Annotated in this window: 58 protein-coding genes (1 of these 58 cut by a window edge); 34 read left to right on the top strand and 24 right to left on the bottom strand. The window is 63.6% G+C overall.

The features are described 5' to 3' along the window. From aspS to clsB, 3 genes are all read left to right on the top strand, one after another. Positions 1-773 carry the end of an aspartate--tRNA ligase gene (gene aspS, locus AC6LJ2_RS04260; protein WP_263913022.1) on the top strand. The gene continues 1,015 nt to the left of window position 1, outside the view, so 773 of the gene's 1,788 nt are visible here — the last part of the coding sequence; its start codon lies off the left edge, out of view; it ends in the stop codon at positions 771-773. 288 nt (positions 774-1,061) lie between these two features. After that, positions 1,062-1,928, top strand: a complete 867-nt coding sequence (locus AC6LJ2_RS04255; RefSeq protein WP_263913021.1) for an endonuclease/exonuclease/phosphatase family protein — start codon at positions 1,062-1,064, stop codon at positions 1,926-1,928. After that, positions 1,925-3,136, top strand: a complete 1,212-nt coding sequence (gene clsB, locus AC6LJ2_RS04250; protein ID WP_263913020.1) for a cardiolipin synthase ClsB — start codon at positions 1,925-1,927, stop codon at positions 3,134-3,136. Before AC6LJ2_RS04255 ends, clsB begins: the two co-directional genes overlap by 4 nt. A 14-nt stretch (positions 3,137-3,150) precedes the next feature. On the opposite strand, the gene AC6LJ2_RS04245 is transcribed toward clsB, so the two are convergent. The 4 genes from AC6LJ2_RS04245 to pgi form a co-directional block, all read right to left on the bottom strand. Further along, the gene (locus AC6LJ2_RS04245; protein WP_263913019.1) at positions 3,151-4,023 is read right to left on the bottom strand and encodes a DMT family transporter; all 873 of its coding nucleotides are present in this window, start codon (positions 4,021-4,023) and stop codon (positions 3,151-3,153) included. 13 nt (positions 4,024-4,036) lie between these two features. Continuing rightward, positions 4,037-5,389: an MFS transporter gene (locus AC6LJ2_RS04240; protein ID WP_498150878.1), complete on the bottom strand. Its 1,353-nt coding sequence runs from the start codon at positions 5,387-5,389 to the stop codon at positions 4,037-4,039. 102 nt (positions 5,390-5,491) lie between these two features. After that, entirely contained in the window at positions 5,492-6,061 is a 570-nt protein-coding gene (locus AC6LJ2_RS04235; RefSeq protein ID WP_498150877.1) for an SRPBCC family protein, read from the bottom strand. A 104-nt stretch (positions 6,062-6,165) separates the two neighbouring features. Further along, the gene (pgi, locus tag AC6LJ2_RS04230; protein ID WP_498150893.1) at positions 6,166-7,737 is read right to left on the bottom strand and encodes a glucose-6-phosphate isomerase; all 1,572 of its coding nucleotides are present in this window, start codon (positions 7,735-7,737) and stop codon (positions 6,166-6,168) included. Between the two features lie 240 nt (positions 7,738-7,977). On the opposite strand from pgi, the gene AC6LJ2_RS04225 reads away from it, so the two are divergent. The 3 genes from AC6LJ2_RS04225 (at position 7,978) to AC6LJ2_RS04215 (ending at position 11,570) form a co-directional block, all read left to right on the top strand. Continuing rightward, a complete protein-coding gene (locus AC6LJ2_RS04225; RefSeq protein WP_263913017.1) occupies positions 7,978-9,081 on the top strand; it encodes a glycosyltransferase in 1,104 nt (367 codons plus the stop codon). Between the two features lie 145 nt (positions 9,082-9,226). Beyond that, a complete protein-coding gene (gene waaC / locus AC6LJ2_RS04220; RefSeq protein WP_498150892.1) occupies positions 9,227-10,264 on the top strand; it encodes a lipopolysaccharide heptosyltransferase I in 1,038 nt (345 codons plus the stop codon). A 1-nt stretch (position 10,265) separates the two neighbouring features. Continuing rightward, complete coding sequence (locus AC6LJ2_RS04215) at positions 10,266-11,570, top strand: 3-deoxy-D-manno-octulosonic acid transferase (protein ID WP_498150876.1); 1,305 nt, start codon at positions 10,266-10,268, stop codon at positions 11,568-11,570. A 59-nt stretch (positions 11,571-11,629) separates the two neighbouring features. Here AC6LJ2_RS04215 and AC6LJ2_RS04210 read toward each other — a convergent pair whose 3' ends face one another. From AC6LJ2_RS04210 to AC6LJ2_RS04200, 3 genes are read right to left on the bottom strand one after another with little or no spacing between them, the layout of a single operon-like run. Beyond that, positions 11,630-11,794, bottom strand: a complete 165-nt coding sequence (locus AC6LJ2_RS04210; protein ID WP_263913014.1) for a hypothetical protein — start codon at positions 11,792-11,794, stop codon at positions 11,630-11,632. Positions 11,795-11,808: 14 nt separating this feature from the next. After that, positions 11,809-12,615 carry a type III pantothenate kinase gene (locus tag AC6LJ2_RS04205; protein WP_498150875.1) on the bottom strand — a complete coding sequence of 269 codons (807 nt, stop codon included), beginning with the start codon at positions 12,613-12,615 and terminating at the stop codon, positions 11,809-11,811. Continuing rightward, complete coding sequence (locus AC6LJ2_RS04200; RefSeq protein ID WP_263913012.1) at positions 12,612-13,466, bottom strand: biotin--[acetyl-CoA-carboxylase] ligase; 855 nt, start codon at positions 13,464-13,466, stop codon at positions 12,612-12,614. Before AC6LJ2_RS04200 ends, AC6LJ2_RS04205 begins: the two co-directional genes overlap by 4 nt. 95 nt (positions 13,467-13,561) lie before the next feature. Between AC6LJ2_RS04200 and AC6LJ2_RS04195 the strand changes: the two genes are divergently transcribed. From AC6LJ2_RS04195 to AC6LJ2_RS04150, 10 genes are all read left to right on the top strand, one after another. Next, a complete protein-coding gene (locus tag AC6LJ2_RS04195) occupies positions 13,562-14,692 on the top strand; it encodes an MlaE family ABC transporter permease (RefSeq protein ID WP_445657827.1) in 1,131 nt (376 codons plus the stop codon). After that, a complete protein-coding gene (locus AC6LJ2_RS04190) occupies positions 14,692-15,531 on the top strand; it encodes an ABC transporter ATP-binding protein (RefSeq protein WP_263913010.1) in 840 nt (279 codons plus the stop codon). Before AC6LJ2_RS04195 ends, AC6LJ2_RS04190 begins: the two co-directional genes overlap by 1 nt. Beyond that, positions 15,518-16,474, top strand: a complete 957-nt coding sequence (locus AC6LJ2_RS04185) for an MlaD family protein (protein WP_263913009.1) — start codon at positions 15,518-15,520, stop codon at positions 16,472-16,474. The genes AC6LJ2_RS04190 and AC6LJ2_RS04185 overlap by 14 nt, the downstream gene beginning before the upstream one ends. After that, positions 16,471-17,070: an ABC-type transport auxiliary lipoprotein family protein gene (locus AC6LJ2_RS04180; RefSeq protein WP_498150874.1), complete on the top strand. Its 600-nt coding sequence runs from the start codon at positions 16,471-16,473 to the stop codon at positions 17,068-17,070. Before AC6LJ2_RS04185 ends, AC6LJ2_RS04180 begins: the two co-directional genes overlap by 4 nt. Before the next feature lie 47 nt (positions 17,071-17,117). Further along, on the top strand, positions 17,118-17,771 hold the full coding sequence (locus AC6LJ2_RS04175; RefSeq protein ID WP_263913007.1) for an alpha/beta hydrolase: 654 nt from the start codon (positions 17,118-17,120) through the stop codon (positions 17,769-17,771). Between the two features lie 152 nt (positions 17,772-17,923). Next, a complete protein-coding gene (locus AC6LJ2_RS04170; RefSeq protein WP_263913006.1) occupies positions 17,924-19,186 on the top strand; it encodes a D-alanyl-D-alanine carboxypeptidase family protein in 1,263 nt (420 codons plus the stop codon). A gap of 97 nt (positions 19,187-19,283) precedes the next feature. Continuing rightward, positions 19,284-20,150 carry a D-amino acid aminotransferase gene (locus tag AC6LJ2_RS04165; protein WP_263913005.1) on the top strand — a complete coding sequence of 289 codons (867 nt, stop codon included), beginning with the start codon at positions 19,284-19,286 and terminating at the stop codon, positions 20,148-20,150. A gap of 117 nt (positions 20,151-20,267) precedes the next feature. Further along, positions 20,268-20,540 (top strand): YbeD family protein, encoded by a 273-nt coding sequence (locus AC6LJ2_RS04160; protein ID WP_199164744.1) that lies wholly within the window; start codon positions 20,268-20,270, stop codon positions 20,538-20,540. A 15-nt stretch (positions 20,541-20,555) separates the two neighbouring features. Further along, positions 20,556-21,194: a lipoyl(octanoyl) transferase LipB gene (gene lipB / locus AC6LJ2_RS04155; protein ID WP_263913004.1), complete on the top strand. Its 639-nt coding sequence runs from the start codon at positions 20,556-20,558 to the stop codon at positions 21,192-21,194. Beyond that, positions 21,191-21,919, top strand: coding sequence for a tetratricopeptide repeat protein (locus AC6LJ2_RS04150; RefSeq protein WP_263913003.1), 729 nt, complete (start codon positions 21,191-21,193; stop codon positions 21,917-21,919). The genes lipB and AC6LJ2_RS04150 overlap by 4 nt, the downstream gene beginning before the upstream one ends. Positions 21,920-22,017: 98 nt before the next feature. Here AC6LJ2_RS04150 and AC6LJ2_RS04145 read toward each other — a convergent pair whose 3' ends face one another. Beyond that, entirely contained in the window at positions 22,018-22,830 is an 813-nt protein-coding gene (locus AC6LJ2_RS04145; RefSeq protein ID WP_498150873.1) for a substrate-binding domain-containing protein, read from the bottom strand. 153 nt (positions 22,831-22,983) lie between these two features. Here AC6LJ2_RS04145 and lipA point away from each other — a divergent pair, with 153 nt between their 5' ends. The 10 genes from lipA (at position 22,984) to AC6LJ2_RS04095 (ending at position 33,331) form a co-directional block, all read left to right on the top strand. After that, positions 22,984-23,988: a lipoyl synthase gene (gene lipA, locus AC6LJ2_RS04140; RefSeq protein WP_498150872.1), complete on the top strand. Its 1,005-nt coding sequence runs from the start codon at positions 22,984-22,986 to the stop codon at positions 23,986-23,988. Between the two features lie 45 nt (positions 23,989-24,033). Further along, positions 24,034-25,743, top strand: coding sequence for an HAD-IIIC family phosphatase (locus AC6LJ2_RS04135; RefSeq protein ID WP_498150871.1), 1,710 nt, complete (start codon positions 24,034-24,036; stop codon positions 25,741-25,743). After that, positions 25,744-25,980: an acyl carrier protein gene (locus tag AC6LJ2_RS04130; RefSeq protein WP_498150870.1), complete on the top strand. Its 237-nt coding sequence runs from the start codon at positions 25,744-25,746 to the stop codon at positions 25,978-25,980. Then, positions 25,970-26,548 (top strand): GNAT family N-acetyltransferase, encoded by a 579-nt coding sequence (locus AC6LJ2_RS04125; protein ID WP_498150869.1) that lies wholly within the window; start codon positions 25,970-25,972, stop codon positions 26,546-26,548. Before AC6LJ2_RS04130 ends, AC6LJ2_RS04125 begins: the two co-directional genes overlap by 11 nt. Further along, a complete protein-coding gene (locus AC6LJ2_RS04120) occupies positions 26,541-26,972 on the top strand; it encodes a VOC family protein (RefSeq protein WP_498150868.1) in 432 nt (143 codons plus the stop codon). The genes AC6LJ2_RS04125 and AC6LJ2_RS04120 overlap by 8 nt, the downstream gene beginning before the upstream one ends. A 113-nt stretch (positions 26,973-27,085) precedes the next feature. After that, positions 27,086-28,243 (top strand): acyltransferase family protein, encoded by a 1,158-nt coding sequence (locus AC6LJ2_RS04115; protein ID WP_498150867.1) that lies wholly within the window; start codon positions 27,086-27,088, stop codon positions 28,241-28,243. A 462-nt stretch (positions 28,244-28,705) separates the two neighbouring features. Continuing rightward, on the top strand, positions 28,706-29,842 hold the full coding sequence (locus AC6LJ2_RS04110) for a DegT/DnrJ/EryC1/StrS family aminotransferase (protein ID WP_498150866.1): 1,137 nt from the start codon (positions 28,706-28,708) through the stop codon (positions 29,840-29,842). A 179-nt stretch (positions 29,843-30,021) separates the two neighbouring features. After that, positions 30,022-30,798, top strand: a complete 777-nt coding sequence (locus AC6LJ2_RS04105) for an ABC transporter permease (RefSeq protein WP_498150865.1) — start codon at positions 30,022-30,024, stop codon at positions 30,796-30,798. Next, positions 30,795-31,538, top strand: a complete 744-nt coding sequence (locus AC6LJ2_RS04100; RefSeq protein WP_498150864.1) for an ABC transporter ATP-binding protein — start codon at positions 30,795-30,797, stop codon at positions 31,536-31,538. Before AC6LJ2_RS04105 ends, AC6LJ2_RS04100 begins: the two co-directional genes overlap by 4 nt. An 83-nt stretch (positions 31,539-31,621) precedes the next feature. Beyond that, a complete protein-coding gene (locus AC6LJ2_RS04095) occupies positions 31,622-33,331 on the top strand; it encodes a glycosyltransferase (RefSeq protein WP_498150863.1) in 1,710 nt (569 codons plus the stop codon). A gap of 51 nt (positions 33,332-33,382) precedes the next feature. On the opposite strand, the gene rfbC is transcribed toward AC6LJ2_RS04095, so the two are convergent. The 6 genes from rfbC to AC6LJ2_RS04065 all read right to left on the bottom strand — a co-directional run bounded on the left by rfbC (position 33,383) and on the right by AC6LJ2_RS04065 (position 38,596). Next, positions 33,383-33,928, bottom strand: coding sequence for a dTDP-4-dehydrorhamnose 3,5-epimerase (gene rfbC / locus AC6LJ2_RS04090; protein WP_498150862.1), 546 nt, complete (start codon positions 33,926-33,928; stop codon positions 33,383-33,385). Between the two features lie 2 nt (positions 33,929-33,930). After that, positions 33,931-34,812, bottom strand: a complete 882-nt coding sequence (gene rfbA / locus AC6LJ2_RS04085) for a glucose-1-phosphate thymidylyltransferase RfbA (RefSeq protein WP_498150861.1) — start codon at positions 34,810-34,812, stop codon at positions 33,931-33,933. Next, positions 34,809-35,705 (bottom strand): dTDP-4-dehydrorhamnose reductase, encoded by an 897-nt coding sequence (rfbD, locus tag AC6LJ2_RS04080; RefSeq protein ID WP_498150860.1) that lies wholly within the window; start codon positions 35,703-35,705, stop codon positions 34,809-34,811. Before rfbD ends, rfbA begins: the two co-directional genes overlap by 4 nt. A 3-nt stretch (positions 35,706-35,708) precedes the next feature. Continuing rightward, complete coding sequence (locus AC6LJ2_RS04075) at positions 35,709-36,632, bottom strand: glycosyltransferase family 2 protein (protein WP_498150859.1); 924 nt, start codon at positions 36,630-36,632, stop codon at positions 35,709-35,711. 166 nt (positions 36,633-36,798) lie between these two features. After that, on the bottom strand, positions 36,799-37,860 hold the full coding sequence (gene rfbB, locus AC6LJ2_RS04070; RefSeq protein ID WP_498150858.1) for a dTDP-glucose 4,6-dehydratase: 1,062 nt from the start codon (positions 37,858-37,860) through the stop codon (positions 36,799-36,801). A gap of 181 nt (positions 37,861-38,041) precedes the next feature. Then, positions 38,042-38,596: a cob(I)yrinic acid a,c-diamide adenosyltransferase gene (locus AC6LJ2_RS04065; RefSeq protein ID WP_498150857.1), complete on the bottom strand. Its 555-nt coding sequence runs from the start codon at positions 38,594-38,596 to the stop codon at positions 38,042-38,044. A gap of 210 nt (positions 38,597-38,806) precedes the next feature. Between AC6LJ2_RS04065 and AC6LJ2_RS04060 the strand changes: the two genes are divergently transcribed. After that, positions 38,807-39,112, top strand: coding sequence for a copper-binding protein (locus AC6LJ2_RS04060; RefSeq protein WP_025136245.1), 306 nt, complete (start codon positions 38,807-38,809; stop codon positions 39,110-39,112). Positions 39,113-39,238: 126 nt separating this feature from the next. Here AC6LJ2_RS04060 and hslU read toward each other — a convergent pair whose 3' ends face one another. The 5 genes from hslU to AC6LJ2_RS04035 all read right to left on the bottom strand — a co-directional run bounded on the left by hslU (position 39,239) and on the right by AC6LJ2_RS04035 (position 43,813). Then, positions 39,239-40,573 (bottom strand): ATP-dependent protease ATPase subunit HslU, encoded by a 1,335-nt coding sequence (gene hslU, locus AC6LJ2_RS04055; protein ID WP_199164738.1) that lies wholly within the window; start codon positions 40,571-40,573, stop codon positions 39,239-39,241. Between the two features lie 77 nt (positions 40,574-40,650). After that, entirely contained in the window at positions 40,651-41,190 is a 540-nt protein-coding gene (gene hslV, locus AC6LJ2_RS04050) for an ATP-dependent protease subunit HslV (RefSeq protein ID WP_263912978.1), read from the bottom strand. Positions 41,191-41,319: 129 nt separating this feature from the next. Next, positions 41,320-41,784: an RNA polymerase-binding protein DksA gene (gene dksA / locus AC6LJ2_RS04045; RefSeq protein WP_006216410.1), complete on the bottom strand. Its 465-nt coding sequence runs from the start codon at positions 41,782-41,784 to the stop codon at positions 41,320-41,322. Positions 41,785-41,911: 127 nt separating this feature from the next. Further along, complete coding sequence (locus tag AC6LJ2_RS04040; protein ID WP_498150856.1) at positions 41,912-43,021, bottom strand: CobW family GTP-binding protein; 1,110 nt, start codon at positions 43,019-43,021, stop codon at positions 41,912-41,914. 288 nt (positions 43,022-43,309) lie between these two features. Beyond that, complete coding sequence (locus tag AC6LJ2_RS04035) at positions 43,310-43,813, bottom strand: Fur family transcriptional regulator (protein ID WP_006224833.1); 504 nt, start codon at positions 43,811-43,813, stop codon at positions 43,310-43,312. Positions 43,814-43,964: 151 nt separating this feature from the next. Between AC6LJ2_RS04035 and AC6LJ2_RS04030 the strand changes: the two genes are divergently transcribed. The 6 genes from AC6LJ2_RS04030 to AC6LJ2_RS04005 are packed head-to-tail and all read left to right on the top strand — an operon-like array spanning position 43,965 to position 48,510. Next, a complete protein-coding gene (locus AC6LJ2_RS04030; RefSeq protein ID WP_263912976.1) occupies positions 43,965-44,135 on the top strand; it encodes a hypothetical protein in 171 nt (56 codons plus the stop codon). Then, positions 44,132-44,854 (top strand): metal ABC transporter ATP-binding protein, encoded by a 723-nt coding sequence (locus AC6LJ2_RS04025; protein WP_263912975.1) that lies wholly within the window; start codon positions 44,132-44,134, stop codon positions 44,852-44,854. Before AC6LJ2_RS04030 ends, AC6LJ2_RS04025 begins: the two co-directional genes overlap by 4 nt. Continuing rightward, positions 44,851-45,717, top strand: a complete 867-nt coding sequence (locus AC6LJ2_RS04020; RefSeq protein ID WP_498150855.1) for a metal ABC transporter permease — start codon at positions 44,851-44,853, stop codon at positions 45,715-45,717. Before AC6LJ2_RS04025 ends, AC6LJ2_RS04020 begins: the two co-directional genes overlap by 4 nt. Before the next feature lie 20 nt (positions 45,718-45,737). After that, a complete protein-coding gene (locus AC6LJ2_RS04015) occupies positions 45,738-46,721 on the top strand; it encodes a metal ABC transporter substrate-binding protein (RefSeq protein ID WP_498150854.1) in 984 nt (327 codons plus the stop codon). 50 nt (positions 46,722-46,771) lie between these two features. After that, positions 46,772-47,365, top strand: coding sequence for a DUF1007 family protein (locus tag AC6LJ2_RS04010; RefSeq protein ID WP_263913083.1), 594 nt, complete (start codon positions 46,772-46,774; stop codon positions 47,363-47,365). Positions 47,366-47,415: 50 nt separating this feature from the next. Beyond that, positions 47,416-48,510: a nickel/cobalt transporter gene (locus tag AC6LJ2_RS04005; protein ID WP_498150891.1), complete on the top strand. Its 1,095-nt coding sequence runs from the start codon at positions 47,416-47,418 to the stop codon at positions 48,508-48,510. A 10-nt stretch (positions 48,511-48,520) separates the two neighbouring features. Here AC6LJ2_RS04005 and xerC read toward each other — a convergent pair whose 3' ends face one another. From xerC to AC6LJ2_RS03980, 5 genes are read right to left on the bottom strand one after another with little or no spacing between them, the layout of a single operon-like run. Continuing rightward, positions 48,521-49,498: a tyrosine recombinase XerC gene (xerC, locus tag AC6LJ2_RS04000; RefSeq protein WP_263912972.1), complete on the bottom strand. Its 978-nt coding sequence runs from the start codon at positions 49,496-49,498 to the stop codon at positions 48,521-48,523. Positions 49,499-49,520: 22 nt separating this feature from the next. Then, positions 49,521-50,198, bottom strand: coding sequence for a DUF484 family protein (locus AC6LJ2_RS03995; RefSeq protein WP_263912971.1), 678 nt, complete (start codon positions 50,196-50,198; stop codon positions 49,521-49,523). 3 nt (positions 50,199-50,201) lie between these two features. Beyond that, positions 50,202-51,113, bottom strand: coding sequence for a diaminopimelate epimerase (gene dapF / locus AC6LJ2_RS03990; protein WP_498150853.1), 912 nt, complete (start codon positions 51,111-51,113; stop codon positions 50,202-50,204). A gap of 60 nt (positions 51,114-51,173) precedes the next feature. Continuing rightward, a complete protein-coding gene (locus AC6LJ2_RS03985; protein ID WP_263912969.1) occupies positions 51,174-52,064 on the bottom strand; it encodes a lysophospholipid acyltransferase family protein in 891 nt (296 codons plus the stop codon). A gap of 47 nt (positions 52,065-52,111) precedes the next feature. Continuing rightward, a complete protein-coding gene (locus tag AC6LJ2_RS03980; RefSeq protein WP_498150852.1) occupies positions 52,112-52,978 on the bottom strand; it encodes a lysophospholipid acyltransferase family protein in 867 nt (288 codons plus the stop codon). A gap of 276 nt (positions 52,979-53,254) precedes the next feature. On the opposite strand from AC6LJ2_RS03980, the gene metK reads away from it, so the two are divergent. Continuing rightward, positions 53,255-54,418 carry a methionine adenosyltransferase gene (gene metK / locus AC6LJ2_RS03975; protein ID WP_263912967.1) on the top strand — a complete coding sequence of 388 codons (1,164 nt, stop codon included), beginning with the start codon at positions 53,255-53,257 and terminating at the stop codon, positions 54,416-54,418. Positions 54,419-54,499: the final 81 nt, after the last annotated feature.

The raw sequence follows: 54,499 nt of genomic DNA, 5'->3' as shown, positions 1-54,499 counted from the left end.
CCCAGTTCGTCGGCATCTACGGCGCCAAGGGCCTGGCTTACATCAAGGTCAACGAAGTGGCCAAGGGCCGCGACGGCCTGCAATCGCCCATCGTCAAGAACCTGCACGACGCTGCCCTGGCCGAACTGGTCAAGCGCACCGGCGCGCAAGACGGTGACATCATCTTCTTTGGCGCCGACCGCGAGAAGGTCGTCAACGACGCCATCGGCGCGCTGCGCGTGAAGATCGGCCACAGCGAGTTCGGCAAGAAGTCGGGCCTGTTCACGGCTGGCTGGCAGCCGCTGTGGGTGGTCGACTTCCCGATGTTCGAATACGACGAGGAAGACGGCCGCTACACCGCCGCCCACCACCCGTTCACCAGCCCCAAGGACGGTCACGAAGACTTCCTGGAAACCGATCCCAGCAAGGCGTACGCCAAGGCCTACGACATGGTCCTGAACGGCTGGGAAATCGGCGGCGGCTCGGTTCGTATCCACCGCGAAGAAGTGCAGAGCAAGGTGTTCCGCGCGCTCAAGATCGGTGCCGAGGAAGCTCGCGAAAAGTTCGGCTACCTGCTGGACGCGCTGCAATACGGCGCACCTCCGCACGGCGGCATCGCCTTCGGCCTGGACCGCATCGTCACGATGATGACCGGCGCCGAATCGATTCGCGACGTGATCGCCTTCCCGAAGACGCAGCGTGCGCAAGACCTGCTGACGCAAGCGCCTTCGGAAGTCGACGAGAAGCAACTGCGCGAACTGCACATCCGCTTGCGCAACGTCGAGCAGAAGTAATCCCCCCCGACGCGCCGGAGGCGCCTCCCCCCCAGGGGGGCGCCTCACGGGACCGGCGGAGCCGGATCCTCGGCGGCCTGGCTTGTGGGGCGGCGATTGCTTGCGTCGTGCTGCGTTCTTGTGGCCCCTGGCTTGCGGCGACCAGGCTTTGCAGTGAGCATCTTTTTGTTGCGGCTTGGGGGTGCGGAATTGGGGTAATCTGGCAAACGCCGCTTTGTGGCGGTGCTTGCCGGGCTGCTTCTGGGTTTGGCTTGTGGTTCCTCTGCTTTCAAAGGCGCCATCGCTTTTATGTCGCTCATCCGTGTCGTCAGCTACAACATCCACAAGGGCCGTTCGGCGCTGGGCCGGCGTGACTCCCTGAATGAATTGCGCCTGGGCCTGTATGGCCTGCGCCCCGACCTGGTCTTCCTGCAGGAGGTCCAGGGTCGCAACGAACAGAAATCGTTGCTGGATGCCCAGCACGAGTCCTTGGCCGCAGCCCTGAAGCTGGATGTGGCCTATGGCCGCAATGCGGTCCGCCATGAAACCGATCATGGCAATGCGCTGTTGTCGCGCTTTCCCATTCTTGACCACGAAAACCAGGACATCTCCGACCACCGGCTGGAACAGCGCGGTCTCTTGCATGCGCGCATCGAACTGGATGGCCGTGCGGTGCATTGCTTCGTGGTGCATCTGGGCTTGTTTGCCGGCAGCCGCAGCCGCCAGATCCTGGCGCTGACCGAGCGCATCCGGCGCATGGTGCCGGACGGCGAACCCATCCTGATCGCGGGCGACTTCAACGACTGGGGCGACCGCCTGGCGCCGCTGTTCGTGCAGCAGTTGGGCCTGTATGAAGTGTTTTCGCACGCGCCACGCAGCCATGGCGGGGAACTGCCGCGGCTACGCGACTCGGTCAAACGCTTGAGCAATGCCTTGCGCGGCCTGCCCAACAGCGGCGTGTCCGTCATGGAACGCACCAACCAGCTGGGCATGGACGGTAGCTCGCGCCTGCTGCTGCCCCCGCCCCGCACGTTTCCGGCCGTGTTTCCCTGGTTTCGCCTGGACCGCATCTACCAACGCGGCTTTGCCGTGCGCAGCGCGCGTGTGCTGCGCGGCCGCGAATGGGCGCGGCTGTCCGATCATTCCCCCTTGCTGGCCGAGCTGGAACTTCCGTGAAGGCCGAGCAGGTCAAGTTGGAATGGACCGACGGCAACCAGATCCGCTTGTTGCAGAACGGGACCGATTTTTTTCCTGCCCTGTGCAAGGCAATCGACGAAGCCCAGGTCAGCGTGCACCTGGAAACCTACATTTTCATGCTGGACCGCACCGGCTTGAAGGTGCTGGACTGCCTGATGGCCGCGGCCGCACGCGGCGTGAAGGTGCGGGTGGTGCTGGACGGATTCGGCAGCGCCGAGACGGCCGATGCCGTGCGTGAACGCTTGACCGCGGCAGGTGCGCAATGCCGCATTTTCCGCCCCGAGCCGCGTTGGTTTGCCAAGTTCATTCCGTCGCGCAGCCGTCTGCGGCGCCTGCACCGCAAGGTCACTGTCGTCGATGGCAGCATTGCCTTCATCGGCGGCATCAACATCGTCGACGATTACGATGACCTGGATCCGACCGACGGCATTTCGGCGCCGCGCTTTGACTTCGCGGTGCAGGTGCAGGGGCCGGTGGTCACCGATGCCGCCTACGCACAGGACCTGCTGTGGGTACGCCTGAACTGGGCTCGCCTGCGCCGTCATCCGCGCGATTGGAGCCGCATGCGGCTCACCAAGCCCACCCATGCGCCGGTGGCGCCTTGCGGCGACCTACGCGCCGCACTGGTACTGCGGGACAATCTGCGCTTTCGCCAGACCTTTGAGCGCGCCTACCTGTACGGCATCACCCAGGCGCGTCGCGACATCCTCATCGCCAACGCCTATTTCTTCCCGGGTCGTCAGTTTCGCCGGGCCCTGGCCAAGGCTGCGGCGCGCGGCGTGCGGGTGCGCCTGCTGCTGCAAGGCAAGGTCGAGTACCGGATGCAGTATCACGCCACGCGTTCGCTTTACGACCAATTGCTGCGGGACGGCATCGAGATCTACGAATACATGCCCAGCTACCTGCACGCCAAGGTGGCCGTCATCGACAACGTGGCCACGGTCGGGTCATCCAACCTGGACCCTTTCAGCCTGCTGCTGGCGCGCGAGGCGAATGTGGTGGTGGACGATCAGCCGTTCTCGTGGGATCTGCAAGAGCGGCTGGAGGCGGCCATCCTGGAAGGCGGGCGCTTCATCCGGCCGCTGGAATACCAGCGCCGCGGCTGGGTGCGGCGCTGGGTGGATGCGGTGTCTTACACCCTGCTGCGGATTGGCGTGGCGTTGACGGGGACGTCGGACAAGTACTGAGTCGCGGCCGCCGGTTAGGGCCGCTTGCCGCCGACCAGGCCCAGCGCCAGCGCGGTGCCGACCAGGATGATGCCCGCGCCGATCAGGATCGATGCCGTCATGGCTTCGTCCAGGAACCAAGCGCCCCACACGACACCGAAGACAGGCACCAGGAACGTGACGCTGACCGCGCCGGTCGGTCCCACATTGGCGATGAGCCGGAAGAAGACGATATACGCCGCTCCGGTGCAGACGACGGCCAGCAGGATGGTTGCACCCCAGGCCAGGGCCGACACGGGGGCTTGCGGCCAGGTGGCCAGCGCCAGTGGCAGTAACAGCAGGGTAGCGGCAAGCATGCTGCCCGTGGCGTTGGACAGGGCGTCCACGCCCGTCAGAAAGCGCTTGGTCCAGTTGGCGGCGATGCCGTAGAAAATCGGCGCCGACACCGCTGCCAGCACCGCGGGCCCGGTGCCGCCGGCCTGAAAATCAAGTTTGTCCCAGACCAGCACCACGATACCCAGCAGGCCGATCGCCAGCCCCAACGAGCGTGACCAGGGCAGCCGATCCTTAAGCCATAGCCAGCCGACTACGGCACCCCATACCGGCGTCACCGCATTGGCGACCGACAGGAATCCCGCGCCTAGCGACTGGGCGGCGTAGGCATACAGCAGGAAGGGCAATGCGGCGTTCAGCGTGCCCACCACCAGGATGGCCTTCCAGTGTTTGGCGATGACGGGCAGCCTGCCGCGCCACAGGGCCGCCGGCAGCAGGAAGAGCGCGGCCAGGCCGACGCGCAGTTCAATCAGCGCGACGGGCCCGAATTCGCCCACCGCCAGGCGCATGAACAGGAATGAGCCGCCCCAGACGGCGGCCAGGAGCAAAAGGTCCAACAAATCGCGACGACGCATGGTGAGTCCTGAGTCAGGCGTGGTTCCGGCCGGTGGCCAGATTCTTCATCTTGACCCGATGCGCGAGTACTGCACAGGTCAGGCACAGGACAATACACAGGACCAGACCGGTTCGCACTCCGTTTAGTACCGTGCCATGCGAAATCAGGATACCCACCACAGCGGTACCCAGTGCGCTGCCGATGGCCCGGGTGGTCTGCACCAGCGCGGACGCCACGCCGACGTCGCGTCGCTCGCTCAGCATCTGCATGAACAGTGTCAGATTGGGCAGCAGGAAGCCCAGGGCACAGCCATTGACGAAGAACGCCACCAGGATCCACCAGGCCGACGTACCGGGCGAGATCATCAGCACCATCAACGTACCGACGGCCAGCATGCCCGCCCCGAACACCATGAGGCGTTGCGGCTCGGTCTGTCGGGGGAACAGGCGGCCGTTGATGATGCTGCCGACCGAGATGGCCGCCACCAACGGCGTCATCAGCAAGCCCGCTTCGCTAGGGGTGTAGCCAAGCACCTGTTGCAGCAGCAGCGGGCTGTAGAAGATCAGCACGAACATGACGGCGCCGACCGTCATGGCGGCCAGATTCAGCAGTTGCGGTTCGCGGCCGGCCAGCACGCGCAACGGGAAAATGGGCGTTTCGACGCGGCGTTCGATGGGGATAAGCAGAACGATGGCGGTGATGCCAATGATCGCCAGGGCCAGGGCCATCAGCGGATGGGCATGCTCGCCCTTGGCGAAGCCGAGTTCCAGCGCCGCCAGCGGCGCACCCACCGCCAGCACCAGCAGCACCGCCCCAGTCCAGTCGATGCGTCGTGCGCCGGTGTGCACCGGTTTGATCCGTGGGAAATACTTGGCCAGGAGGAACAGCGCGACCGCCGCAGCCAGTGGAGAAATGAAAAACGCAGCCCGCCAGCCCAGCGCCTGGGTGGCGGCGCCGCCCAATACCGGGCCAATGCCGCTGGCCATGGCGAAGGCTGCCGAGACCAGGGCCATCCACTTGACTCGTTCCTTGGCATCCGGGAACAGGTCTGCTGGCGCCGCGAACGCGGTGGCGATCATCATGCCGCCGCCGATGCCCTGAAGCGTACGGAACAGGATCAGTTGTCCCATGGTCTGGGACAGGCCACAGGCAATCGACCCCAGTGCAATGATCAGCACCGAAACCAGCATCAGGGGCTTGCGGCCGAACATGTCGCCCAGGCGGCCAAAGATCATGATGGAGGCGGCAGTGGCCAGCAAATAGCCAGTGCCGACCCAGGCGTACAGCGCCATGCCGTTCAGGGCCTCGGCCACCCGCGGCAAGGTGGTGCTGATGATGGTGGAATCGAAGGCGGCGAGCACCACCGTAGCGGCTACCCCGGCCATCCCCCTCAGCAGGTCGCGACGAGAGTGAACGGGTGCGGCGGGCTGGGCAGGGGCGGATGGCGGCGTCATGCCGCCAAGCATATCACCGGTGCATAAGGGTTTTTACTTGTAGAACGCGTGGTAGCTCCAGAACACCGCGACCACCAGCACCACCAGTATCCACGACCAACGCGAGTTGGACAGACCGCGCGGTTCAGGCTCCGGCGGCGGTGGTGGCGGGGCCAGGCGGGGCTGCTTGGCCATGTGGTCAATGAAGGCGGTGAAGAACTTCTGGATGATCTTGTCGCCCGCCTTGAGCAGCAGCCCTTCGCCGCATTCGGCGAGCTTGCCGCCCGCCATGCCGGCGACGGTGTAGGCGACGCGCGTGCCTTGATCCTTGGTGCTGAGGTTGATCTGGGCGGTGCCGATCGCCAGGCAGGCCGCCCGGCCCTTGCCCTCGAAGACGAGCGTGCAGCTATTGGGGGCGTTGGTGTCCGACATGAGGATTTCGCCTTCGTAGTCGGTATCGATGCCGGCCACCTTGGCGCGCAAGGTGACCGCATATTCGGTGGGGCTTTTACGGGTGACTTCTACACAACCGGGAATGCACTTCTGCAACACTTCCGGGTCCGTCAACGCATCCCATGTCTGGTGTTGCGTGGCAGGAATCCATTGGGCATCGGCTATGCGCATGGCTGTCTCCTTGTAGAAGAGTTGTACGCCTATTCTGTTCCCAAATAGTCGGTTTGGCTACTTTGGGGGCAGAGTCACATCGCCATGGTCAGCCGGACCCGGGTTCAGGATTTTTGGGACAGTTCCGAAATCCAGTGCTGGGTGGAAATGTCGTGAGACGCCGCCGGTGTCTGTCCCTGAAGTTCCCTGAGAATGCCGCTGGCCATGTTCTTGCCGGCCTCGACCCCCCATTGATCGAACGGGTTGATTCCCCAGATGAGCGATTGGACGAAGACCTTGTGTTCATACAGCGCAAGCAAGGCGCCCAGGGCGTGAGGGGTCAGCCTGGGCAAGACAATCAGGGACGATGGCCTGCCGCCTTGATGTTTGCGGTGGCGCGCCAGCCAATCGGCCTTTTCGGGCGGCATGCCTTGCGCCAGGAGCTTGGCACGATCTGCGTCGCACGACGTGCCTTGCAGCAGGGTCTGGCGCTGGGCCAGGCAATTGGCGACCAGCATGGTGTGCTCGTCCACCCATTGGTGGTCCGCCTCTCGGCACATGATGAAGTCGACTGCGGCGCCGTCCGTGCCCTGATGCAACCACTGGAAGAAGGTGTGCTGACCATCGGTGCCGGGCATGCCCCAGACCGTGGGGCCGGTCGGTACACCTACCGGGTTGCCTGCGATGTCGACGGACTTGCCCAGCGATTCCATGTCGAGCTGTTGCAGATAAGGGGCGAGATATTGCAGCCGCGCGTCGTAGGCCGCGATACTCAGCGACGCGTAGCCCAGGACGCTGCGGTTCGCCACGCCGGCCAGCGCCAGTTGCGCGGGCGCGTTTTCGGCAATGGGAGCCTGCGCGAAATGCGCGTCCATGGCGGCGGCGCCTGCACGGAGATTCTCAATGGCATCGGGGCCCAGGACCAAGGCGATCGGCAGGCCGACGGCAGACCATAGCGAGTAGCGACCGCCGACCCAGTCCCAGAATTCGAAGATATGTGCTGTGGGGATACCCAACGCTTGCGCAGCTGCGGGCCGCGCAGTGATCGCGACGACCTGATCGTAGGGACGCTCGATGCCGGAGTCCGTCAGCCAGCGCACTGCCCGGCGCAGGTTGGCCAGTGTTTCTGCGGTAGTGAAGGATTTTGAGGTGACGACAATCAGGGTGTCTTTGGGGGCCATTCCCTGGATCGCGTCTTCCAGGGCGTGACCGTCGATATTGGCGACAAACTTCAATTGTCTGCGCTTGGCGCCGCTGCCGCAGGCGTCCGTGACCAGGCGGACGCCCCAATCGCTGCCGCCGATTCCGATGTGGATCACGTTTTGCCAGCGGCCTTGGGCATCCGCCTGTTCTACGAATGCGCGAACGCGTTGGTGTTGGCGTGCGACGTCCTCGATGGGGGCGGGGTCGCGCAGCATGGTGTGCCAGGCAGCCCGGTCCTCAGTCTGGTTGATTCGGTCGCCTGCCAGCAGCGCGGCGCGGGCCCGCTCGAAGCCACGGGCCTCAAGCAACGCGGTCGCTGCGGCGCGGCAGTCGGGGGACGTGACTTGAGCGCTCAAGTCGACGGTCAGGCTGCCAGCCTGGATGAGGTGAAGGGTGTCTGTACAGAAAGACGCTCCTTGCACGGCGTGTCCAAATTGTTGCCATTCGGGCAAGCGTCGCAGGGGTACGTGTCCAGCGAAATCAACAGGCAGCATATTCTGAGAATGCGTCTTAGTCATAAATGGGGGAGGTCAGCGTGGCCGATCCGTTGTCGTCGGCTATTTCGCTTTCCCGCCAACTCGGCAGTTTACTCGTACGTTTCAGCCTTATGACCAAGTGAGCTGGCGTCGAATCGTCCTCTTTTCACTCCTTTGCAGGAGGTGCGCTTTTGTTTTGATGGCAGAAGTGTGTCTAACGCTACAATCGCGCCAACTTCCCATTGCGGCGTGCTTTTCATGTTGTACGTTCTTGTAGCGTTTCTGGTTTCGCTCATTTCCACCTTGCTGATCGTTCGCTACCGTTCTTGGCATGACGGGCTGACCGCCGACCACGATCTCGAGGGCGTGCAGAAATATCACTCGGCGCCGGTGCCCCGGATCGGCGGGTTGTCTTTGTTGGTGGCCACGGGCGTCACTTGCGCGTTGGTGGCCGTTCGGGAACCCGATGTACTTCCCAGCATGGTGCTGCTGCTGGCGGCCTCGATGCCCGCTTTCCTGGGTGGCTTTGCCGAAGACCTGACCAAGCAAGTCAGGGTGCTGGTCCGCCTGGGCCTGGCCATGTTGTCCGGTGTCGCTGCCTATTATCTTTTAGGCGCGGCGGTGACGCGGGTCGACATTATCGGGATTGATTGGTTGCTGCAGTTTGGGGTGGTTTCCCTGATATTCACGGCCGTGGCCATTGGTGGTGCCGCGAATGCCATCAATATTATCGACGGATACAACGGATTGGCGGCGGTGGTGTCCGCCATGATTCTCGCGGGCTTCGCTTACGTATCATTTTATTTGGGCGATCGGTTTCTGTTGATCGTGGCACTCAGTACCTTGGGGGCCGTTATCGGTTTTCTGGTCTGGAATTATCCGCACGGGCATATATTCCTGGGGGATGGTGGCGCCTATTTTCTGGGATTCATCATCGGCGAGTTGTCGGTATTGATGCTGGCACGCCACCCGCAGGTGTCAGCATGGTTTCCGCTGCTGTTGTGCATTTATCCGGTCTTCGAGACCCTGTTTTCCATCTACCGCAAGAAATGGCTGCGGGGCCGTTCACCCGGCGCGCCGGACGGCGTACACCTGCACATGCTGATTTACAAACGCCTGGTGCGCTGGGCCATCGGTTCGCGTGAAATGCGCCATCAGACCCAGCGCAATTCCATGACGTCGCCTTATCTTTGGCTGCTTTCGTCCCTGGCGGTCATTCCCGCGGTGCTGTTCTGGCAGCAGCCCTACGTGCTGATGCTGTGCACGGCTGCGTTCTCCACCACCTATATTCTGCTGTACCGTCGGCTGGTGCTGTTCCGCATGCCTAAATGGATGATCGTCAAAAAGCGGAAACGCCATTGAGAGGGGTCTGATCCCGGCGACGATGTGGATTCGCCCTGGCGGAGCGGGCCACGCTTCAATGTGCAATGTTGTTGTACAGTTCGGGCTGCGTTGACCGGTGCCTGCCCTTCGGGTCGATAGTGGCGCCAAGCACGAATCCTTGCCCATGCCCACACGAATTCTCATTGTTCGCACCTCCTCCCTGGGCGACCTCGTCCATATGTTGCCGGCTATCACCGATATTGCCCGGCACGTTCCCGACGCGCAGATAGACTGGGTGGTCGAAGAGGCGTTTGCCGAGATTCCTTCCTGGCATCCGGCGGTCAATGAAATCATCAAAGTGGCCCATCGCCGCTGGCGCAAGTCGTGGTGGTCGGCACAAGTGCGGGCCGAACGGCGTGCGCTGCGCGAGCGCTTGCGGTCCGTGCAGTACGACATCGTCCTGGATATGCAGGCGCTGCTGAAGTCCGCGTGGCTGGTGCGCCAGGCGCGGGGCGTGCGGCATGGGCTGGATTGGCGTTCCGCACGCGAGCCGCTGGCGTCCCTGTTTTATAACGTGCGTCACCGGGTGGAATTCTGGCAGCCCGCCGTCATTCGCCAGCGCAAGCTGGCTGGCCTGACATTCGGCTACCAGCATGCCGGATTGCCGGATTTTGGTTTGCAGTCCTTTGTCCGGCAAGCAGGGCAAGCGGCGGATCCGGTGCACGACGTGCCCAGTGAGGGACTCAACGCCGCAGAACTGCCCCGTTTGCACCATGTGGAGGCCGACCGCGGTTATGCAGTGATCATGCCCTCGGCCAGCCGTGACGACAAACTCTGGCCCGAAGAAGACTGGCGGGCTGTGTTTCGCCGCCTTCTGGATGCCGGTTGTTCGCTCAAGCTGCTGGCGGGCAACGATCAGGAGGCCGAACGTGCCCGTTTGCTGGTGGCCGGCATGGAAGACGTCGAGGTCATGCCGCGCATGGACTTGACCTCGGTGGCGCGGCTGTTGGCGGGGTCCCGCCTGATGGTGGGCCTGGACAGCGGCCTGACGCATTTGTCGGCGGCCCTGGGCCGGCCCACGATCGGGATCTATCGCGCTTCCACGCCGGTGCGCACCCCGCTGGTGGGTTCCAATTACACGGCCAGCCTGGGGGATCGCGGGGCTTCGCCTTCGCGCGAGGCCGTCATGGCGTCGGTGGAGCAGGCGCTGGCGGCGCACTGACATGAACCGCGGCGTCTATACCCTGGCGTTGCGGGCGCTGGCCCCTCTGGTCTGGCTGTGGATGGCTCGTCGCGCCAAGCGGGCGGGCGGCCAATGGGAGATTTTCTCGCCCGAACGCTTTGGGCGAAGCGCCCAAGTCCCCTCGGCAGCCGTTCCCGAAACGGATGCCAGCACCGCGACCCAGACCGCGCCCGTCTGGGTACATGCCGTCAGCCTGGGCGAAACGCGCGCCGCGCAACCGTTGCTGCAAGCGCTTCTGGACCGTGGTCTGCCGGTGCTGCTGACTCACATTACCGCGACGGGCCGGGCCGAAGGTACACGGTTGTTCGCCGAGGCCATCGCCCGCGGGCAGTTGCGTCAGGCCTGGCTGCCCTACGATTTTCCTGGCGCCACGCGGCGCTTCCTGGCCAGCCGCCAGCCCCGTTGCGGCCTGCTGATCGAACGCGAAATCTGGCCGAACCTGCTGGCCGCGGCACGCCAGGCCCGGATACCCATGGCGTTGGTGAGCGCCCGCTATTCGGAATCGTCGTTACGCCAGGCACGCCGCCTGGGCAGCGTAATGCGTGAAGCGTTGCAGGGGCTGGATCAGGTGTTGGCGCAGACCACACAGGACGCAGACCGGCTGGCCAGGGCCGGCGTGCGCAATCCGGTCGTCTCGGGCAATCTGAAATTCGATCTGGCGCTGCCGGTCGGGCAAGTCCAGGCAGGGCAGGCCTGGCGCGCCCGTTTGGGCAGGCCGGTGGTGGCCCTGGCCAGTACGCGCGAAGGCGAGGATGCGCCTTTCATCGAGGCGCTCAAGCGCCAGTCGGCCGCGCCCGGCGGGCCCTTGTTCCTGCTGATCCCGCGTCACCCCCAGCGGTTCGACGAGGCGGCGGCGCTGCTGGAGCAGGCCGGCATGCCGTACGTCAGGCGTTCGTCCGGACAGGAACCTCGTCCGGATACCACCGTGCTGCTGGGCGACACGCTGGGCGAGATGGCCTTTTACTATGCGGCCTCGGATGTGGCCGTGGTGGCCGGCAGTTTTGCGCCGCTGGGCGGACAGAACCTGATCGAAGCGTGCGCGGCAGGTGTGCCGGTCATCGTGGGGCCGCACACCTTCAATTTTCAGCAGGCTGCCAGCGATGCCATCGAGGCGGGTGCGGCGCAGCGCCAGCCCGATCCGGCACAGGCGGTGGCGGCCGCCCTGGCGCTTGTGGCGGATCCGGCTAAACGGCTGGCCGCTGGCCAGGCCGCACAAGCCTGGTTTGCCAGCCATTCGGGCGCCACGGCGCGGACCATGGCCGCGTTGGCGCCCTGGCTGGACTAAGACGAGTTTTTGTCGCGGCGTGGCGGCGGATATTGCCAGGGCCGGGGGGGCGATACGACCTAGGGCCTGGCTCTGGGCACCAGCGTGACGGCGCCCGGGTTCAATTCCTGGCTGAAACGGCGCGGATCCCGGCCTTCATCCGCCGGTCGCGTGCCCAGCCAGCCCTGGCCCAGCGCCAGCACCCACAGATTCGCCAACAAGATCAGGATGAAGAGCACTCGCATGCGGCGGCCTCGTGTCAGGCGTCTGACGCCGGGGTGGCGCGCGCCATGGCGGCCAGCCCGTCCAGGACGGGGTGGTTGAGGTAGACGGGCACCGGCGCGGCGCCGAACGAGCCGCCGGCATCGGCCAGCAGGCGCTCGATTTCCTGGTGCACTTCCGGCCAACCGCCGCCGGCGGCGAAGATCTGCGGCGCCTGGCCGTAGCGTTGGCGGCCGGCCAGCCATTGGCGCACCACCGCGCCGGCTTGCGCGGCGGCGATGCCCGAGGCGATGGCTTCGTGCGTGTCGGTGGGGTAGGCCACGACCTGGCCCTCGGCGACCGGCAGGTTGGCCGTGCCGTGGGCCAGCGCGTTGCGCATCATGGCCGGGCCGGGCAGGATCAGGCCGCCGGCAAAGACGTTGTCGGGTCCTACGGTGTCGATGGTGGTGGCCGTGCCGAAGCTGGCCAGCAGGAACGGGGGATGGGCCCCCGGCAGGCGCGACAGCACGCCCAGCAACGACGCCCAGCGGTCTGCGCCGAGCTGCTGGGGCGTCTTGTAGTGATTGACCAGCCCCAGGGTGGTGGCCTGCGACGTCGCCCAGGTGACCGCACAGCCGCGCCGCTGCAGGATGGCGGCAATGGCGGCGCCGCGTTCGGCGCCCGCCACGTTCACGCCCAGCGCGCGGGTCGGCTGCTGCGGCAAAGCGGCCAGCCAGCGGTCCAGCGCGTCCAGGTCGAGGCCATCGAAGGCGACAGCAGCAGGCTCGCGTGGCATGTCGGGGCTGGATGGATCCAGCCAGCCCACTTTGAGGCGGCTGTTGCCGGAGTCGATAAGGATGATCATGCCTGCTGCCTGATCGAGATTTCACCGACCGATATCGGCGTGGCGCCCTGGGGCGTCTGCACCAGCAGGCGGCCTTGGCTATCGACGCCACAGGCCGTGCCGCTGAGGATCACGTCGCCCTTGTCCAGCACATTGACGGCGCGGCCAGCCAGCGCGTCGACCTGGCCGAAACGCTGCGCGAAGGCGCCAAAGCCGTCGCGTTCCAGCATTTGCACGGCCTCGTGCCAGGCGGTGGCCGCGGCGCAGACCAGGTCTGCGGCGGTGGCGGGGTGGCTGGGCGCATGTTGGGTCACCTGGGTCCAGTCGGCGACCTGGCGACCCAGGGCCTGCGACAAGGCGTCGGCGTCGACCAGGTTCACGCCCATGCCGATGACGACGGTGTAGCCGGTTTCCCGGCCGCCCGGATTGCGGGTGGTCTCGACCAGCACGCCGGCCAGCTTGGCGTCGCGCCATTGCACGTCGTTGGGCCATTTCATGCAGAGGCCGTCGGCGCCCGGGCCCGCCACGGCGCGCAGCGCCTCGCAGGCGGCCAGGCCGGCCAGCGGCGACAGGGCGGGCAGTTGCGCGGCCGGCAGGTGCACGTCGAACGCGCACGAGAACATCAGTGCCGCGCCCACCCGGTTCTGCCAGGGGCGGCCGGCACGGCCACGGCCCGTTTCCTGGAGGTGGGTGCCCAGCAGCCAGGGCTTGCCGGCGCCCGCACCGCTGCGGGCGCGCGCCAGCAGGTCGGCGTTGGTCGAGCCGGTGCTGGCGGTCCAGGCGATATCTTGGAAGGCGGGCAGGCGCGAACCCAGCATCCGGGCCAGGTCGTCTGGCGCGGGCAGGTCGATGGGGCGGACTTGAGCGGACATGGCGGCGATTGTAGGGCACGCGCGGGCCCGGTTCGCGGCGTTTTGGCCCCAGCGTATATGATTGTCGATACATTTTGCATCGGTATCCTGTCTTCATGCCGCATTCTTCCCCGTCCGTGTCCGCCGCCGCGCCCTTCCGCCAGGAAGCGGGTGTGTGCCATGTGGGGGGCGACTGGAGCGTTCTGGCGCTGGCCGAGCCCGGCGAGGTCGAACGCCGCCGCGCCGCGATGGCCAAGGCCGCCAGCGAGGACGCGCGCTGGGACCTGCACGGCATCAGCCGGCTGGACACCATTGGCGCGCTGTTGATCTGGCAGGCCTGGGGCGAAAAACTGCCCGAACGGGTGCGCTGGTCGGCCGGTCAGCAGGACGTGTTCAATGCCCTGGCCCTGAACAAGGGCGAACAACAGGTACCGCCGCGCCCCGAGGCCTCGTGGGGCGGGGTGCGGGCCGTGGGCGATGCGGTGCTGCAGGCGGCCGAGAACGGCCGTGCCTTGTTGGTGATGCTGGGGCAATTGGTCCTGGATTTTGTCGGCATGCTGCGCCGCCCATCCCGCGGCCCGTGGCGCGAGATTTCGGCCCAGGTCTATCGCACGGGAGCGCAGGCGTTGGGCATCACCGCACTGGTGGGGTTCCTGATCGGCGTGGTGCTGTCGTACCTGTCGGCGCAGCAATTGCAGATGATCGGCGCGGACCGCTTCATCGTCAGGCTGCTGGGCGTGTCCATCGTGCGCGAGCTGGGGCCGGTGCTGGCTGCCATCCTGGTGGCGGGGCGGTCAGGGTCGGCCATTACCGCGCAGATTGGCGTCATGCGGGTCACGCAGGAACTGGACGCGATGCTCGTGATGGGCATTTCGCACGGGCAGCGGCTGATCCTGCCGCGGGTGGTGGCGCTGGCGGTCACCATGCCGCTGCTGGTGCTGTGGACCGACACCATGGCCATCCTGGGCGGCATGCTGGCCGCGCAGGTGCAACTGGGCGTGTCGGCGCAGTGGTTCCTGCAATCCTTGCCCGACGCGATTTCCCTGACCAATTACTGGATCGGCATCCTGAAGGGCGTGACCTTCGGCATGCTGATCGCGCTGATCGCCTGCCATTTCGGCCTGCGCATCCAGCCCAACACGGAAAGCCTGGGGCGGGGCACGACGACGTCGGTCGTCACGTCGATCACCGGCGTGATCTTGCTGGACGCGTTGTACGCGGTCATTTTCAGTTCGGTGGGCATCTGATGGCCGGCGCCGAACAACATCGCCTGTTTACCGAAGATCATGTCACGGTCGCGCCGGTCATCACCGTGCGTGGCCTGCGTACGGCCTTCGGCGATCACGTCGTGCACGACAACCTGGACCTGACCGTATTTCCCGGCGAGATCCTGGTGCTGGTGGGCGGCTCGGGCACGGGCAAGACGGTGCTGCTGCGCCAGATCATCGGGCTGGACCAGCCCGCCGCGGGCACCATCCAGGTACTGGGTAACACGCTGTCCGAGCTGACGACCGCGGAGCGGCGGCGCCTGTCCTACCGCTGGGGCATGCTGTTCCAGGCTGGCGCGCTGTTCTCGGCGCTGTCGGTGTTCGATAACGTAGCGCTGCCGCTGCGCGAACTGCGTACGGTGCCCGAAGACCTGGTGCGCGACGTCGTGATGTGCCGGTTGGCGATGGTGGGCCTGACGGCGCAGGATGCCGACAAGCGGCCGTCGGACCTGTCCGGCGGGATGGTCAAGCGCGTGGCGTTGGCGCGGGCGTTGTCGCTGGATCCGGAACTGGTGTTCCTGGACGAGCCGACGGCAGGCCTGGACCCGCTGCGCTCGGACGAATTCGTGGACCTGGTGCGCAGCCTGCACCGGCAGTTGGGATTTACCGTTGTCATGGTGACGCACGATCTGGACACGCTGCTCGCGTTGGCCACCCGTGTCGCCGTGCTGGCGGACAAGCGGGTGATCGTATGCGACACGGTGCCGGAAGTACTGAAGGTCGATCACCCGTTCATTCACACATTCTTCCTGGGCGAACGCGGTCTGCGCGCGCTTGGGGACATGGCGCCGAAGGGAACGCATCATGGAAAACCGTAGTCACGCGCTCATGGCCGGCATCTTCACGCTGGTCCTCCTGGCCGCCGCTGCGCTGGTGGCCGTGTGGATCGGCCGCGACCGGACCAAACTGCAAACCTATGAAATCGTGTCGGCCACTGCCGTCAGCGGCCTGAACCCGCAATCGACCGTCCGTTACCAGGGCGTGCCGGTGGGCAAGGTGCAGTCGCTGGCGCTGAACCCCGACAAGCCTGGCCAGGTGCGCATCCGCATCGGCGTGGCGCCGAACACGCCCATCACCGAATCGACCTGGGCGGAGCTGGGCGTGCAGGGCGTGACCGGCATGGCCAATGTCGAGCTGCGCGATGACGGCAGTTCGCTCAAGCGGCTGGCGTCCAGCGATACCCATCCCGCCGCGATTCCGTTGCGGCCGGGTTTCCTGGACCGTATCGAGCAGCGCGGCGGTCGGCTGATTTCCAATGTGGAAGACGCGACCGAGCAATTGCGGCGGCTGCTGAGCCAGCAGAACGTGCAGGCGCTGACCGCCAGCTTGCAGAATGCCGCCGACATCACGCAGTCGCTCAAGGACGCCACGCGTGACCTGAGTCCGACCCTGGCCAAGCTGGGGCCGCTGATGGATTCGCTGGGCAGCACGTCGCGCCAGGCCGACCGCGCGGCGCGCGAGGTGGCCGACCTGGCCCAGCAGGCGCGGCAGTCGCTGGCGCGCCTGAACGCGCCCGACGGTCCGCTGGCCACGGCCACGCGCAGCCTGAACGACATCGCCTTCGCCGCGTCGCGCCTTGACGGCGAGACGCTGCCCGCCATCACCAGCATGGCCGCCAACGTCAGCGCGGCTGCGCGCGGCGCCACTTTTACCTTGCGGCGCGTCGATAACTCGCCGCAGTCGTTGTTGTTCGGGCCGGCGCCGGTCGCGCCCGGGCCCGGCGAGGCCGGGTTCGCCGGATTTGGGAGACAGCCGAAATGAAGATGCGTAGCGCGATTCTGATCCTGACTTTGGTGCTCGCCGGTTGCGGGGTAGGCCGCGTCGGCGCGCCGCCCGCCGTATTCGACCTGGGGCTGGATGCCCGCCCCGCGCCGCAGTTGCCGGTGCGCGAACCCATTGCCCTGGTGTTCTCGGCTGTGCCGGCGTTGTCCGACACGGGTATCGTCTGGCGCGTGGGCGACAGCGCCGCGCCCAAGTCCTACGCCACCTATCGATGGTCCTCGTCGCCGTCCGACCTGGTGCGCCAGCGCCTGATCGAACGCCTGTCGCGCCAGGGTCCGGTCCTGGCGGATCGGGCCAGCGGCCAGACGCCGCAGTTGCAGGTGTACCTGTCGCAGTTCGAACAGGTTTTCACGCCTGACGGTTCGGCCAGCGAGGGCCGTGTGCTGCTGCAGGCGGTGCTGTTGAATGGCCGTGACGTGGCGGGCCAGGTGCGCATTGCGACCCAGGCCCCCGCGCCGACGCAGGACGCCGCCGGCGGCGTGGCCGCCTTGCGCCAGGCCACCGACGACGCCGCTGATCAGTTGGCGCAGTGGCTGGCCAGCAATCCGAAGGCTGCGGCGCGGCCCGCGCGCTGAAGCCTCGCCGGTTAACATTCTCTTTTTCACGCAGCACGAGTTCCCCTATGCCCGCAAGCACTGAAACCCACGCCTTCACCGGAGCCGCCGGCCGCATCGATTGCGCGGTGGATTGGCCTGACGGCACACCGCGGGGCTGGGCCCTGGTGCTGCATCCGCATCCGCTGCAAGGCGGCGCCCGCGAAAACAAGGTCGTGACCACACTGTCGCGCGCCTGCGTGCAGCATGGGTTGGTGGCGGTGCGCCCCAACTTCCGCGGGGTTGGCCTGTCGGAAGGCGTGTTCGACAAATCCGTGGGTGAAACCCAGGACATGCTGGCGGTGGTGGCACAGATGCGTGAACGCCATCCCGAACTGGCGGCGGCGCCCTGGGTGCTTGCCGGATTCTCCTTCGGCACCGCCGTGGCCGCGCAGACCTACGCTGCGCTGGCAGAGCAGGGCGACGCCGTGCTGCCCAGCGCGCTCATGCTGATGGGGCCTGCCGTGAACCGCTTCCAATCACATGAGGTGCAGGTTCCTGACGATACGCTGATGGTGCACGGCGAAGAAGACGAAGTCGTGCCCCTGTCCGAAGCCATGGACTGGGCTCGTCCGCGCTCGATTCCGGTGGTGGTGGTTCCCGGCGCGTCGCACTTCTTCCACGGCAAGCTGCTCGTCTTGCGCCAACTGGTGCAGGCGCGCCTGAAGGTCGCGCTGGACTGATCCGCGCGCGGTGATGCGCGCGAGTTGCATCAGGTTGCATGTTTTAAATGACCAAGGAACCCATCCCGGGGCGGATGGGTCCTATCGACTGCCTATAATTGTCAGCCACTTGCCCCGCGCCAGCGGGCGTCTTTCCTGGACCCACGTTGCCGATGAAGAATTTGCCTTACTCCGCTCAATCCCCCGTTGTCTTTGCCCGTCGTGCGTTGGCCGGCGCGGTGTTGTCGGCGATGCTTGCGGCCTCGCTGCCGGCCTGGGCCCAGCAGGCGCCCGCCGCGGCACCTGCGGCCGCCGGTGCCACGGCGCCCGCGCCGACGGCCTCGGGGGTGGTGCCGGTGGGCGATGTGTCGGCGGTGCCGGCGCCCACCATCGCGGCCAAGGCCTGGATCGTGCTGGACGTGAACAGCGGCCAGACCCTGGCAGCCTCCAACCCGGACATGAAGGTCGAGCCCGCTTCGCTCACCAAGATCATGACGGCCTACGTGGTGTTCAACGCGCTGGAAGAAAAGCGCCTGACGCTTGAGCAGACCGTGCCTGTGTCCGAGCACGCCTGGCGCACTGGCGGTTCGCGCATGTTCATCGAGCCGCGCAAGCCGGTCACGGTCGACGAACTGAACCAGGGCATGATCGTGCAGTCGGGCAACGATGCGTCCGTCGCGCTGGCCGAAGCGGTCGGTGGCAGCGAATCCGCCTTTGCCTCGCTCATGAACCAGGAAGCCGAACGCCTGGGCATGCGCAACACCCACTTCATGAACGCCACGGGCCTGCCCGACCCGCAGCACATGACCTCTACGCGCGACTTGGCCACCTTGTCCGCGCACCTGATCACCGACCACCCTGAGTTCTTCCACTACTACAAGCAGAAGAGCTTCACGTACAACAAGATCACCCAGCCCAACCGCAACCGCCTGCTGTGGGCCGATCCGTCGGTCGACGGCATGAAGACCGGCCACACCGATTCCGCCGGCTACTGCCTGGTGTCGACGGCGGTGCGCGGCGATCGTCGCATCCTGGTGGTGGTGGTGGGGACCGACAGCGAAGCCACTCGTGCCGAAGAAAGCCTGAAGCTCTTGAACTGGAGCTTCCAGAACTTCGACACCGTCAAGCTGTTCGACAAGAGCCAGCCCGGCATCGATGCGCGCGTCTGGGAAGGCACCGCTGAAAACGTCAAGCTCGGCCCACCCAATCCGGTGTCGGTGGCCGTGCCGCGCGGCAAGGCCGGCGACCTGAAGCCGGTGGCGCAGCGCACGGACCCGCTGATCGCGCCGCTGGCCAAGGGCCAGCAGGTCGGCACCCTGCAGTTCACGCTGGATGGCAAGGTGCTGCGCACCGAACCGCTGGTGGTGCAGGACGCCGTGGAACGCGCGGGCTTCTTCGGTCGCATGGTCGACACCGTCAAGCGCTGGTTCCAGTAAGCGGACGCGCCACGGGCGCGGCCGCGGGTGTAAGCTTCTATCCCAAGGGGCGGGCCGGGTGGCCCGTCCCTATCCATTTGATTCTCAGGAGCGGCTCATGATTCCGGGCGTACCGGGCGAAAGCCAGGTGTTTCTCAATGGCGAGTTTCTGCGCGTGGACGAGGCCAAGGTCTCCGTGCTGGACCGCGGCTTCATATTCGGCGACGGCATTTACGAAGTCGTGCCGGTCTATCGCGGCAATGCCTTTCGCATGGCCGAGCACCTGGACCGCCTGGATCGCAGCCTGGCGGCCTTGCGCATCGCCCAGCCGTTCGACCGGGCCGGCTGGATCGACCTGATCGAGCAATTGCTGGCACGCTCCAATCTGGAAACCTGCATCGTCTACCTGCAGGTCACGCGCGGCGTCGCCAAGCGCGACCACCAGTTTCCCGCCCAGCCGGTCACCCCGACCGTCTTCGGCATGGTGTCGGCGTGGGCGCCGCCGTCGGCTGCGGCCCGCACGCAAGGCCTGTCCGCCATCAGCATCCCCGACGAGCGCTGGCTGCACTGCGAGATCAAGTCCGTGTCGCTGCTGGGCAATGTGCTGGCCAAGCAGCAGGCCGTGGACGCCCATGTCGACGAAGTCCTGCAGTTCCGCGATGGCTTCCTGACCGAAGGTTCGTCCACCAACATCTGGGTCGTGTCCGGTGGCAAGCTGCTGGCACCGCCCAAGAACAACCTCATCCTGGAAGGCATCCGCTACGGCCTCATGGGCGAGCTGGCGACCGAAGCCGGCATTGCCTTCGAAGCGCGCCGCATTACCCAGGACGAAGTCGCGCAGGCGGACGAATTGATGTTGTCCTCGGCCACCAAGGAAGTCCTGGCGATCGTCTCGCTGGACGGCCGGCCGGTGGGTTCGGGCAAGCCCGGCCCCGTTTTTGAGCAATTGCGCGCGGGTTATGATGCCCGCATCGCCGCGCTCTGAGCCGGCCCTGCGGGGGCGCCCTGAGCGGGTCCCCCGCGTCGCCCGCCCTGCCGGGCGGGCCTTGCCTGGGCGATGCCTGCCCCCATATAGATGAATTGACGCTCCAGGCCATCCATCATGCATATTCCGCCCGAAGAATCCCTCATCGAGTACCCCAGCGACTTTCCCATCAAGGTCATGGGCAAGCAGCACCCCGATTTCGCGCAGACGCTGACCGAGGTCGTGCTGCGCTTCGACCCGGGTTTTGACGCCGCCACGGTCGAAATGCGGCCCAGCAAGGGCGGCAACTACATGGGCCTGACCTTCACGGTGCGCGCCACCTCGCGCGAGCAGCTCGACGGCCTGTACCAGGCATTGCACGGCCACCCCATGGTGTCGATTGTCCTGTAAGGCAAGAAGGTTGCCGTGATCAAGTGGCTCGCGCGGCCGGCGGACTACCTCTCCGTGTGGCGGGACATGCAGGCGTACACCGACCAGCGGTCGGCTGAGACGCCCGATGAAATCTGGCTGTGCGAGCATGCGCCCGTCTACACGCTGGGCCAGGCCGGCTTGCCCGAGCATGTCCTGAACCCCGGCGCCATCCCCATCGTCCACTGCGACCGCGGCGGGCAGGTCACCTATCATGGTCCCGGCCAGGTCATGGCCTATGCGCTGTTCGACCTGCGCCGCGTCGACATGTACGTGAAGGAATACGTCGCACTGCTGGAATCCGCGGTGATCGATACGCTGGACGACATGGGCGTGGCCGGCGCCTGCCGCAAGCCGGGGGCGCCGGGCGTCTACGTGCCCGCGCCGGGCGGCGGCGACCTGGCCAAGATCGCCGCGCTGGGCATCAAGATCCGCAATGGTCGCGCCTATCACGGGGTATCGCTCAATGTGGCGATGGACCTGGCGCCGTTCCTGGGCATCAATCCCTGTGGCTACGCCGGGCTGCGCACGGTCGACATGGCGGCCTGCGGCGTCCGGCAAGACCCTACCGACGTTGGCGATACGCTGGCGCGCAATCTGGCCCGTGCCTGGCGCCAGGCAAGGACTCCCGCATGACACTCAGCTTCAGCCCGGCCGATGTGGCCGCCACCTCGCCGGAACAACTGGCGCGGCTGCGCGAAGGCTCGGCCGAGCAGTACGCCGCCTGGATACGCACCGCGGCCGAGATGGGCCTGGTCGAAGCCCAGACCATCTACGGCCAGATGCTGCTGGACGGCGTCGGCGTGCCGCAAGACCAGGCCGAAGGGCTGGCCTGGTTCAAGCGCGCCGCCCACGCCGATCACCTGATGGCCATCAACATGGTCGGCCGCTGCTACGAGAACGGCTGGGGCGTGGCCCCGGACGATACCGTGGCGGCGTACTGGTTCCGGCTGGCCGCCGACCGCGGACTGGACTGGGGCATGTACAACTATGCCCATATGCTCAAGAGCGGCCGCGGCGGCGTGGTGCAGAACCGCGCCGCGGCGCTGGCCCTGTACCAGCAGGCCGCCCAGGGCGGCCACGTGAAGTCCATCGGCGTCGTGGGCCGCTTCTATGAAGCCGGCGATGTCGTACCCCAAGACCTGGAGCGTGCCTTCGATTGCTACCAGCGTTGCGCCGAAGGCGGCGACTTTCGCGGCATGTTCCACTTGGGCCGCATGCTGCTGCTACGCGGTCGCAAGGAAGAAGCCGTGCAATGGCTGGTGCGAGTGCCCGAAACCGCCACCCCGGCGTTTCTGCGCGAAGCCGATGCCATGCTGCGCGACAGCGGGTTTCCGGCCCTGTACGAAACCGGGGCTTGACCGGGCGGCGGTCGCCAAGGCCACGAGCGTGATCCTGGCTCGGCACGCCTGGCGTTTGCGTGGTCCTGAGGCTGGGCGCAGGGCCTTGACGACATCCCTCAAGTGCTCAAGCGCGGCTCGAACCGCACTTCCATCGTGATCTGGGTGCCGGGCGGCTGTTCGCCGTCCAGCCGATCCAGCAACAGTTGCGCCGCGCGCCGGCCCAGGTCGGCGGCATCCACGCCCAGCGTCGTCAGGCCCTGCACCCATTGCGGCGCGCTGCCATCGTCGGTGAAGCCCAGCACCGCCAGGTCCTGCGGTACGTGCAGGTCCCGGTTGTGAGCCTCCGAAACCGCCGCGGCGGCCAGCAGGTCCGACGTGCAGAACACCGCATCGAAAATCGTGTTGGTGGCCAGCAGCCGCAGGAAGGCCATGCGGCCATCGTTCATCTGCTGGGCCTCGGGCTGCACGATGTCGGCCACCTGGGTCAGCCCCAGCGCGGCCGCCGCGCTGATGAAGCCCTCGCGGCGGGCCCGCTCCCAGGGGGTGTCTGCACTGATGCACGCCACCTGGGCAAACTTCTTTTCGGCGAAATGGCGGGCCGCCTGGCGGCCGGCTTCGGCGTTGTTGATCGTGACGACGCTGTCTAGCGGGGTTTCCGGCAGGCCCCAGGTTTCCACCACCGGAACGTCCAGCGCCGCGACGGCGGCACGCAGTTGCGGATCGTCCAGCGGCCCCAGGACCAGGACGGCGGCGGGCCGCAGCACGGCCAAGCCCGGCAGCAGGCCGGGCTCGCGCCAGGAGCCCGTGGCCAGGTAGTAGCCGGCGACTGCCAGCCGGTCGGCGATGGCTTGGATCGCGCGCGGCGCGGGCGGCGAGTCCAGGCGAGGGGCGACCAGGGCAATGGGACGGGGGACGGATGGGGAGGGCATGACGGGCGGGGTGGAATTCATCAGGCGTGACGATAACCCAGCCTGGGGAGCCGCCCGGCCAAAGGCCGTTCAGGGCGGAAGCCCCCAGGGAGGGTAAAATGCGTTTTTTGTCTCAGACCACGGCGCGATCCGCGCCGGTCGTGAAGGTGTCTCATGTCTACGCTTGCCGAGTCGTCTGTTCCCTCGAAAGAACCCGCCGCTACGCCTGCCGAAGCGGTCTACGATCCGACGCAGAAACAGAAATCCCAGGCCAAGACGGCGCGCATTCCTATCAAGATCATTCCCGCCGAACGCCTGAAGAAGCCGGAATGGATCCGCGTCAAGGCTGCCCAGCCCGGTTCGCGCTTCTACGACATCAAGCGCATCCTGCGCGAGCACAACCTGCACACGGTCTGCGAAGAAGCCTCTTGCCCGAACATCGGTGAATGCTTCGGCAAGGGCACGGCCACGTTCATGATCATGGGCGACAAGTGCACCCGCCGCTGCCCGTTCTGTGACGTGGGCCATGGCCGCCCCGACCCGCTGGATACCAAAGAACCTGAGAACCTCGCACGCACCATCGCCGCGTTGAAGCTCTCGTACGTGGTGATCACGTCCGTCGACCGCGACGACCTGCGCGATGGCGGCGCCGGCCATTTCGTCGATTGCATCACCCATATTCGCGAACTGTCGCCGTCCACCCGCATCGAGGTGCTGGTGCCCGACTTCCGCGGCCGCCTGGACCGTGCGCTGACCATCCTGAACGCCGGCCCCCCGGACGTGATGAACCACAACCTGGAAACGGTGCCGCGCCTGTACAAGCAGGCTCGCCCGGGGTCCGACTACATGCACTCGCTCAAGCTGCTGGCCGAGTTCAAGCAGTTGCATCCGGAAGTGCCCACCAAGTCCGGCTTGATGCTGGGCCTGGGCGAGACCGACGAGGAAATCCTTCAGGTCATGCGCGACATGCGTGCGCACAACGTCGATATGTTGACCATCGGCCAGTACCTGCAGCCGTCCGAACACCACCTGCCGGTACTGCGCTACGTGCACCCGGATACGTTTGCGATGTTCGAGCGTGAAGCCTATGCGATGGGCTTCTCGCATGCAGCCGTCGGTGCCATGGTGCGTTCGTCGTACCACGCTGACGAACAGGCGCATGCAGCCGGCGTAAATTGATTTTGGTAAAAACCTAGCGTACGAGCGAATTTAACGGAGTGGTTAATGGATTCCGGTGCTGCTGTCATGCCTAACAGTATTGAAGACACTATGCGTTTGTACGAAGCTCAGGCTTCGTTGTTTGCCCCGAGGATATCCCGGCTCGCGTTGCAGGGGCTGGATCTTCCCTCGGTCAACAGTGCTGGTGTTGAAGTCAACGTCTGGCGCAACCATGGTTTCGAGCCTTTGGAACCGCTGTTGGCGCCGTATTTTGCCTATCGTGGTCTGTCGGTGGATTTCCGCGTTGGCGGCTACGACGATAGTTTCGCGTTTGCTGGCCGGGAAGACGCAGCGGCGGACATCCTCTGGATGGATAGTGCACGGCTGCTGTCGAACTTGTCTTTCCCTGAATGGCTGTCTTGGCTCGAGGGGCGCCTGAAGGCCTTGCGTGCGGTATCCGTTGCGCCGATCCTTCTTGCGACTTGGGTGCCTGAGCAAGACGCCGCACAGCTGGAAGCCCTGAAGGCCGTGGTCGCAAAATTTCCCGCTGTCTATTTCGCCGATCTGGGGGCAGCGTGCGCGCAGGCGGAAGTTCCGCTGCTGGACTTGCGTTCATCGGCGATGGCGGGCACGCCGCTCAGCAGCGCGGCTCAGGCGACGCTAGCCCGTTTGTTGGCGTGCCATTGGCTGCCGGGCGTCTTGTTGCCCCCGATCAAGGCGGTTGCACTGGATCTGGACCATACGCTGCACAGTGGCGTACTGGGAGAAGACGGCATTGATGGCGTAGAACTGACGCCGGGCCATATTGCGCTCCAGCAGTACATCAAGGGCCTGCAAGAGCGTGGCATCTTTGTCGCATTGGTGTCTCGCAATGAGCGTGAAGACGTCGAAGCATTGTTCGCCAAACGCTCGGACTATCCGTTGAAATGGGATGATTTCTCAGCCATCGAGGTCTCGTGGGGCGATAAGGGCGATGCGATCGCCCGTATCGCCAAAGCCCTGCGGATCGCCGTCGACGCCGTAGTGTTCGTGGATGACAATCCGGGCGAGCTGGCCAGCGTCTCGATGCGCTTGAGCAACGTGCATACTATCTATGCTCACGCCGATGCCGAGATGACTCGTCGGGCGCTGCATTTTTACCCGGGGCTGTGGCGCTGGGCGGTTTCGGCCGACGATGCCAAGCGTATCCAGGATTTGAAGGCAATGGCCGAGCGCGAGGCGCTTGCCGAAAATGTGGCCGACCCGGCGGAGTATTTCCGCAGCTTGCAGGTCGCCCTGAGCTACCGTCATAATCCGCAGGCTCAGCTGAACCGTCTTGCAGATCTGTGCGTCAAGACCAACCAATTCAATTTGGCTGTGCGGCGTTTCAATCAGGCTGAGTTGCAGGAACGTATGCTCAGCGGGGATGCTTGCGTAAGCAGCGTTCAATTATCTGATCGTCTGTCTGACAGTGGCGTCATTGCCGTGATCGTGGCAGAGCGTTCGGGCAGCAAGCTGATCGTCGAGGAACTCTGCATCAGCTGCCGTGCGATGGGACGCAAGCTCGAAGATACTATCGTGATTCAAGCCATTCACGATATGCCGATATTCGCAGGCAGTACTGAAGTCGCGTTCCGAGTGCAAGAGGCACCGCGAAATCAACCGGCAACCAAGTGGTTGGCCGACTTTATTGGCGAGCCTTTGCCTTTGAGTCCGGGGTTGTATTCAGTGAATGCAGAGAAAATACGTGACTTTAATGCCATTGAAGGCGTGAAGATTATCAGGGAACAGGAATAAATGAATCGTCAAGAAATTGAAGGTGTGGTGCTGTTGGTGCTGAAAACGGTACTCAAGACGGAAGTCGATTTGTCGACCTCTCGCGAGAACACAGCAAAATGGGATTCGCTCAAGCATATCGAGGTCATGTTCGCCATCGAAGATGAGCTGAATGTACAGTTCTCCGAAGAAGAGCTGCCCGATTTGAACAGCGTAAGCCAGATCGTTGACCGGGTTCTGAGCCTCCATGCGGCATAACCACATTCTGACTGGGCCGATGTATCGTCTGCGTCCCATTCAGGATGCGGATGCGCAATTGGTGCTGGACCTTCGTTCAGATCCGTCCTTGACGAAGTTCCTGCCGCCTCTGGTGCCGGACCTGGCCAAGCAGCTTGCTTGGCTGAACTCCTACTATGAGCGCGACGGTGACTACTATTTCGTCATTGAGCGTAACGACACGGGGCGTGCGGAAGGCGTAATTTCGCTCTACGACGTGGCAGGGGGCAAGGCGGAATGGGGGCGGTGGATTCTCCGGCCCGACTCTCTCGCCGCAGTGGAAAGCGCCTGGCTTCTCTACGGTTTTGGCTTCGACGTGCTGGGTTTGCGCGAAATTTATTGCCGTACCGTGAAGATCAATGAGCCGGTCGTGTCGTTCCATGATTCCTGCGGCCTTCCGAGAAAAGCAGTGCTCGTCAATCACTTCGATTTTGGCGGCGTTGCGATGGATGCCATCGAGCATTCCATCAATGCAGAACTCTGGCGCGAGGTCGGTCCGAATCTGGAACGCTTGTCGAAGATGAACGCGAGGAGGCTCAAGCGTGGCTGAGCAGGCGCTGGCACCGGGTGTTGTTCCCCCGTCGCACGAATTTCATCATGTGGGGTACGCCACGGCTAACCTCGAGCGTGACCGGGCCTTCTTCGAAGGTTTGGGCTATACGCAAGAGGGCGAAGACTTCAGCGATCCCATCCAGGGAGTCAAAGGATGCTTCATGACCGGTCCTGGCCCCAGAGTTGAGTTGCTTCACAACCTGGACGGCTCGGATACGTTGACGCCTTGGCTCGAGGCCGGCATCAAAATGTATCATTTTGCGTATTTGGTGGATGATCTGGAGTCCGCCTTGCTCTGGGCTAAAGGGCGCCGGGGGCGAGTCACGGTAGCGCCCGTTCCGGCCGTTGCCTTCGACGGCCGCAGAATCGCATTCGTTATCTTCCGTGATGGTCACATGTTGGAATTCATAGAGCGCGCTTGATGCACAAGTGAATACGGGCTGTTCTGACAGCTCTATTATTATTCCTGGGCCAAGCACTTCGTGCTTGGCCTTTTGCCTGCTGGCCTGGAGTCGAATTTGGAAGAAGAGGAAAAATGAATTTCATCCGTGAACACTGGGGCTACCTGACGGAACCCGGGCGATATCCAGGTGTGGATTTGCTGCGGGCATTGGCAGTTCTATTGGTGTTGTTGTATCACTTCCAATTTTTTCGCGTAGGTTGGGTAGGTGTTGATATTTTTTTCACGATCAGCGGATTTCTGATCGGTGGAATTATTATCGACGCTTTATCCAAGCGCAGATTTTCTTTGAAAGAGTTCTACGTCAGGCGCTGTCTTAGAATATTGCCGATCTATTATTTTGTGATATTGCTCTGTCTGCTGTTCAAGGCCAGTGGTGAAAGCAGTGCTGCCGTCGCCACGACAAGCGTGCTGTCCTCGCTGTTTTTTGTGCAAACGACGGGGTCTTTTTTTTGGCCGGAAATATTCCAGATTGATTACGGATATGTTCCAGGGGGCAGTTGGAGTCTCGTGGTCGAAGAGATGTTCTACCTAGTTGCGCCGATCTCCATAATTTTGATGATGAAACTCTCCCGAGGGAAACTGGGGTGGCTGGCTGGATTCATTTTTCTGGTGGTGATCTCGGGCATTCTCTCGCGACTGCATTTCACCAGGATGTACTCCGATACGGATGCGAATCTGTATCTGGCGAATTTCGTGCAGTTTCACTCCCGATTCGATGAACTGGCCGCTGGCGTTGCCGCTGCTGTGATCGTGCGTTGGCTGCCTGGTGTACGCAACTGTTCGTCGTGGCTGTTGGCGGCAGGGTTGGGCTTTTCCTGGCTGTTCTTTGCCTATATATATGGGAAGCCGGGTTACCTTGCGCATCCCAACGAAATTACCGTCGATACGATATGGCTGCCCACTCTCATGGCATTTGCCAGCACGGCATTGTTGTTGGCGAGCTATTGGTGGCCGGTACGATTTTCTCCGATAATCGTTCTAGCCCGGCTATCCTATCCGTTGTACCTGATTCATATATTTTATATTGAAGTGACCAGTTCGGTACAAGATCTGGGTATTTTCTTGTGGCTGACAAAAATGTTTGCATTCGAAGGTCGGGCAGTAATCTCGATATTCATATGCGTATTGCTCTCATATCTCGCTTCGCTATTGATCGAATATCCGTTCATACGGCTCTACAAGGGCAAAAAGTCGGCCTCCGTCGATAAAACTCAGATGGTTCCGGGATGATCCGTTTTGGTTAGCAGCGGCCATCGTCAACTCTCTGTCAGCAGGATCTCAAGATGTTCGTTTGTGCATCAACTGAGACTAGAGATTTCCAACTGACAATATGCATCGGGAAAGGGGCGGCCAGGCTGCGGCGTGTCCGCCTTCCGTCTGAAATTCGTGAGCGGGAACTTGAGCCTTTGCAGGGAATTGAGAGTATACTTCCCGGGACCTGCGTCCGCAGTAAGAGGGGACGCATTGGCTGCGCTGGCAAGCACAGCTTGGGCAAGATTGTTGCACGCAGATTTTGACAATATTTCGGCGACACATCCGTGACGGGTATATTGTGATTCTTGATGAGTCAAATATATTGGTGCGGGTTCTTTACGGCGCACGCATTGAGATATCAGTGCGATAATGGTCAAGATAAATTATCAAGAACGTTTTGGACCCTTATACGGGTGATTTAATCAAAAGGTAATCCTAATGGCGATTCAGCTTTTTGTTCCGAATTTTCGCGTCGATGAATGTCTCGAAGGCATCAGGGAATGTCTCGAGAAAGGTTGGACTGGGCTTGGCTTCAAGACCATCGAAATGGAAAAGCAGTGGTCGGAATATACCGGCTTGCCGCATTCGCATTTCCTGAGCTCCAACACCGTGGGCCTGCATCTGGCCCTGCATATGTTTAAGACCGAATTTGGCTGGGACGATGGCGATGAAGTCATTTCGACGCCTCTGACGTTCGTGTCCAGCAACCATGCAATGGTGTATTGCAACCTTAAGCCGGTATTCGCCGATGTCGACGAGTATCTGTGCATTGACCCGGCAGATCTGGAACGCAAGATTACGCCGCGTACCCGCGCCGTTGTCTACGTCGGTATTGGCGGCAATACCGGCCGCTACGAAGAAGTCGTCAAGCTGTGCAAGGAAAAGGGCCTGATCCTTATTCTGGACGCCGCTCACATGTCGGGCACGCGTTTGAATGGCAAGCATGTTGGCGGTGAAGCCGATTGCGCGGTGTTCAGCTTCCAAGCTGTCAAGAACCTGGCAACCGCCGACTCGGGGATGATCTGCTTCAACGATGCGGCACGCGACGAACGCGCCCGCAAGTTGAGCTGGCTGGGTATCAACAAGGATACGTATGCCCGCACGGTGAACCAGGGCGCATATAAGTGGATGTATGACGTCGAGGAGATCGGCTTCAAATACCATGGCAACTCGATCATGGCAGCCATCGGTCTGGTGTCCCTGCGCTACCTGGACCGCGACAACGCCTACCGCCGCCAACTGGCGACCTGGTACGAAGACCGCCTGAAGGGAGACGATCTGATCAAGATTGTTCCCATCGCCCCGGGCTGCGAGTCTTCCCGGCATCTCTTCCAGGTGCGCGTGGACAAGCGCGAACAAGTGTTGATGGCGCTCAACGAATGCGGCATCCATCCGGGCGTGCATTACCGGGACAACACCGAGTACCGTCAATACTCGTATGGCAACGGTACGTGCCCGAAGGCGCAGAAGGCCAGCAATGAAATCCTGTCGTTGCCCATGCACATGGGCGTCACGGAAAAGGACGTCGAGTTCATCACCAGCACGCTCAAGAAAATCGTCCGCGTAGGCGCTTAATCGAGCTCTTTCCATTCCTCCTGCTGCTCTGTTTATCGAAAACGGCGGGGCGGCAGGATGAATGGTGTCGATTTATCGGGCGAAAGGGTCTGACTGGTTTTTGACGGGCGAGGGCAGGAGCGATGTACGACTCCACCTCGGTATCGTTGCACGGTGTGATTGAGAAAGTGGTGTAATTAATGCGTGAATTGGCTCTGGCGATTAGAACCTTCAGAATATGGAGCTATCTATCCGCGTCCGACGTTAAAAACAGGTTCCGCCGCTCGCGGCTGGGAATTATTTGGCCTGTTATCCACCAGTTGGCGTTTTCCGTTGGAGCTGGGGTCATCTGGGCCGCGGTGTTCCATTTGAAACCCGAGGACTTCATCCCGTTCCTGACGATGGGGTTTGCCATCTGGGGCTTTATTGCTGGCTCGATGATGGAAGGCTGTGGTTCGTTCGTGATCGCCCACGGTTATTTGAAGCAACTGCCGCTGCCGCAATCACTTTTCATATTCCGTACTGTCTGCACCCAAGCGATTTATCTCGCCATCGGCCTCGGTACGGCACTGAGTGTCCTGATTTTCTTTAACAAACTTCATTACCTTGGTTTATTCTACGCCCTGCCGGGTTTGTTGATCCTGCTGCTCTACTCCTACGGAGCCATCGGTGCGCTGGCCTACCTCGGCCTGCGGTATCGAGATCTGCAACACGGTCTTTCCGGCATATTCAGCCTGCTGTTTGTGGTGACACCGGTCATCTATCCTGCGGATGTGCTGATCAAGAAGGGGCTGGCCTTCGCCATCTATGGCAACCCGTTTTCGTCACTGATCGAAATCGTCAGGTATCCGATCCTGAATGGCGAATTCGCTAACCTGAACCATTACATAGTAGCCTCGGTGTTCACCGCCGTCCTGCTGGCGATGCGGTTCTATTTTGGGTCTCGTTGGGCGCGTTTCGTGCCGTTCTGGTCATGATCGATTTAGATAAAGTTACTATCGACTACCCGCTCGACCCTGTCGACGGGTCGAGTCTGAAAAGCGCGGTGTTGAATATATTCAACCGCAACAAGCGCCACACGGTACCCTTCTACCGGGCACTGGACAATATCACTCTGAAGATTGCGGACGGTGAGCAAGTCGGTCTTATCGGCCTGAATGGGGCCGGCAAGAGCACGATGTTGCGGGTCATGTCGGGAATTTTTCATCCGACGACAGGTACCGCCCGCATCGGCGGACGGGTATCGCCCTTGCTGGACTTCGCCACCGGATTTGAATTGCACCATACTGGCCTGGAGAATATCCGGATCCGTTTGATGTTGCTGGGTGAGCCTCCAGACTCGATTGACGAGAAGATCGGCGAAATTGCGGAATTTTCCGAACTCGGCGAATTCCTTCATCAGCCGGCGCGGACCTATTCGACAGGTATGTTCATGCGATTGGCATTCGCAACCTCGACTGCAATCAATCCGGAAATATTGATCGCAGACGAAGTCGTAGGTGCTGGCGATGCTCAGTTTGCAGAAAAGGCAAAGGTTCGGATCGAGCGGTTGCTGACGGGCGGTAAGACTACCGTCATCAGTTCGCACTCGATGGATCTGGTCCGACGCTTCTGCACACGTGTCATATGGCTGCATCGAGGCAAGGTCATTGCGGATGGTCCTGTTGAGCCGGTTCTGCAAGATTACGAGCAGCGCGCGTCGTCGATGGACCGGTGACCGACCGGGTTCGTTCTCACAATTAAAGCGGGCAAACACAACGGTCCCGTCGGAGGCAGGCTGGCCGTTGTTTTGTTAAAAAAATGAAAACGCAAGCCAAGAAGGTCCTGATCATAGTCTCGGGCTTTATTCCGAGCACTATCATCGGAGTCCTGCGGCCTTTGGCCGCACTCGAAAAACTTGGGGAAGTGCAGCTGCGCTTGAGGCTCTATAACTTGCCTGCTCTGCTGTCCAGCGATATAGATTGGTGCGACATCGCTGTATTCTCCCGGAATTGTGAATTCCGGGATCTGCCTGCGCTGTATGAGTTGAAGCGTAAGGGAAAATCCGTCGTCTACGATATCGACGATAATTTCGAAGAGATACCTCTTACGAACGATATCGGTGTTTATCATCGGATGTTTTATCGACTTCACGTTGTGAAGCGATTTTTTCAATATAGCGACGTTACGCGCGTTTATTCAGAACGCATGGCGCAACTGGCATTGCGGCGAGAAGGCCAACCATTTCTTGATCGGTCCTATTTTGATGCCAATATCATTGCCGGCGCCCAACGGGCTGCTTCGAACGGCAAGATAAAGATTGCCTATCCGACCGGCCGATTGGATGATCCCGCCCTGGAAGAAATGTTCTATCGGGCAGTACGCGTCATCCTGGAGCGGCATCCCGGAAAGGTGGAGTTCCATCTTTGGCGTAAGGTCGTGCCGAGCCAGTTGGCGGGTGTGCCCGGGGTGGTATTGAACGCCGGCGTGGCGGGGTACGACAAATTCATGCTGTCGTTCTTCAAGGCCGGATTCGATATTGGCTTGGCGCCTGGCATAGATACGCCATTTTTCCACTCGAAGACGAACAACAAGTACCGGGAGTTCGGCGGCTGCGGCATTGCCGGGATTTACGGAAATTTCCCGCCTTATTCGAACACCCTGCAGCACGAGCACAACGCTTTGTTGGTGGAAAGCACGTCGCAGGCCTGGATCGATGCGATGGAGCGGCTAATCCAGTCGCCTGAGTTGAGAGAGAAAATCGCACGCAATGGGGCTGCCGATGTCGCGCAGAATTACAGCTTTGACTCGGAACTCGCGGGTTGGCGCAAGGTGCTTGCCATGGCAAGCAAAGTCCGGCCCGTGGATACGAAATGGTTCCCGGAGGCTCGGCAAATACCTCGAGTGGGTGTGCTTGAGTTTCAGCCTCATGTGTCGGGTGGCTCAGATCAGAAAAAGCCGCAGCGAACGGACCGCTTGAAGAGTCTGGATGCCGTGATCCAGGCTCTTCCGCACGCTTCGGCGAATTTCTTCAGTAATGTCGTCGATTTTCTGAATGATCCTTCGCGACGTGGTTTTTGCTGCATGCTGTACTTGGTGGACAACGAGGATGCTCTGGCGGATGCCATGCAGATCATACCGTTGAGCAACAGTGCGATCGTGGACTTGTCGGGCTATGCAGAGGACGTTGCGGCAGCTGCCCGGCGCATCGACGAAGCGGCGGCCGGTGTGCCGGCGACGCTGCTGGTCACTGAGGCCCAACGGCCAGTGCTTGCCAGTTTGTCGGACTTGCGCTGCCGCGTATTTTCGATCGACGCGGGTGCGGTTGATCCGCTGCAGCAGTTCAGCGCCGTGGGTTATCCGGCAGTGTACCTGGACCTGATTGAACGACAGGTGCGATTCAGTACGGTGTACCGACGAGGTCGTTATTCCCGGATTGCTGCTCTCAAGGGCAGGTTTGCGACGTTCTATCGTCGAGCAACCACCGTCATGAAGTATGTGAGATGGCGCTTGGGAGGCCGGGAATTCTAGAAGGGGTAAACCGATGCCACGCTTGCGTGGCATCGGCCCGTTTTTCGCCGCTTAGGCGAAGACCTCGGCATTCTTGAACGAGCTGCCTGCCAAATCCTTGGCGGACAGGGTGGGAGGCGCGTCGAGCTGCCAATCGATATTCAGGTCCGAATCGTTCCACACAATGGACCGCTCGTGCTGGGGCGCATAGTAGTCGGTCGTCTTGTAGAGAAACTCTGCGTGTTCCGACAGCACGGCGAAGCCGTGCCCGAAGCCCTCCGGTACCCAGAGTTGATGCTTGTTTTCGGCAGACAGGCGTGCGCCAACCCATTGCCCGAACGTCGGCGATGATTTGCGCAAATCAACGGCAACATCGAATACTTCGCCGACGCTGGCGCGCACGAGCTTGCCCTGCGTTTGCTGGATTTGATAGTGCAATCCGCGAAGAACTCCCTTGACTGAGCGGGAGTGGTTGTCTTGCACGAAATTGACCGAGCGGCCGACGGCTTCTTCGAACGCCCGTTGATTGAAGCTCTCGAAGAAAAACCCGCGGTCGTCGCCGAATACCTTGGGTGTGAACAGGATGACGTCGGGGATGGCTAGAGGCGTTGCTTGCATGTTCAATAGACCGTATCGGTGAGAAGCCGCTGCAGATACTTGCCGTAGCCATTCTTGGCCAACGGGGCGGCCAGGCTTTCCAGTTCGGAGGCGGTGATCCATTTCTGGCGGAAGGCGATCTCTTCAGGGCAGGCGACCTTCAAGCCTTGCCGATTCTCGAGCGTGGCGATGAATTGGCTGGCTTCAAGCAAAGATTCATGCGTTCCGGTATCGAGCCAGGCATAGCCGCGCCCCATGATTTCGACGGACAGTTTCTGGCGTTCCAGGTAGATGCGGTTCACGTCCGTGATCTCGAGTTCGCCCCGAGCAGAAGGCTTGACCTCTTTGGCGATGCTGACCACATCTTTGTCGTAGAAGTACAGGCCGGTCACTGCATAGTTGGATTTGGGCTTGAGAGGCTTTTCCTCGAGCGACAACATCTTGCCGTCCTGATCGAATTCCGCAACGCCGTAGCGTTCGGGATCAGTGACGTGATAGGCGAAGACCGTGGATTCATTCTGCCTGGCGTTTGCATTGGCCAGCAGCTGATGGAAATCATGCCCGTAGAAGATATTGTCGCCCAGCACCAGCGCTGACAAATCGTTGCCGATGAAGTCTTCGCCGATGATGAAGGCCTGTGCGAGACCGTCTGGCGAGGCTTGAACTGCGTATTGCAGGTTCAACCCCCATTTTTTGCCGTCACCCAGCAGTTGCTGGAAACGCGGCGTATCCTGCGGCGTGGAAATGATGAGGATGTCCTGAATACCCGCCAGCATCAAAGTGCTCAGCGGGTAGTAGATCATCGGCTTGTCGAAAACGGGTAGCAACTGCTTGCTTATGGCGAGTGTTGCCGGATGCAGTCGGGTGCCGGAGCCACCGGCCAGGATGATGCCTTTGCGTTTCATTCCGGGGTTTCCATTAGAGTGAGTTGATCAATCGCCCGATTTGCGTGGACTTCCCAGTTGGGTAACTGCAATCGCAGGGCCATTGTAAGTGCATGGGCATTGAGGCGTGAGTTCTTGGGGCGTTGCGCCGCAGCAGGATATTCTTCCGTGCTGATGGGCCGAATGCTGTCGGCCGTCGTTCGCAGATGCACGCCGTTGGATAGAGCACGTCGAACGATGTGGCAGGCCAGAGTGTGCCAAGTCGCTTCGCCTTCAGCCGCCAGGTGATAGAGCCCACGCGGCAACTGGCCGTTCTGATGGCCGGCGATCGCCAAGGCTGTGACGTCCGCGATCATCTCGGCCGATGTGGGCGCGCCGCACTGATCGGCCACAATGCGCAACTCGTCGCGTTCTTTGGCCAGCCTCAAGATCGTTTTGATGAAATTCTTTCCGTGTGAGGAATACACCCAGCTCGTGCGTAGCACGATGGCCTCACAGCCGCTGTCGAGCACCGCCAATTCTCCGGCGCGTTTGGTCTTGCCGTAGACGCTGAGCGGATTGGTACGATCCGATTCGACATATGGATCGGCCTTCGTGCCATCGAAAACATAATCGGTGGAATAGTGCACGAGCAGTGCGCCATGCCGCTTCGCATAATCGGCCAAAACGCCAACTGCATCGGCATTTATTCGTTGTGCGCTATCGACATGAGTCTCGGCTTGATCCACGGCGGTGTATGCCGCGGCATTGACAATAATGTTGGGGGCATGCGCCGATACCACTCTTCGCAGAGCGGCAATGTCCTCGAAGTCGGCATCGTAACGGCACAATGACGTCAGCTGGCCGAGCGGCAAAAGCGTGCGCTGCAACTCTTGGCCGACGTTGCCGCCTTTGCCCAGTAAAAGTATCTTCATAGGTCAGATCTTGTTGAATAGTGCTGCCGCAAGCAGACCTAGATTTCCGAGGAATGATTGGCGATAAATGCCTGACCGGCATACGCCGACCGTGCGTGCGAGGGTGGAACTCTGTCGGGCCGCTTCGAAACGTTGCAGGGTGCCAAGCGCTTCTGGCGACATTCTGGATCTGAGATGGCTCAGCGCGACGATATTGCGGTCGTTCCAGCCTTTGAGTTGACCTTGGAACAGCATTCTGATTCGCACCAGCTTGGCGCCCAGACCGCCGTTCGCGCCGATGAGATTGCCGCCATGTTGACGATACCGCAATGAGGGGCGTGGATCATAGTGCACTTTTCCGCCACAGCCGCTGACGACCTGGTAGACCCACCAATCGTGAGCTACCACGTCTACCCGCGGCCCGGCCTGGATCAGCAGTTCGCGGGCGGCGTTGTTGAACACCATGGTGTTGCCACCTGCGATGTTCTGCACCAGTGCGTTTGCGAAGCCTGGAGGGCGCTCGAATAACGGCGAACAGCCGATATCCTGGTCGTTGCCGTCGACGAGTTGAGTGCGCGAGCAATAGAGCGCAGGTGTGTCGGACGCGATCGTGTCCAGCCACTGCACGGCGTGTTCGACCTTCGCCGGATCCCAGACGTCGTCCTGATCAGAAAATGAGTAGTAGTCGGCGGTGATCGAAGGATTGCAGGCGATCGACAGAAAATTAGCCGCAAAGCCCTTGCGCGGACCGTTTGTGACGGTCAGGCGATGCTGTGGCCATGCGGCTTTGTAAGATTCAAGAATACGGTGGGTGTCGTCCTTCGAGCCATCGTCGGACACCCAAAGGTCCCAATCCGTGTACGTCTGGGCAGCGTACGAGTCCAGTTGCTCGGCCAGGTACTGCTGCCCTTGATAAGTACATAATAGGATGGCGACTTTTTTGCTCACTGGTATGCCTGCTGGGGATTTCTTGACTATGCGGAAAGCGGGCCGCACTCAATGCGGCCCAGAAGCGGTTTCAGATACGGCCGGTATTGATATTCCGCATGGCGCTTTTGCGAGGCACAGGCACGTATGGGTTGCCGGATGCTTCGCGGACGGTTCTGCTTGATCGTCAGGCGGTGTACTGCGTCGCGACCCAGTCGCGATAATGGCCGCTAGTGACGTTTTCGACCCATTGCTGATTCGCCAGGTACCATTGAACGGTCTTGCGAATACCGCTCTCGAAAGTCTCGGCAGGCTTCCAGCCGAGTTCACGTTCGAGTTTGCTGGCGTCAATGGCGTAGCGTTTGTCGTGGCCCGGTCTGTCCTTCACAAAGGTGATCTGAGCCTTGTACGAGGTGCCATCCTTGCGGGGCTGCAATTCGTCCAGCAGAGCGCACAGGGTATGGACGACGTCCAGGTTGGCCTTTTCATTCCAGCCGCCCACATTGTAGGTTTCGCCCAACTTGCCGTCGTTCAACACGCGGCGGATGGCGCTGCAATGGTCGGTCACGTAAAGCCAGTCGCGGATTTGCTGACCATCGCCATAAATAGGCAGTGCTTTCCCCGCCAGGGCATTGTGAATAACCAGCGGAATAAGCTTTTCGGGGAAATGGTATGGACCGTAATTATTTGAACAATTCGTGGTCAGTACCGGCAGGCCATAAGTATGGTGATAGGCACGGACCAGATGGTCGCTTGCTGCCTTGCTGGCGGAATAAGGGCTGTTTGGCTCGTAGCGATTATCCTCGGTGAAGGCCGGATCAGTCTTGTCGAGAGAACCGTAGACTTCGTCGGTAGATACATGCAGGAATCGGAATTCGGCTTTGGCCCTATCACTCAATTCATTCCAATAGGCGCGCACGGCTTCCAGCAGGTGGAAGGTGCCGACGACATTGGTCTGGATGAATTCGCCCGGGCCATGGATCGACCGGTCGACATGGGACTCAGCGGCGAAGTTGATCACCGCGCGCGGCTTGTGCGTAGCCAGCAGTTCGGCGACGAGTTTCTGATCGCCAATGTCGCCGTGCACCAGCGTGTGGCGTGCATCACTTCGCAGTGTGGCGAGGTTCTCGGGGTTGCCGGCATAGGTGAACTTGTCCAGCGTGATGACGGGCTCATCGCTTTGAGCAAGCCAATCCAAGACAAAATTAGAGCCGATAAAACCGGCGCCGCCAGTGACAATAATACTCATTTTCGTTGTAATCCTGGGACTCTACGGCATGGAACTATGCAGATAAACGTGCAATTATGCCGCACTGAGGTGCGATCGCAGAGCGCGCGTCTGTAATATCGCCGTAAATAGCGTGAGTTTTTGAGGCTCTGTTAGAAGTTGTTGCAGCCGTGCAGCAGCCAACTGCCAAGCAGGGCACATGCTACTGCCGGGAATGCGCACTGGTCCAGTACACGTCGGGCCGGCCGCTGGACTTGTTCAGAAATCGGGCCAGAACGAACAACAAATCGGACAGACGGTTCAAATAGAGGCGGATCGGTGCATTTACCCCCTCCGTGCGGGCCAATGCGACAACTGCCCGCTCGCAGCGCCGGCAGATTGTGCGTGCCAAGTGCGCGTGTGCGGCGCCGGGTGAGCCGCCAGGCAGAATGAATTCCCGTAGTGGCGGCAACGCGGCGTTGTAGTACGCCAGTCTTGCATCCAGATGCGAGACTTGTTCGTCGCTTAGCGCCTTGTGACCAGGAATGCAGAGTTCGGCACCCATGTCGAACAAGTCGTGCTGGATTCTGAGCAGGTCGGCGGATACGTCCGTCGGCAGAGTGTGGGTCAGCAGCATGCCGATCATGCTGTTCAGTTCATCCACATCGCCGAGCGCGACTACACGCGGAGTATCCTTTGCTGTGCGAGTGCCATCGCCAAGCCCGGTGGTGCCGTCGTCTCCTGTGCGGGTGGCGATGACGGATAAACGGTTGGCCATGGAGCCTCCTGAATTCGGTGACGATGGGTGCGAAGAATACTTGTGCTGGTGAGCAACGGCGGTGCAGAGCGGGTGGCTCGCAATCAATCGTCAGAATTGTTGCGCAATCGTCGCGGAACTGTTGCGTTGGAACGGTATCCTAGCACTACGGAAGTCGCGAAACGCTGTAGAAGGGATGCTGTAGTTTCGCCGCAAACAGGAGGATAACGCATGGCTTTCAACCGCAAATACGCAATGCCCATGGCCGTCGCCACCGCGATGGCCGTCGTGTCGCTGGCGACGCCGCTGGCGTTCGCGCAGCAGGCCGACGCCAGTGGCGAGGTGCGGCGCGTGGATCCGGCGGCGGGCAAGGTCACGATCAAGCACGACGCCATCAAAGCGTTGGACCTGCCGGCGATGACGCTGGTGTACGACGCCGATCCGGCGCTGCTGGCCAAGATCAAGGCGGGCGACAAGGTGCGCTTCACGGCCGAGCGCAAGGACGGCAAGTACGTAGTGACGGCGATCACCAATTAAACCCCGGCCTGGCTGCTGTCGCGGCCCGCCCCGGGGTTGTGCGGGCGAGCGCCGCTCGAACAATGGAAAAGGCCCGCCGCAATCGCTTGCGGCGGGCCTTCTTTGCCTTGGTGGCCGGGGCAGTGCCTACAGCACGTAGCGGGCCAGGTCCTGGCTGCTGGCGGCTTCGGCCAGTTGCGCATTGACGTAGGCGGCGTCGATCTTGACGGTCTTGTCGCTGCTGGAGGTGGCGTCGAACGACAGTTCGTCGAGCAGCTTTTCCATCACCGTGTACAGGCGACGGGCGCCGATGTTCTCGGTGGTTTCATTGACGTCGTAGGCCAGTTCGGCCAGGCGGCGCACGCCTTCGTCGGTGAATTCCAGCTGCACGTCTTCGGTGGCCATCAGCGCCGTGTACTGCTTGGTCAACGAGGCATCGGTGTCGGACAGGATGCGGACGAAGTCTTCGGCGGTCAGGGATTCGAGCTCGACGCGGATCGGGAAGCGGCCCTGCAGTTCAGGGATCAGATCCGACGGGCGGGCCAGGTGGAAGGCGCCCGACGCGATGAACAGGATGTGGTCGGTGCGGACCATGCCGTAGCGCGTGTTGACGGTGGTGCCTTCGACCAGCGGCAGCAGGTCGCGCTGCACGCCCTGGCGCGAGACGTCGGCGCCGCCGCTTTCCTGGCGGGCTGCGATCTTGTCGATTTCGTCCAGGAAGACGATGCCGTTCTGTTCGACGTTATTGATGGCGGCGGTGCGCAGGTCTTCTTCGTTGACGCGCTTGGCGGCCTCTTCGTCGACGATGAGCTTGAAGGCTTCGCGCACCTTCATTTTCTTGGACTTCTTCTTGTCGCGGGCCAGGCCGGCAAACATGCCGCGCAGTTGCTCGGCCATTTCTTCCATGCCGGGGGGCGTCATGACGTCCATCTGCGGCGCAGCCTGGGCGACTTCGATCTCGATTTCGAGGTCGTCGATCTTGCCTTCGCGCAAGCGCTTGCGGAAGGTCTGGCGGGCGCTGTTGTCTTCGCCGCGTTCGGGTTCGCCGGAGGCACCGCGCGGGGGCGGCACCAGGGCGTCCAGGATGCGGTCTTCGGCGGCGTCTTCGGCCTGGGTGCGCACGCGGCGCATTTCCAGTTCGCGCGTCTGCTTGATCGAGTATTCGGTCAGGTCGCGGATGATGGTGTCGACGTCGCGGCCCACGTAGCCCACTTCGGTGAACTTGGTGGCTTCGATCTTGATGAACGGCGCGTTGGCCAGCTTGGCCAGGCGGCGGGCGATTTCAGTCTTGCCCACGCCGGTGGGGCCGATCATGAGGATGTTCTTGGGGTGGATTTCGTGGCGCAGGGGTTCTGCGACCTGCTGGCGGCGCCAGCGGTTGCGCAGGGCGACCGCCACGGCGCGCTTGGCGCGGTTCTGGCCGACGATGTATTTGTCGAGTTCGGAGACGATCTCTCCGGGCGTCATGTTGGATGCGGACATGAGGGCGAATCCTTGGAAAGCTAGGGCTGGCTGGGGGACGCGCGCCGCGGCGCAGGAAGCTGCGCCGCGCGGCGGCGTCAGTCGCCCAGCGTTTCGATGACGTGGTTCTGGTTGGTGTAGATGCAGAGGTCGCCAGCGATCTCGAGAGATTGTTTGACGATGGTCTCGGGCGGCAGTTCCGTGTTGCGCAGCAGGGCCAGGGCGGCCGACTGGGCATAGGCGCCGCCGGAGCCGATGGCGGCCAGGCCGTGTTCGGGTTCGAGGACGTCGCCGTTGCCGGTGAGCACCAGCGTGTGCTCGGCGTCGGCCACGATCAGCATGGCTTCGAGCCGGCGCAGGACGCGGTCGGTGCGCCAGTCGCGCGTGAGTTCGACCGCGGCGCGCATCAGGTTGCCCTGGTGTTTGTCGAGCTTGGCCTCGAAGCGTTCCTGCAGCGTGAACGCATCGGCGGTGGCGCCGGCGAAACCGGCCAGGATCTTGTCGTGGTAGAGGCGGCGGATCTTGCGCGCCGTGCCTTTGATGACGATGTTGCCCAGGGTGACCTGGCCATCGCCGCCCAGTGCGACGCGGTTACCGCGACGCACGCACACGATGGTGGTGGCGTGAAATTGTTCCATGCGTTCCTTCCTTTGAAAGGACTAGCTGGGGGCGATCCAGGGGAAATCAAGACTCAGCGCGACGCCAATAAAAAAGGCCATGCTGGGGGCAGCATAGCCTTTCAGGGTGACGCCGGAAAACGGGACGGATCAGTCGCCGTACAGCTTCTGGCGCATTTCGCGGCGCTCTTGGGCTTCGAGCGACAGCGTGGCGGTGGGGCGGGCCAACAGGCGCGGAACGCCGATGGGTTCGCCCGTTTCTTCACACCAGCCGTATTCACCGCTGTCGATGCGGGCGATGGACTGTTGCACCTTTTTCAGCAGCTTGCGTTCGCGGTCGCGGGTACGCAGCTCAAGGGCGTGTTCTTCCTCGATGGTGGCGCGGTCGGCGGGATCGGGCACGAACTGCGTTTCGCGCAGGTGCTCGGTGGTTTCGCCGGCGTTGGCCAGGATGTCCTGTTCGAGTTGTTTGAGCCGTTCCTTGAAGAAAGCCAGCTGGCGTTCGTTCATGTAGTCGGACTCGGGCATGGCCAGCAATTCCTTCTCGCTGGGCAGATCAATCGCCGTATCGCTCGTCGACTTGCTTGATTTTTTGGTTGCTGCCTTGGTAGCCATGAAAACACTCCACTATGAATCGATCCTGGCGCGGGCGGTTCTTCCCGGTCCGTGTGCTTGCTGCCTACGCTATCCGTACCTCACAGTACTGCCTTCGTCGCATCGAGTCACGTATCCAAAAAGGGGATTACCCCGCCAGGCACTGCTCCAAGCCCCGGGTGAAAATTTCCTGGGGCAGCTTGCGTCCGATGAAGACCATCTTGGTGGACGGTTTTTCGGCCGCGGTCCACGGTTTGCCGGGTTCGGCGCCCATCATCATGTGCACACCCTGGAACAACATGCGGCGGTTGATGCCCTTCATGTACAGGATGCCCTTGTAGCGCAGCAGGTCGGGACCATAGACCTGCACCACGCCACCCAGGAATTCCTCAAGGCGAGCGGGATCGAACGGCTTGTTGGAACGGAACACGAACGCGCCGATTTCATCGTCGTGTTTGTGGTGGTGATGATGTGCGTGATTGCAATGCGCCCCGCAGTCGCCGTCGTGGTCGTGACCGTGGTCATGATCATGGCCGTGATCGTGCCCATGGTCGTGCCCGTGGGCGGCGTCGGGGTGCTCATCGGCCAGGAATTCCGGGTCGATGTCGAGAATGGAATTCAGGTTGAAGCCGCTGATGTCGATGATGGACTTCAGGTCGGCGTCGCCGAAGTTGACCGCGGTGATGGGCGCGCGCGGGTTCATGTGCACCAGGCGGTTGCGCAGCGCTTCGTAGTCGACTTCGTTGACCAGGTCTTTCTTGGAAATCAGGATGCGGTCCGCGAACCCGACCTGCTTCTGGGCTTCGGGCTGCTCGTCCAGCGTGGCCATGCCGTGCTTGGCGTCGACCACCGTGACCACCGCGTCCAGGCGGTAGTACTCGGCGATGTCGTCGTCCATGAAGAACGTCTGGCACACCGGGCCGGGGTTGGCCATGCCGGTGGTTTCCAGGATGACGCGTTCGAAATTCAGGGTGCCGGCTTCACGCTTGGCGCGCAGCTCGGACAGGGTGCGCATCAGGTCGCCCCGCACCGTGCAGCAGACGCAGCCGTTGGACAGTTCGATGATTTCTTCATCGCTGTCCTGGACCAGCAGGTCGTTGTCGATGCTTTCCGGCCCGAACTCGTTTTCGATGACCGCGACACGGCGGCCGTGGAATTCGGTCAGGATACGTTTGAGCAGGGTGGTCTTGCCCGCACCGAGAAAGCCGGTGAGGATGGTGACGGGAACCATTTTGTCCAAACTGCGCGGGGTGTTCATGGCGAAGCTGCTTGCGTGAAGTAAGGCGGCGAAGAGTCGCTGCCACAGGCTGCGAGGGCCGCCTATAGCGGCCGGACGCAGGATTACAGCACAGTCGGGGGCAGGGGGCAAACCCCGGGCCAACCCGGGGGCCAGAGCCGCCCAGATCGCGGCTGTACGCCGTCAAGTATCGGGCGATATCACTATTTTGGGGCAATTTTCCGGATTTCAAGGTCCGGATCAGGCGGGGGCCAGGATTGTCGGCCAGGGCCCTTGCGCCTGCCCTGCGACAGGCGCGTATCGGGCGCCTCAGTGGTGATGGTGGTGGTGGCCGGCGTCGGCGGGCTGCTTCTGCTGGCACTGCGGGCACAGGGCCCGGATCTCGGTTTCGTGGGTGGCCAGGGCGTAGCCCGTCTGGGCGACGCGTTCGGCCAACTGGCGGCTCATGGCGGGGTCGGAGACTTCGGCCACCGCGCCGCAGCCGGTACAGACCACCAGCAGGTCATGCGGTGCGCCGCCGGCATCATGGCAGGCGCTCCAGGCGTTGACCGCGTCCAGGCGGTGGATCAGGCCTTCATCCATCAGGAAGTCCAGGGCGCGGTACACCGTGGGAGGCGCGGCGCCGGGGTGGACTTCGCGCATGGCGTCCAGCAGTTCGTAGGCCTTCAGGCTGCGGCCGTGGCGCAGCAGCAGTTCCAGCACCTTGCGGCGGATGGGGGTGAGGCGGCGGCCGCGTTGTTCGCACAACGTCTCGGCGACGCTGAGCTGGGCGCCTACGGTGTCGCTGCGGGGGGAACGGGGCGGAGCGGGCATGGCGGGCTTCATCTGAATTAGGGACGCGCGCGACGCGCGCGAGATGCCAGGAAGGTAGCAGAAAACACCCTGATGCGGGCGAAAGGCGCCCTTTCAAGCCTTGTTAGTTATGATATAACATAATAAATCTGTTTCGCAGCCTGCCGGTTTCATGTCTCACTTCACGCTTTTGCCCCCGCGGCCCGGCGCCGCGCCGGGGGCGGGCACGCTTTCCCGCTCCAGCTTCCTGGCCTCTGCCTGGCGCCGCATGGCCTATGCGCTGGCCGCGGCCGCGGCGCTGTGGGCCCTGACGGGCTGGGCGATGGACTGGTGGCCCCGATGAGCGCCGTGCCGGTCGCCATCGAACTGCGGGACGCGTCCTTCGGCTGGCATGGGCACGCGGCCCTGCGCGGCGTGTCGGGTCGTTTCGAGCCGGGTGCGATGACCGCCGTGGTCGGGCCGAACGGGGCCGGCAAGTCGACGCTGATCAAGGGCATCATGGGGGTGCTGCGGCCGTTGTCAGGCAGCGTCACCGTCGGTGGGGCCGGCCGTTCGGAACTGGCCTGGCTGCCCCAGGCGGCCGAACTGGACCGATCGTTTCCCGTGTCGGTGCTGGACCTGGTGGCAATGGGCGCGTGGCGCCGGGTCGGCGCCTGGCGGCGCTACGGGGCCGAGGAAATCGACCGCTGCCTGCATGCGCTGGATACGGTGGGCCTGGCAGGCATGGCCGGACGCGCGGTGGACACGCTGTCTGGCGGGCAGATGCAGCGCACGCTGTTCGCACGGATGCTGGTGCAGGATGCGCCGGTGCTGCTGCTGGACGAGCCCTTCGCCGCGGTGGACAGCCACACCGCCGATGACCTGATGGCGTTGCTCTGCGGCCTGCATGGCCAGGGTCGTACCGTGATCACCGTGCTGCATGACCTGGACATGGTGCGCGGTCATTTTCCGCAGTGCCTGCTGCTGTCCGGCTCGGTGGTGGCCTGGGGCGATACCGAGGCTGCGCTGTGCGACAAGAACCTGAAGACGGCACGTCAATGGCACGTGGGGGCGTTCGCATGAGCGCGCTGCAATGGGTCGTGTCGCCTTTTCTTGATTACGGTTTCATGCGCCGCGCGCTGGCCGGGGCCTGCGCCTTGTCGCTGGGGGCCGCGCCGCTGGGGGTGTTCCTGGTCTTGCGCCGCATGAGCCTGATGGGCGACGCAATGTCGCACGCCATCCTGCCGGGCGTGGCGGCGGGTTTCCTGCTGTCCGGGCTGTCGCTGGGCGCGATGATGCTGGGCGGCGTCGCGACCGGCCTGGCCGTGGCCTTGCTGGCCGGACTGGTGGCGCGGCTGACGCCGCTGCGCGAAGACGCCAGTTTCGCCGCCTTCTATTTGATCTCGCTGGGCCTGGGGGTGCTGCTGGTGTCGCTGCGTGGCTCCAACATGGATCTGCTGCATGTGCTGTTCGGCACCGTGCTGGGGCTGGATGACGCCGCGCTGCTGCTGGTGACGGCGACGGCCAGCGTCACGCTGGTGGTCCTGGCGGCGCTGTACCGGATGCTGGTGGCGGAATGCCTGGACCCGGGCTTTCTGCGGGCCAGCGGCGGGCGCGGCGGTTGGGTGCACATGGGCTTCCTGGTGCTGGTGGTGGTGAATCTGGTGGCGGGTTTCCAGGTGCTGGGTACCTTGATGGTGGTCGGCATCATGATGCTGCCGGCCGCCGCGGCGCGCTTCTGGCTGCGTTCGGCAGCAGGGCAGATCCCGTTGGCGGCAGGGGTTGGCGTGGCCGCATCGGTCGCCGGCCTGCTGGTTTCGTATCACTTCAATGTGCCGGCCTCGCCCGCGATCATCCTGGCCGCCGGCGTCTGTTACCTGTTTTCCATCGTTTGCGGCCCGCAAGGCGGGTTGCTGCGGGCGCCGCGCAGATCGCGCCGGGCCTGATCCCCTCAAGGAGATTCGCTATGACTTCCCTATCGCTGGCGCTGTCGCGCCGCCGCGCCTTGCTGGCCGCTGCCGGCCTGTGGCTGTCCGCGGCCTTCGGCCTGGCGCATGCCGCCCAGCCGTTGCAGGCCGTGGCCAGCTTTTCCATCCTGGGCGACATCGTGCGCGAAGTGGGCGGCGAAGACGTGCAGTTGACGACGTTGGTCGGACCGGACGGCGATGCCCATGAATACGAGCCTACGCCAGCGGATGCCAAGAAACTGGCGGCCGCGAAAGTGCTGTTCGTGAACGGGCTGGATTTCGAGGCCTGGCTGCCCAGGCTGGTCAAGGCGTCCGGCTTTTCGGGCCAGACCGTGGTGGCGTCCAAAGGGGTCGCGGCGCGCAAGTTCGCCGGGCATGGCCACGATCACGGCGGCAAGGACCACGATCATGACCACGCCGCCCACGCCCATGGCGACGCGGGCCACAGCCACGGCGACGCCGATCCGCACGCCTGGCAGAACCTGGCCAACGGCGTGATCTACGCGCGCAACGTGGCAGACGGCCTGGCCGCCGCGGACCCGGTCCATGCCGACGCCTATCGCAAGCGCGCCGATGCCTACATCGCTCGCATCCAGGCCGCCGACGCGTCGGTGCGCAAGACCTTTGCGGCGATTCCCGCGGAACGCCGCAAGGTCGTCACGTCGCATGATGCGTTCGGCTATTTCGGTGACGCCTATGGGGTGGAATTCATTTCCGCGGTGGGCATGTCGACCGCCGCCGAACCTGCGGCCAGTGACGTGGCGCGCATCATTGAACAGGTCAAGCGCGAGAAGGTGCCGGCGGTGTTTGTCGAGAACATCACCAGCCCGCGCCTGGTGCAGCAGATCGCGCGCGAAACGGGCGCCAAGGTGGGTGGTACGCTTTATTCCGATGCGCTGTCCAAGCCCGGACAACCCGGCGCCACCTACCTGGAAATGTTTGAATGGAACGTACGTCAGCTCGCCGCGGCCTTGCAGCCCTGATTGCCGTGACGGGCGCGTTGGCGGCCAGCGCCGCCAACGCCCACCCGCACATGTGGATCGACGCCCGCGCGGTGGTCGACCTGGACGAGCAGCACCGGATCACCGCGGTGCGGCAGGTCTGGCTGTTCGACGAGATGTTTGGCGCCTATGCCACGCAAGGCCTGAAGAAGGGCAAGGGCGGCACGCTCGCCGACGACACCTTGAAAGGCATGGCAGAAGACTGGATGAAGGCGCTGGGCGAGCCGGTGTCGCACTATTTCACGCGGGTCACGGTGGCGGGCAAGACCGCGGCGTTCGCCGCGCCGCGTGATGCGCGCGTGACCTGGAACCCCAAGACGGGCCGTCTGGCCCTGGCATTCACCTTGCCGCTGGCCGAGCCCGCGGCGCTGGACGCCGCAGGCGCCCAGGTGGACATCTACGACCCGACCTATTTCGTGGCCTACGCCTTTGACGAAAAGGGCGCTGTCACGCTGGGTGGCCCCGGCGCGGCGGCCTGCAAGCCGGCTTACCGCAAGCCGAAGGAACTGGATTGGAACACCATGCAGCAGCTGGCCGCGATCCCGGCCGATCCGGACGCACTGCCGGAAGAGCTTTTCGCCATCACCAAGGGGCTGACGCACCGCATCGAGGTGCAATGCGCCTGACGGCGGGCGGTGCGGCCGCCGCCTGCGCGTGGCTGTTGGCGTTGGCCGTCATGGCCTGGACCGGGACGGCCAACGCGCAGGGTGCGCATCCGTTTGGCGTGCCGGAAAGCGGTGCGGGCATGAGCGGGCCAAGCTGGCTGGCGAGCTTTTTCGGCCAGGTGTCGGTGTGGCAAAGCCATTTCTACCGTCAGCTGACGGGCGCGGTACGAGCCTGGCAGGCGGACGGCGGCGCGGCCTGGATGCTGATCGGCCTGTCGTTCGCGTACGGCGTGTTCCACGCGCTGGGGCCGGGGCACGGCAAGGCGGTGATTTCCTCATATGTCGTGGCCAACCGGCAGACCGCGCGCAATGGCGCCCTGCTGGCCCTGGTGTCGTCGCTGGTGCAGGCGCTGGTGGCGATCGCGATGGTGGCTGTGCTGGCGCTTGTCTTCAACGCGACGGCAGCGACCATGAACCAGGCGACGCGCTGGTTGGAGCTGGCCTCGTATGCGTTGGTGACGTTGTTGGGCGCGTGGCTGGTGTGGGTCAAGGCGCTGCGGCCGTTGCGGCGGCGGCGCGCCTTAGCGGTGCCGCCCGCCGAGCTTGGCATTCATGGGCCAGGGCCGTCCGCGGCCGCCCCGCCCCGCCCGGCCTTGAAGGGGGCTGCGGCGTTGCGGGCCATTTCGGTGCAGGCGGCGCCTGTGCGGCAGGGCTCTGCCGCAGTTGCGTTGCCGAGCGCACTGCACGGCGCTGCGCACGATCATGCGCATCATCATCACGACGACTGCGGTTGCGGTCATGTCCATGTGCCGCCGCCGGAGCAGGTGGCCGGGCCGTTGAATTGGCGACGTGCCGGGTCGGCGATCCTGGCCGTGGGGTTGCGACCATGCAGCGGCGCGTTGATCGTGCTGGTGTTCGCGTTGTCGCAGGGATTCTTTCTGGCGGGCGTGGCGTCGGCATTGGCGATGGGCCTGGGCACGGGTTTGACGGTCGCCGCGCTGGCTTGCCTGGCGGTGGCCGCGGGTGGGGCGGCAACGGCCCTGGGCGGCCGACTGTCCAGCGTGGGCGCGGCGCGGCTGCGCTATGGCGTGGAAGCCCTGGCTGCCCTGGCCGTATTGGCGTTGGGTGTGCTGCTCTTGGGCGGAATGCTGGCGGGCGGCGGCTGAGCGGCCAGCGTCAGGATTTGCGGCCGGCGCGTGGATGCGCCTGATCGTACGCGCGAGCCAGGTGCTGGAAGTCGAGCCGGGTGTAGATCTGGGTGGTGGAAATGTTGGCGTGGCCCAGCATTTCCTGGACGGCGCGCAGGTCCTGGGCGGATTGCAGCACGTGGCTGGCGAAGCTGTGGCGCAGCACGTGCGGATGCACATGGGTGGGCAGGCCGGCGGTCTGCGCGATCTGCGCCAGTTGCAGCTGCACCACGCGCGGCGAGATGCGTCGTCCGCGCGCGCCCAGGAACAGCGCGGCCGCATCTTCGGGCTGCGCGGCGGGCGGGGCCAACTGTGGGCGGACTTCGATCCAGCGTCGCAACGCCACCAGGGCCGCCTGGCCTACCGGCACCGAACGGCGCTTGCCGCCCTTGCCCAGCACGATGACTTCGGCATCGTCCAGGTTGAGCCAGCCGCGTGATTCGTACTGGGTCGAGCGCTCGTAGCGCAGGTCCAGCCCCACCAGTTCAGAAAGGCGCAGCCCGCTCGAATAGAGCAATTCGAACATGGCCTGGTCGCGCAGCGCGGCGGGCTCGGTGGCGACCTGCGCCTGGGGGCGGTCGAGCAGGGCCTGGGTCTGTTCGACCGACAGGGCCTTGGGCAGGCCGCGAGGCGCCTTGGGGGCGCGTACGCCGGCGACGGGATTGCCGGCCAGGCCGACGACCGGCGCCCACCACTGATAGAAGCCGCGCCACGCTGCCAACGTGCGTGCCAGGCTGCGCGGGCCGCGGCCCTGGGCGTGCAGCCGCGCCACGAACTGGCGGATGTGGCCGTTGCCCAGGGTGTCCAGCGGCAGCTTGGCGCGTTCGGCCAGGTCGCGCAGGAAGTGCAGTTCTCGCCGGTAGCCGTCGAGCGTATGCGGGGAATAGCGGCGGTTGGCTTCCAGATGGCGTAGCCAGGCGACCATCGGGTCGGGCAGGGGGGCGTCCGGTGCTTGCGGTGCCTGCATGGGAGCCCCCGCCTTCATGGGGTCAGGCCTTGGGGGCGGCCGGGTTCAGCCGGTGCAGCGCGGCCGAGGCCAGTTGGCCGATGGATTCGAGGAACGCCGTGCCCATGTCGGGCGTGAAGCGTTCGGCGTCGTCCGAGCCCAGCACCAGCAGGCCGACGCTGGCGCCATCGGCTTCCAGGCGCAGCGGCACCAGGGCCAGCGACTTGGGCTTGGCATCGAGCCAGCCGGCGGCTTCGAAGGCGGTATCGGTGCCGCAATACGGCGTTTTCAGGCTGTCGGCGAACGTGCGCACGTCTTGCGTGACGGGTTCGCCGTAGCCAGTTTCGGGCAGGTCGGGCAGGTTCCACAGGCGCAGCGCGACGTGGTTGATGTCGAACTGCTCGGCCAGGCCCAGGGCGATTTCGCCGGGCAGGAGCTGAGGATCGTTTTCGGACAGCAGGCGGCAGCACCATTTGGCGACATGGCCGCCGATGGTTTCATTGGCGGTGGCGTTGTGCACCAGTTCGTTCAGGCGCCATTCGAGTTCGCGATTGCGTTCGCGCAGCGTGAGGATCTGGCGTTCGCCCAGAGAAATGGCGCGCGACCCATGCGGATGCGGCACTTGCAGCGTCGCGAAGACGTCGGCGTGTGCATCGAAGAAGCCGGGGTGTTCCTGCAGGAAATTGGCGATGTCCTGGGCGGTGAAAGCGGTATCGGTCATGGGTTATCGGTTCAGCGCCATGGAGAAGACGAGCTTGTCGATGTCGACCTGCCCCGTGAAGACGGATTCGGCCGGGCCGGTCATGCGCAACTGGCCGTCGGTCCAGGCGATGGTCAGCACGCCGCCGCGCGTTTGCACGCGCACCGGGGAATCGAGCAGGCCACGGCGGATGCCGGCCGCGACGGCGGCGCAGGCGCCGGTGCCGCAGGCCAGGGTTTCGCCGGCGCCGCGTTCGTGCACGCGCAGCCGGATGTTGTGGCGATCGACGATTTGCATGAAGCCGGCGTTGACCCGGCGCGCAAAGCGCGGGTGGGTCTCGACCAGCGGGCCGACGATGGCGACTGGGGCGGTGTCGACGTTGTCGACCACCTGCACCGCGTGCGGGTTGGAGATGGCCACGGCCGAGAGGCTGACGCTGCGCGGCAGGCCGGCGGGCGTATCCAGCGGCAGTTCCCACAGGGTGTCCTGGCCTTCGGCGTGCGAGGCCAGGCCGGCGGTGTCGAACGGCAGGGCGGCCGGGTCGAAGCGGGTGCTGCCCATGTCGACCGTGACTTGTTCGTCGTCGCCTTCGTCCAGGACGAGGATGCCCGTGGCGATCTCGGCGCGCAGCGGATTGCGGTCGGACAGGCCCTGCTCGTGCACGAAGCGCACGAAGCAGCGCGCGCCGTTGCCGCAGTGTTCGACCTCGCTGCCGTCGGAGTTGAAGATGCGGTAGCGGAAGTCGGCGTCGGGGCGCGTGGCGCGTTCGACCAGCAGGATCTGGTCGGCGCCGATGCCGAAGTGCCGGTCGCCCAGCGCGCGGGCGCGTTCGGGCGTCATGTCGATGACTTGGCGAACGCCGTCGAGCACGACGAAGTCGTTGCCTGCGCCATGCATTTTGGTGAAGTTCCAGTTCATGGGGGGATTATCGCCCATTCTGGCTCGGGAAACCGGGCGCGCCGCCGCAGTCGATCTGTCCGCGGCGGGGGCGGTGACCTAGTAGATCTTGGCTTCGCCCGGCGGCCGGGTCTTGAAGCGGCGATGGACCCAGTAGTACTGGCTGGGGCAGCGGCGCACCCAGGCCTCGAGTTCGCGGTTCAGGCGGGCGGTGGCCTCTTCGAGCGAGTCGTCGCCGGGGAAGTTCTCCAGCGGTGGCAGGACTTCGGCGTGGTAACGACCGGTTTCGGGGTTCCAGAAATCCAGGATGGGCAGCACGGCAGCGTCCCACTTCTTGGCCAGCTGGGCGGTCGCCAGCAAGGTGGCGGCCTGGACGCCGAAGAACGGCGCGAACACGGCGCCCTGGCGGCCGAAGTCCATGTCCGGCAGGTAGTACACCGGGCGCGGGGCGCGCAGGTGGCGGATCAGTTCGCGTACGCCGTCCTTGCGGCTGACCAGGAAGACTTCGTTGAAGCGGGCGCGCCCGGCGGCCACGACGGCGTCGATGTGCGGGTCGCTTTGCGGGGTGTACATGGTGGCCGCGCTGGGCACTTCCATGGTGAGCCGGGTGGCGGCGGCATCCAGGCCGATGAAATGGGGGGCCAGCAGGATGACGCTGCGGCCCTGGGCGGTGAGTTCGTTGATGCGTTCGGCGCCGCTCTGGGTGACCATGTCCTTGATGGCCTCGGGCGTGCCGTACCAGAGCACGCCGCGGTCGACGATGGATTGCGCCAGGGCGCGGAAATGTTCACGCACCCAGCGTTCGCGCACGGCTTCAGGCTGGTCGGGAAAGCACAGTTCGAGGTTGCGGCGCACGATGCGGGTGCGCGATTTGGCCAGGCGCATGGCCAGCCAGCCGAGCGTGGCGCCGATGCGTTGGCGCGTGGCGGGCCGCATGCGGCCGAACCATTTCAGCAGGGAAACCAGCGTGCGCGTTTTGGATTCGTTCATGGGCAAAATAGGGGCATAAGACCAGGGCGGCGGAGGGGGCGCGGGCGTCAGCCGGGCTCGGCCGCGGCGCCGTCGACGGGCGCGGGCGGTGCGCCGCGCGGGGTCTTATAGCGGTTGTAGCTCCAGAGGTATTGCCGCGGGCAGCGGCGGATCAGGGTTTCCATGGCGGCGTTCAGCAGCGCGGCCTGGGCCTGCGGGTCGGCGGGCAGGGGCTCGGGCACGCGCACGTAGTGGATGCGCCAGCCGCGGCCACCGGGCAGGCGTTCGCCAGCGGTCAGGATGATCGGCACGCCGGTCTGGCTGGCCAGCTTGCCGGGCAGGGTCATGGTGTAGGCCATGCGGCCGAAGAACGGTGCCCAGACGCCGTCGCCGACGCCCGGGGCCTGGTCGGGCAGCATGCCGACCGATTCGCCGCGGCGCAGGGCGCGTACGAATTCGCGTACGCCCTGCATGGTGGCGGGTACGGCAATGACGGCCGAACTGTTGCGCGCGGTTTCCAGCAGCGGCGCCAGGATGTCCTTGCGAGGCGGGCGGAACATCACGGTCATGGGCATCTGGCGGGCCAGGTAGCGGGCGGTGATCTCGAAGCAGCCCAAGTGCGGGGTCAGGAACAGGATGCCGCGGTTTTCGGCGCGGGCAGCGTCCACGACCGCATTGTCGTCCGACACGACCTGGGCCAGGCTTTGCTCATTGCGGAACCAGACCCGGGGCATTTCGAGGATCATCGCGCCGGCCTCGCCGGCGGCCTGGCGGGCGAAGGCCGCGCCGGGGTAGCCGGCCTGCGCCGCATTGGCCTGCAGGCGGCGCCGGTACTTGCCCGGGAACGCATAGGCGACGCGGCCGAGCAGGCGCCCCAGCGCGTGCTCGACGGGCAGGGGCAAGGAGGCAAACAGGCGAAACAGGGCGAGCAGCATGCGGCAAAGGGGTGAGATCGGGCATGGTAATGCCTGTGCTCGCGGGAAAGACCCCACCCCCGGCACAAGCATAAGTACGGCATTTTCGCTTAAAATCGGCAGGTCGCCGAGTTAACCGACAACTTGCGGGGCGACGGCAGGGGGCAGCGCATTGCGCGTCTCTTGCCAAATCCGCTAAAGCGTCGCGCCCAGATCAGCGTATGTCAATGCAGTCCGGGGTGCTACGCGCCTCGTGAACCTATGTTCCGGCTGTGCCGGACACGAAAGGACGCATCTGTGGCCAACAACGACTTTCTCTTCACTTCCGAATCCGTTTCCGAAGGGCACCCCGACAAGGTCGCCGACCAGATTTCCGACGCGATTCTGGACGCCATCTTCACCCAGGACCCCAACGCGCGCGTCGCCGCCGAAACCCTGTGCAACACGGGTCTGGTCGTGCTGGCCGGTGAAATCACCACCACCGCCAACGTCGACTACATCCAGGTCGCACGCGACACGATCCGCCGCATCGGCTACGACAACACCGAATACGGCATCGACTACAAGGGTTGCGCGGTGCTGGTCGCCTACGACAAGCAGTCGCCGGACATCGCCCAGGGCGTGGACCGCAGCTCGGAAGACTACCTGAACCAGGGCGCGGGCGACCAAGGCCTGATGTTCGGCTACGCCTGCGACGAAACCCCCGACCTGATGCCCGCCCCGATCTGGTACGCGCACCGCCTGGTCCAGCGCCAGAGCGAACTGCGCAAGGACGGCCGCCTGCCGTGGCTGCGCCCGGACGCCAAGTCGCAAGTGACCTTCCGCTACATCGACGGCCGCCCGGCTGAAGTCGACACCGTGGTGCTGTCGACCCAGCACGCGCCCGACGTCACGCAGGAAACCATCCGCGAAGCCGTCATCGAAGACATCATCAAGCCCAGCTTCGCCGAAGGCCTGATCACGCCCCAGACCAAGTTCCTGGTCAACCCGACCGGCCGCTTTGTCATCGGCGGCCCGCAAGGCGATTGCGGCCTGACCGGCCGCAAGATCATCGTCGACACCTACGGCGGCGCATGCCCGCACGGCGGCGGCGCGTTCTCGGGCAAGGATCCGTCCAAGGTCGACCGCTCGGCTGCCTACGCCGCCCGCTACGTGGCCAAGAACATCGTGGCCGCCGGCCTGGCGCGCCAGTGCCAGGTGCAGGTCAGCTACGCCATCGGCGTGGCCGAGCCCATCAACATCACCGTCTACACCGAAGGCACCGGCGTCATTCCCGACGACCAGATCGCCAAGCTGGTGCGCGAGCACTTCGACCTGCGTCCGAAGGGCATCGTGAACATGCTCGACCTGCTGCGCCCGATCTACACCAAGACCGCCGCCTATGGCCACTTTGGCCGTTCCGAGCCGGAATTCTCGTGGGAAGCCACGGACAAGGTCCAGGAACTGAAGAAGGCGCTCTAAGCTGCCCGCTTCCAGCAAAAAAGCGCCCCTGCATGAACTTGCAGGGGCGCTTTTCTTTGTGGGCAGCAACCGGGGCTACAG

Source organism: Achromobacter sp. 1014246743, assembly GCF_059760725.1.
Note: the sequence above shows the minus strand (reverse complement) of the source record. Positions and strands in the feature narration are given on the sequence as shown.

Excerpts from the sequence above, each read along its gene's own strand:
- AC6LJ2_RS04115 (WP_498150867.1), top strand. The coding sequence starts at position 27,086 with ATGAATTTCATCCGTGAACACTGGGGCTACCTGACGGAACCCGGGCGA.
- AC6LJ2_RS04150 (WP_263913003.1), top strand. The coding sequence starts at position 21,191 with ATGACACTCAGCTTCAGCCCGGCCGATGTGGCCGCCACCTCGCCGGAA.
- AC6LJ2_RS04175 (WP_263913007.1), top strand. The coding sequence starts at position 17,118 with ATGCCCGCAAGCACTGAAACCCACGCCTTCACCGGAGCCGCCGGCCGC.
- dksA (WP_006216410.1), bottom strand. The coding sequence starts at position 41,784 with ATGGCTACCAAGGCAGCAACCAAAAAATCAAGCAAGTCGACGAGCGAT.
- AC6LJ2_RS04100 (WP_498150864.1), top strand. The coding sequence starts at position 30,795 with ATGATCGATTTAGATAAAGTTACTATCGACTACCCGCTCGACCCTGTC.
- AC6LJ2_RS04105 (WP_498150865.1), top strand. The coding sequence starts at position 30,022 with ATGCGTGAATTGGCTCTGGCGATTAGAACCTTCAGAATATGGAGCTAT.
- AC6LJ2_RS03985 (WP_263912969.1), bottom strand. The coding sequence starts at position 52,064 with ATGAACGAATCCAAAACGCGCACGCTGGTTTCCCTGCTGAAATGGTTC.
- AC6LJ2_RS04210 (WP_263913014.1), bottom strand. The coding sequence starts at position 11,794 with ATGCGAGTGCTCTTCATCCTGATCTTGTTGGCGAATCTGTGGGTGCTG.
- AC6LJ2_RS04035 (WP_006224833.1), bottom strand. The coding sequence starts at position 43,813 with ATGCCCGCTCCGCCCCGTTCCCCCCGCAGCGACACCGTAGGCGCCCAG.
- AC6LJ2_RS04205 (WP_498150875.1), bottom strand. The coding sequence starts at position 12,615 with ATGATCATCCTTATCGACTCCGGCAACAGCCGCCTCAAAGTGGGCTGG.
- AC6LJ2_RS04125 (WP_498150869.1), top strand. The coding sequence starts at position 25,970 with ATGCGGCATAACCACATTCTGACTGGGCCGATGTATCGTCTGCGTCCC.
- lipA (WP_498150872.1), top strand. The coding sequence starts at position 22,984 with ATGTCTACGCTTGCCGAGTCGTCTGTTCCCTCGAAAGAACCCGCCGCT.
- AC6LJ2_RS04040 (WP_498150856.1), bottom strand. The coding sequence starts at position 43,021 with ATGAACACCCCGCGCAGTTTGGACAAAATGGTTCCCGTCACCATCCTC.
- AC6LJ2_RS04165 (WP_263913005.1), top strand. The coding sequence starts at position 19,284 with ATGATTCCGGGCGTACCGGGCGAAAGCCAGGTGTTTCTCAATGGCGAG.
- AC6LJ2_RS03980 (WP_498150852.1), bottom strand. The coding sequence starts at position 52,978 with ATGCTGCTCGCCCTGTTTCGCCTGTTTGCCTCCTTGCCCCTGCCCGTC.
- AC6LJ2_RS04180 (WP_498150874.1), top strand. The coding sequence starts at position 16,471 with ATGAAGATGCGTAGCGCGATTCTGATCCTGACTTTGGTGCTCGCCGGT.
- AC6LJ2_RS04010 (WP_263913083.1), top strand. The coding sequence starts at position 46,772 with ATGTGGATCGACGCCCGCGCGGTGGTCGACCTGGACGAGCAGCACCGG.
- AC6LJ2_RS04015 (WP_498150854.1), top strand. The coding sequence starts at position 45,738 with ATGACTTCCCTATCGCTGGCGCTGTCGCGCCGCCGCGCCTTGCTGGCC.
- rfbA (WP_498150861.1), bottom strand. The coding sequence starts at position 34,812 with ATGAAACGCAAAGGCATCATCCTGGCCGGTGGCTCCGGCACCCGACTG.
- AC6LJ2_RS04135 (WP_498150871.1), top strand. The coding sequence starts at position 24,034 with ATGGATTCCGGTGCTGCTGTCATGCCTAACAGTATTGAAGACACTATG.
- AC6LJ2_RS04255 (WP_263913021.1), top strand. The coding sequence starts at position 1,062 with ATGTCGCTCATCCGTGTCGTCAGCTACAACATCCACAAGGGCCGTTCG.
- AC6LJ2_RS04065 (WP_498150857.1), bottom strand. The coding sequence starts at position 38,596 with ATGGCCAACCGTTTATCCGTCATCGCCACCCGCACAGGAGACGACGGC.
- hslV (WP_263912978.1), bottom strand. The coding sequence starts at position 41,190 with ATGGAACAATTTCACGCCACCACCATCGTGTGCGTGCGTCGCGGTAAC.
- rfbC (WP_498150862.1), bottom strand. The coding sequence starts at position 33,928 with ATGCAAGCAACGCCTCTAGCCATCCCCGACGTCATCCTGTTCACACCC.
- AC6LJ2_RS04060 (WP_025136245.1), top strand. The coding sequence starts at position 38,807 with ATGGCTTTCAACCGCAAATACGCAATGCCCATGGCCGTCGCCACCGCG.
- AC6LJ2_RS04145 (WP_498150873.1), bottom strand. The coding sequence starts at position 22,830 with ATGCCCTCCCCATCCGTCCCCCGTCCCATTGCCCTGGTCGCCCCTCGC.
- pgi (WP_498150893.1), bottom strand. The coding sequence starts at position 7,737 with ATGCTGCCTGTTGATTTCGCTGGACACGTACCCCTGCGACGCTTGCCC.
- AC6LJ2_RS04215 (WP_498150876.1), top strand. The coding sequence starts at position 10,266 with ATGAACCGCGGCGTCTATACCCTGGCGTTGCGGGCGCTGGCCCCTCTG.
- AC6LJ2_RS04235 (WP_498150877.1), bottom strand. The coding sequence starts at position 6,061 with ATGCGCATAGCCGATGCCCAATGGATTCCTGCCACGCAACACCAGACA.
- AC6LJ2_RS04245 (WP_263913019.1), bottom strand. The coding sequence starts at position 4,023 with ATGCGTCGTCGCGATTTGTTGGACCTTTTGCTCCTGGCCGCCGTCTGG.
- AC6LJ2_RS04005 (WP_498150891.1), top strand. The coding sequence starts at position 47,416 with ATGGCCTGGACCGGGACGGCCAACGCGCAGGGTGCGCATCCGTTTGGC.
- hslU (WP_199164738.1), bottom strand. The coding sequence starts at position 40,573 with ATGTCCGCATCCAACATGACGCCCGGAGAGATCGTCTCCGAACTCGAC.
- AC6LJ2_RS04240 (WP_498150878.1), bottom strand. The coding sequence starts at position 5,389 with ATGGCCGGGGTAGCCGCTACGGTGGTGCTCGCCGCCTTCGATTCCACC.
- AC6LJ2_RS04025 (WP_263912975.1), top strand. The coding sequence starts at position 44,132 with ATGAGCGCCGTGCCGGTCGCCATCGAACTGCGGGACGCGTCCTTCGGC.
- dapF (WP_498150853.1), bottom strand. The coding sequence starts at position 51,113 with ATGGGCGATAATCCCCCCATGAACTGGAACTTCACCAAAATGCATGGC.
- AC6LJ2_RS04020 (WP_498150855.1), top strand. The coding sequence starts at position 44,851 with ATGAGCGCGCTGCAATGGGTCGTGTCGCCTTTTCTTGATTACGGTTTC.
- AC6LJ2_RS04130 (WP_498150870.1), top strand. The coding sequence starts at position 25,744 with ATGAATCGTCAAGAAATTGAAGGTGTGGTGCTGTTGGTGCTGAAAACG.
- AC6LJ2_RS04170 (WP_263913006.1), top strand. The coding sequence starts at position 17,924 with ATGAAGAATTTGCCTTACTCCGCTCAATCCCCCGTTGTCTTTGCCCGT.
- AC6LJ2_RS03995 (WP_263912971.1), bottom strand. The coding sequence starts at position 50,198 with ATGACCGATACCGCTTTCACCGCCCAGGACATCGCCAATTTCCTGCAG.
- AC6LJ2_RS04160 (WP_199164744.1), top strand. The coding sequence starts at position 20,268 with ATGCATATTCCGCCCGAAGAATCCCTCATCGAGTACCCCAGCGACTTT.
- AC6LJ2_RS04095 (WP_498150863.1), top strand. The coding sequence starts at position 31,622 with ATGAAAACGCAAGCCAAGAAGGTCCTGATCATAGTCTCGGGCTTTATT.
- xerC (WP_263912972.1), bottom strand. The coding sequence starts at position 49,498 with ATGCAGGCACCGCAAGCACCGGACGCCCCCCTGCCCGACCCGATGGTC.
- AC6LJ2_RS04195 (WP_445657827.1), top strand. The coding sequence starts at position 13,562 with ATGCCGCATTCTTCCCCGTCCGTGTCCGCCGCCGCGCCCTTCCGCCAG.
- AC6LJ2_RS04225 (WP_263913017.1), top strand. The coding sequence starts at position 7,978 with ATGTTGTACGTTCTTGTAGCGTTTCTGGTTTCGCTCATTTCCACCTTG.
- AC6LJ2_RS04030 (WP_263912976.1), top strand. The coding sequence starts at position 43,965 with ATGTCTCACTTCACGCTTTTGCCCCCGCGGCCCGGCGCCGCGCCGGGG.
- AC6LJ2_RS04185 (WP_263913009.1), top strand. The coding sequence starts at position 15,518 with ATGGAAAACCGTAGTCACGCGCTCATGGCCGGCATCTTCACGCTGGTC.
- rfbB (WP_498150858.1), bottom strand. The coding sequence starts at position 37,860 with ATGAGTATTATTGTCACTGGCGGCGCCGGTTTTATCGGCTCTAATTTT.
- AC6LJ2_RS04200 (WP_263913012.1), bottom strand. The coding sequence starts at position 13,466 with ATGTCCGCTCAAGTCCGCCCCATCGACCTGCCCGCGCCAGACGACCTG.
- rfbD (WP_498150860.1), bottom strand. The coding sequence starts at position 35,705 with ATGAAGATACTTTTACTGGGCAAAGGCGGCAACGTCGGCCAAGAGTTG.
- AC6LJ2_RS04190 (WP_263913010.1), top strand. The coding sequence starts at position 14,692 with ATGGCCGGCGCCGAACAACATCGCCTGTTTACCGAAGATCATGTCACG.
- waaC (WP_498150892.1), top strand. The coding sequence starts at position 9,227 with ATGCCCACACGAATTCTCATTGTTCGCACCTCCTCCCTGGGCGACCTC.
- AC6LJ2_RS04110 (WP_498150866.1), top strand. The coding sequence starts at position 28,706 with ATGGCGATTCAGCTTTTTGTTCCGAATTTTCGCGTCGATGAATGTCTC.